The organism is Stenotrophomonas sp. YJH_SMC_58, from assembly GCF_059369635.1.
Window position 1 is genome coordinate 55,011 of record NZ_JCAFSW010000001.1, and the last position, 57,671, is coordinate 112,681.

The 57,671-nt window shown below is 66.6% G+C and carries 47 protein-coding genes and 1 riboswitch (2 of these 48 cut by a window edge); of the genes, 20 read left to right on the forward strand and 27 right to left on the reverse strand.

The window, feature by feature from the left end; translation table 11 throughout:
* A protein-coding gene (aqpZ, locus tag AC5P68_RS00275) for an aquaporin Z (RefSeq protein WP_005414195.1) crosses the window boundary here: on the forward strand, positions 1-258 show its final stretch. Its footprint begins 462 nt before the window's first position; only the last 258 of its 720 coding nucleotides appear in the window; its start codon lies beyond the left edge, outside the window; the stop codon is at positions 256-258.
* Positions 259-453: 195 nt separating this feature from the next.
* Positions 454-912, forward strand: coding sequence for a hypothetical protein (locus tag AC5P68_RS00280; protein WP_049402631.1), 459 nt, complete (start codon positions 454-456; stop codon positions 910-912).
* Between the two features lie 128 nt (positions 913-1,040).
* Here AC5P68_RS00280 and AC5P68_RS00285 read toward each other — a convergent pair whose 3' ends face one another.
* On the reverse strand, positions 1,041-1,892 hold the full coding sequence (locus AC5P68_RS00285) for a pirin family protein (protein ID WP_231523007.1): 852 nt from the start codon (positions 1,890-1,892) through the stop codon (positions 1,041-1,043).
* 215 nt (positions 1,893-2,107) lie between these two features.
* Here AC5P68_RS00285 and AC5P68_RS00290 point away from each other — a divergent pair, with 215 nt between their 5' ends.
* Both AC5P68_RS00290 and AC5P68_RS00295 read left to right on the forward strand, forming a co-directional pair.
* Positions 2,108-4,189 (forward strand): carbon starvation CstA family protein, encoded by a 2,082-nt coding sequence (locus AC5P68_RS00290; protein ID WP_231523006.1) that lies wholly within the window; start codon positions 2,108-2,110, stop codon positions 4,187-4,189.
* Positions 4,189-4,413, forward strand: coding sequence for a YbdD/YjiX family protein (locus AC5P68_RS00295; RefSeq protein WP_005410613.1), 225 nt, complete (start codon positions 4,189-4,191; stop codon positions 4,411-4,413). The genes AC5P68_RS00290 and AC5P68_RS00295 overlap by 1 nt, the downstream gene beginning before the upstream one ends.
* 181 nt (positions 4,414-4,594) lie before the next feature.
* On the opposite strand, the gene AC5P68_RS00300 is transcribed toward AC5P68_RS00295, so the two are convergent.
* Entirely contained in the window at positions 4,595-5,845 is a 1,251-nt protein-coding gene (locus AC5P68_RS00300) for a DUF819 family protein (RefSeq protein ID WP_231523005.1), read from the reverse strand.
* A gap of 127 nt (positions 5,846-5,972) precedes the next feature.
* Between AC5P68_RS00300 and AC5P68_RS00305 the strand changes: the two genes are divergently transcribed.
* On the forward strand, positions 5,973-6,362 hold the full coding sequence (locus tag AC5P68_RS00305; RefSeq protein ID WP_012480982.1) for a VOC family protein: 390 nt from the start codon (positions 5,973-5,975) through the stop codon (positions 6,360-6,362).
* 86 nt (positions 6,363-6,448) lie between these two features.
* Here AC5P68_RS00305 and AC5P68_RS00310 read toward each other — a convergent pair whose 3' ends face one another.
* Together AC5P68_RS00310 and AC5P68_RS00315 are read right to left on the reverse strand one after the other, a co-directional pair.
* Entirely contained in the window at positions 6,449-7,735 is a 1,287-nt protein-coding gene (locus AC5P68_RS00310) for a sensor histidine kinase (RefSeq protein WP_231523004.1), read from the reverse strand.
* On the reverse strand, positions 7,722-8,435 hold the full coding sequence (locus AC5P68_RS00315; RefSeq protein WP_005410617.1) for a response regulator transcription factor: 714 nt from the start codon (positions 8,433-8,435) through the stop codon (positions 7,722-7,724). Before AC5P68_RS00315 ends, AC5P68_RS00310 begins: the two co-directional genes overlap by 14 nt.
* Before the next feature lie 131 nt (positions 8,436-8,566).
* Between AC5P68_RS00315 and AC5P68_RS00320 the strand changes: the two genes are divergently transcribed.
* The 4 genes from AC5P68_RS00320 (at position 8,567) to AC5P68_RS00335 (ending at position 15,361) form a co-directional block, all read left to right on the forward strand.
* Positions 8,567-10,270: an ArnT family glycosyltransferase gene (locus AC5P68_RS00320; protein WP_049431415.1), complete on the forward strand. Its 1,704-nt coding sequence runs from the start codon at positions 8,567-8,569 to the stop codon at positions 10,268-10,270.
* A gap of 111 nt (positions 10,271-10,381) precedes the next feature.
* The gene (locus AC5P68_RS00325; RefSeq protein WP_012480985.1) at positions 10,382-11,134 is read left to right on the forward strand and encodes a phosphatase PAP2 family protein; all 753 of its coding nucleotides are present in this window, start codon (positions 10,382-10,384) and stop codon (positions 11,132-11,134) included.
* Complete coding sequence (locus tag AC5P68_RS00330; RefSeq protein WP_212560729.1) at positions 11,131-12,780, forward strand: phosphoethanolamine transferase; 1,650 nt, start codon at positions 11,131-11,133, stop codon at positions 12,778-12,780. The genes AC5P68_RS00325 and AC5P68_RS00330 overlap by 4 nt, the downstream gene beginning before the upstream one ends.
* 616 nt (positions 12,781-13,396) lie before the next feature.
* The gene (locus AC5P68_RS00335; protein ID WP_033835369.1) at positions 13,397-15,361 is read left to right on the forward strand and encodes a M2 family metallopeptidase; all 1,965 of its coding nucleotides are present in this window, start codon (positions 13,397-13,399) and stop codon (positions 15,359-15,361) included.
* A 119-nt stretch (positions 15,362-15,480) separates the two neighbouring features.
* On the opposite strand, the gene AC5P68_RS00340 is transcribed toward AC5P68_RS00335, so the two are convergent.
* From AC5P68_RS00340 to AC5P68_RS00350, 3 genes are all read right to left on the reverse strand, one after another.
* The gene (locus tag AC5P68_RS00340; RefSeq protein WP_005410623.1) at positions 15,481-15,873 is read right to left on the reverse strand and encodes a hypothetical protein; all 393 of its coding nucleotides are present in this window, start codon (positions 15,871-15,873) and stop codon (positions 15,481-15,483) included.
* A 68-nt stretch (positions 15,874-15,941) separates the two neighbouring features.
* The gene (locus AC5P68_RS00345) at positions 15,942-16,838 is read right to left on the reverse strand and encodes a siderophore-interacting protein (protein ID WP_049430600.1); all 897 of its coding nucleotides are present in this window, start codon (positions 16,836-16,838) and stop codon (positions 15,942-15,944) included.
* Between the two features lie 140 nt (positions 16,839-16,978).
* Positions 16,979-18,205: a multidrug effflux MFS transporter gene (locus tag AC5P68_RS00350; RefSeq protein ID WP_032966071.1), complete on the reverse strand. Its 1,227-nt coding sequence runs from the start codon at positions 18,203-18,205 to the stop codon at positions 16,979-16,981.
* 299 nt (positions 18,206-18,504) lie between these two features.
* A riboswitch (glycine riboswitch) is annotated at positions 18,505-18,607 on the forward strand.
* Positions 18,608-18,669: 62 nt separating this feature from the next.
* Here AC5P68_RS00350 and gcvP point away from each other — a divergent pair.
* Positions 18,670-21,537 (forward strand): aminomethyl-transferring glycine dehydrogenase, encoded by a 2,868-nt coding sequence (gcvP, locus tag AC5P68_RS00355; RefSeq protein ID WP_024956945.1) that lies wholly within the window; start codon positions 18,670-18,672, stop codon positions 21,535-21,537.
* A gap of 93 nt (positions 21,538-21,630) precedes the next feature.
* Here the strand turns inward: gcvP and AC5P68_RS00360 are convergent, their stop codons facing one another.
* The 3 genes from AC5P68_RS00360 to AC5P68_RS00370 all read right to left on the reverse strand — a co-directional run bounded on the left by AC5P68_RS00360 (position 21,631) and on the right by AC5P68_RS00370 (position 24,317).
* Positions 21,631-22,041 (reverse strand): VOC family protein, encoded by a 411-nt coding sequence (locus AC5P68_RS00360; protein ID WP_005410627.1) that lies wholly within the window; start codon positions 22,039-22,041, stop codon positions 21,631-21,633.
* Positions 22,042-22,144: 103 nt separating this feature from the next.
* Entirely contained in the window at positions 22,145-23,512 is a 1,368-nt protein-coding gene (locus tag AC5P68_RS00365; RefSeq protein WP_005410628.1) for an amino acid permease, read from the reverse strand.
* Positions 23,513-23,594: 82 nt separating this feature from the next.
* Complete coding sequence (locus AC5P68_RS00370) at positions 23,595-24,317, reverse strand: helix-turn-helix transcriptional regulator (RefSeq protein ID WP_005410629.1); 723 nt, start codon at positions 24,315-24,317, stop codon at positions 23,595-23,597.
* A gap of 114 nt (positions 24,318-24,431) precedes the next feature.
* Here AC5P68_RS00370 and AC5P68_RS00375 point away from each other — a divergent pair, with 114 nt between their 5' ends.
* A complete protein-coding gene (locus AC5P68_RS00375) occupies positions 24,432-26,522 on the forward strand; it encodes a catalase (RefSeq protein ID WP_049404557.1) in 2,091 nt (696 codons plus the stop codon).
* Between the two features lie 22 nt (positions 26,523-26,544).
* Positions 26,545-27,036: a hypothetical protein gene (locus AC5P68_RS00380; protein ID WP_049404556.1), complete on the forward strand. Its 492-nt coding sequence runs from the start codon at positions 26,545-26,547 to the stop codon at positions 27,034-27,036.
* 9 nt (positions 27,037-27,045) lie between these two features.
* Here AC5P68_RS00380 and AC5P68_RS00385 read toward each other — a convergent pair whose 3' ends face one another.
* Positions 27,046-27,786, reverse strand: a complete 741-nt coding sequence (locus AC5P68_RS00385; RefSeq protein ID WP_049404555.1) for an alpha/beta fold hydrolase — start codon at positions 27,784-27,786, stop codon at positions 27,046-27,048.
* Between the two features lie 86 nt (positions 27,787-27,872).
* Here AC5P68_RS00385 and AC5P68_RS00390 point away from each other — a divergent pair, with 86 nt between their 5' ends.
* The gene (locus AC5P68_RS00390) at positions 27,873-28,466 is read left to right on the forward strand and encodes a hypothetical protein (protein ID WP_414498148.1); all 594 of its coding nucleotides are present in this window, start codon (positions 27,873-27,875) and stop codon (positions 28,464-28,466) included.
* A gap of 14 nt (positions 28,467-28,480) precedes the next feature.
* The gene (locus AC5P68_RS00395; RefSeq protein ID WP_005410634.1) at positions 28,481-28,771 is read left to right on the forward strand and encodes a hypothetical protein; all 291 of its coding nucleotides are present in this window, start codon (positions 28,481-28,483) and stop codon (positions 28,769-28,771) included.
* 89 nt (positions 28,772-28,860) lie between these two features.
* Here AC5P68_RS00395 and AC5P68_RS00400 read toward each other — a convergent pair whose 3' ends face one another.
* Positions 28,861-30,987, reverse strand: coding sequence for a methyl-accepting chemotaxis protein (locus tag AC5P68_RS00400; protein WP_231336618.1), 2,127 nt, complete (start codon positions 30,985-30,987; stop codon positions 28,861-28,863).
* Positions 30,988-31,220: 233 nt separating this feature from the next.
* Here AC5P68_RS00400 and AC5P68_RS00405 point away from each other — a divergent pair, with 233 nt between their 5' ends.
* Both AC5P68_RS00405 and AC5P68_RS00410 read left to right on the forward strand, forming a co-directional pair.
* Positions 31,221-32,183: a L,D-transpeptidase family protein gene (locus AC5P68_RS00405; protein WP_005410636.1), complete on the forward strand. Its 963-nt coding sequence runs from the start codon at positions 31,221-31,223 to the stop codon at positions 32,181-32,183.
* Between the two features lie 4 nt (positions 32,184-32,187).
* Positions 32,188-32,865 carry a M23 family metallopeptidase gene (locus tag AC5P68_RS00410; RefSeq protein WP_049404551.1) on the forward strand — a complete coding sequence of 226 codons (678 nt, stop codon included), beginning with the start codon at positions 32,188-32,190 and terminating at the stop codon, positions 32,863-32,865.
* On the opposite strand, the gene AC5P68_RS00415 is transcribed toward AC5P68_RS00410, so the two are convergent.
* The 5 genes from AC5P68_RS00415 to hflK form a co-directional block, all read right to left on the reverse strand.
* Positions 32,801-33,463: a hypothetical protein gene (locus AC5P68_RS00415; RefSeq protein WP_049404549.1), complete on the reverse strand. Its 663-nt coding sequence runs from the start codon at positions 33,461-33,463 to the stop codon at positions 32,801-32,803. The genes AC5P68_RS00410 and AC5P68_RS00415 overlap by 65 nt on opposite strands.
* A gap of 117 nt (positions 33,464-33,580) precedes the next feature.
* Positions 33,581-34,873 carry an adenylosuccinate synthase gene (locus AC5P68_RS00420; protein WP_005410639.1) on the reverse strand — a complete coding sequence of 431 codons (1,293 nt, stop codon included), beginning with the start codon at positions 34,871-34,873 and terminating at the stop codon, positions 33,581-33,583.
* Positions 34,874-35,335: 462 nt separating this feature from the next.
* Positions 35,336-35,521: a DUF2065 domain-containing protein gene (locus AC5P68_RS00425; RefSeq protein ID WP_005410640.1), complete on the reverse strand. Its 186-nt coding sequence runs from the start codon at positions 35,519-35,521 to the stop codon at positions 35,336-35,338.
* A 68-nt stretch (positions 35,522-35,589) separates the two neighbouring features.
* Entirely contained in the window at positions 35,590-36,453 is an 864-nt protein-coding gene (gene hflC / locus AC5P68_RS00430) for a protease modulator HflC (RefSeq protein WP_005414169.1), read from the reverse strand.
* On the reverse strand, positions 36,450-37,583 hold the full coding sequence (hflK, locus tag AC5P68_RS00435; RefSeq protein WP_005410642.1) for an FtsH protease activity modulator HflK: 1,134 nt from the start codon (positions 37,581-37,583) through the stop codon (positions 36,450-36,452). The genes hflC and hflK overlap by 4 nt, the downstream gene beginning before the upstream one ends.
* Before the next feature lie 153 nt (positions 37,584-37,736).
* Between hflK and AC5P68_RS00440 the strand changes: the two genes are divergently transcribed.
* A complete protein-coding gene (locus AC5P68_RS00440) occupies positions 37,737-38,732 on the forward strand; it encodes a YhdH/YhfP family quinone oxidoreductase (RefSeq protein WP_005410643.1) in 996 nt (331 codons plus the stop codon).
* Between the two features lie 88 nt (positions 38,733-38,820).
* On the forward strand, positions 38,821-39,192 hold the full coding sequence (gene pilH, locus AC5P68_RS00445) for a twitching motility response regulator PilH (RefSeq protein WP_005410644.1): 372 nt from the start codon (positions 38,821-38,823) through the stop codon (positions 39,190-39,192).
* An 88-nt stretch (positions 39,193-39,280) separates the two neighbouring features.
* Here the strand turns inward: pilH and AC5P68_RS00450 are convergent, their stop codons facing one another.
* Entirely contained in the window at positions 39,281-40,174 is an 894-nt protein-coding gene (locus AC5P68_RS00450) for a DnaJ C-terminal domain-containing protein (protein ID WP_005410645.1), read from the reverse strand.
* Positions 40,175-40,434: 260 nt separating this feature from the next.
* Here AC5P68_RS00450 and AC5P68_RS00455 point away from each other — a divergent pair, with 260 nt between their 5' ends.
* The gene (locus AC5P68_RS00455) at positions 40,435-40,917 is read left to right on the forward strand and encodes a peroxiredoxin (protein WP_005410646.1); all 483 of its coding nucleotides are present in this window, start codon (positions 40,435-40,437) and stop codon (positions 40,915-40,917) included.
* Between the two features lie 29 nt (positions 40,918-40,946).
* Positions 40,947-41,522, forward strand: a complete 576-nt coding sequence (locus AC5P68_RS00460; protein WP_005410647.1) for a ferritin-like domain-containing protein — start codon at positions 40,947-40,949, stop codon at positions 41,520-41,522.
* 72 nt (positions 41,523-41,594) lie between these two features.
* Here the strand turns inward: AC5P68_RS00460 and pbpC are convergent, their stop codons facing one another.
* The 9 genes from pbpC to prpB all read right to left on the reverse strand — a co-directional run.
* A complete protein-coding gene (pbpC, locus tag AC5P68_RS00465) occupies positions 41,595-43,976 on the reverse strand; it encodes a penicillin-binding protein 1C (protein ID WP_049431662.1) in 2,382 nt (793 codons plus the stop codon).
* 64 nt (positions 43,977-44,040) lie between these two features.
* Positions 44,041-48,948: an alpha-2-macroglobulin family protein gene (locus AC5P68_RS00470; protein WP_049404546.1), complete on the reverse strand. Its 4,908-nt coding sequence runs from the start codon at positions 48,946-48,948 to the stop codon at positions 44,041-44,043.
* A 163-nt stretch (positions 48,949-49,111) separates the two neighbouring features.
* Positions 49,112-50,572 carry a bifunctional 2-methylcitrate dehydratase/aconitate hydratase gene (locus AC5P68_RS00475; RefSeq protein WP_414498125.1) on the reverse strand — a complete coding sequence of 487 codons (1,461 nt, stop codon included), beginning with the start codon at positions 50,570-50,572 and terminating at the stop codon, positions 49,112-49,114.
* 150 nt (positions 50,573-50,722) lie between these two features.
* Positions 50,723-51,901, reverse strand: coding sequence for a 2-methylaconitate cis-trans isomerase PrpF (gene prpF / locus AC5P68_RS00480; protein WP_049431667.1), 1,179 nt, complete (start codon positions 51,899-51,901; stop codon positions 50,723-50,725).
* 52 nt (positions 51,902-51,953) lie between these two features.
* Entirely contained in the window at positions 51,954-52,322 is a 369-nt protein-coding gene (locus AC5P68_RS00485) for a type II toxin-antitoxin system ParD family antitoxin (protein WP_231522733.1), read from the reverse strand.
* Positions 52,322-53,026, reverse strand: coding sequence for a hypothetical protein (locus AC5P68_RS00490; RefSeq protein ID WP_033835384.1), 705 nt, complete (start codon positions 53,024-53,026; stop codon positions 52,322-52,324). The genes AC5P68_RS00485 and AC5P68_RS00490 overlap by 1 nt, the downstream gene beginning before the upstream one ends.
* 94 nt (positions 53,027-53,120) lie before the next feature.
* Positions 53,121-55,739: a Fe/S-dependent 2-methylisocitrate dehydratase AcnD gene (acnD, locus tag AC5P68_RS00495; protein WP_184014043.1), complete on the reverse strand. Its 2,619-nt coding sequence runs from the start codon at positions 55,737-55,739 to the stop codon at positions 53,121-53,123.
* Between the two features lie 97 nt (positions 55,740-55,836).
* Positions 55,837-56,994 (reverse strand): bifunctional 2-methylcitrate synthase/citrate synthase, encoded by a 1,158-nt coding sequence (gene prpC / locus AC5P68_RS00500; RefSeq protein WP_414498126.1) that lies wholly within the window; start codon positions 56,992-56,994, stop codon positions 55,837-55,839.
* Between the two features lie 36 nt (positions 56,995-57,030).
* Positions 57,031-57,671, reverse strand: partial view of a methylisocitrate lyase gene (gene prpB / locus AC5P68_RS00505; RefSeq protein ID WP_010482769.1) — the 3' portion only. Its footprint extends 253 nt past the window's final position; 641 of the gene's 894 nt are visible here — the last part of the coding sequence; its start codon lies beyond the right edge, outside the window; its stop codon occupies positions 57,031-57,033.

A 57,671-nucleotide genomic window follows, 5' to 3' on the forward strand; every position in this document is an offset into this window, starting at 1 on the left:
CTGATCGTGATCATGGGCGCCACCCACGGCAAGGCACCGGCTGGCTTCGCGCCGCTGGCGATCGGCCTGTCGCTGACCCTGATCCATCTGATCAGCATCCCGGTCACCAACACCTCGGTGAATCCGGCCCGCTCCACCGCCGTGGCCTTCTTCGCCGGCAGCGGGGCGGTCAGCCAGCTGTGGCTGTTCTGGGTCGCCCCGCTGCTGGGCGGTGCGATCGGCGGCATCATCTACAAGTGGCTCGGCAACGACCGCTGAGGCCTGTGCGGACCATTGCGGCTGACCTTCGGCCGCAATGGTTACGCTTGTAACCGCAATTTGTGCGATCGCTCACGTTCCGTTAAGGTTGAGTTGACCGTCCGTGCACATGCCGGCCGGCGGGGCATCCGGGGATGGGATGCCAAGGCCGCCGGTCCATCCGACGGAGCCACGACACACCACCTTGGGGGATGCATGAAGTTCGCGCCTGTAGTGTTGTCGAGCCTGCTGTTCGCTGCGGCCCAGGCCGCCGCGCAGGCTCCCACCGAATGTCCTTCATTGCCGGCCAACAGCGGCCTGCAGTGGCAACAGCAGGCACAGGCCGATTTCCTGGTCTGCCGCGCCAGCACCAGCGATGGCCGCGAGGTACTGAGCCTGATGCTCAGTGCACGCGACCCCAACCTTCCATTGAACCGCTCGCTGCGCCAAGAAAAGGGCAGCTTCGGCGGTGAATCACTGTACTGGTACCAGCCCGATCTGGGAGGCCAGCAGCCGCCCGGTTACGCCGAGCGCCGCATCAGCGTGGTCAAGCTCGACAAAGGGCGTTACGCGCAGATTTCGCTGTATCCGGGCAGCGCGCAGGAACTGGGTTCGCTGCAACAGCTGGCGCAGGGGATGAGCCTGACCCCATCGGCCGTGGCTGCCGGGAACTGACGATGGCGGGGATGACTGCCTTGCAGCATCCCCGCAATGCGAGCCGACCTGACGGTAGTGCCGGCCGCTGGCCGGCACCTCGATCCGCCGTGACCGCAGGCAGTTGCCGGCCAGCGGCCGGCACCGCCTCAGAACTTGCCTTCCTGGAAATCGACGAAGGCCTGCATCAGTTCCTGCCGCGTGTTCATCACGAACGGGCCATGGCGCATCACCGGTTCCCGCAACGGACGACCAGCCACCAGGATCAGCCGCGCACCCTCGCTGCCGGCCGAAAGATGCAGCTGCTCGCCCCCCCCCAGCACCGCCAGTTCCTGGCGGGCGACGTCGCGCGCCGCGTCCTGCTCACCCACCGTCACCGCACCTTCGAACACATACGCGAAGGCGTTGTGCCCTTCCGGCAAGGCATAGGTCCAGGCGCGATCCGGGGCCAGCGTGATGTCCAGGTACAGCGGATCGGTGGCCGGCTGCACGATCGGGCCCTGCGTGCCATCCACGTTGCCGGCGATCACCTTCACTTCCACGCCGGCGTCCGGCCGCACCACGGGAATGCGCTCGGGCGCGAACTCCTGGTACTTCGGCTCGGTCATCTTCTCTTTCGTCGGCAGGTTCACCCACAGCTGGAAGCCGCGCATCTGACCGCTTTCCTGCTCGGGCATTTCCGAATGCACCAGGCCACGGCCTGCGGTCATCCACTGCACGCTGCCCGGGGTAAGCAGGCCCTCGTTGCCGTGGTTGTCGCGATGCCGCATGCGCCCGTCGAGCATGTAGGTGACGGTCTCGAAACCGCGATGCGGATGCTCCGGGAAGCCAGCGATGTAGTCCTCGGCACGGTCGGTGCCGAATTCATCGAGCAGCAGGAACGGGTCCAGGTCAGGCAGCGTCGGGCCGCCGATGACGCGGGTCAGGCGCACGCCGGCACCGTCGGAGGTGGGCATGCCACGGATGGTCCGCAGTACGCGGACCGGTTCGGGAAAGCTCATGGCGACTCCTGTTGGATGGATGCCACTGAAGATGGACGCCACATGGCCGCACGCCAATGGACGGCGCCGCAACCGATTGTTCCATCCCTGATGTTCGCTGCATGTCAGCACAACAAGCGTACGACCAAAGTACTACCGCCGATTCGTCCTGTGCCAATTGACCCTGCCGAGGGCACGCGGGACTCTTTGACTGTCTTTCCGGGAGAGAGCACCTCATGAAAGGGTTTTCCAAAATAGGCTGGGCGGTACTCGCCCTGCTCGGCGCCTTCTGTCTGGGCACCGTGGCCCTGCGCCGCGGCGAACACATCAATGCCCTGTGGATCGTCGTCGCCGCCGTTTCGCTGTACCTGGTGGCCTACCGCTTCTACAGCCTGTTCATCGCCAACAAGGTGATGCAGCTCGATCCGACCCGGGCCACCCCGGCGGTGATCAACAACGATGGCCTGGACTACGTGCCAACCAACAAGCACGTGCTGTTCGGTCACCATTTCGCCGCCATTGCCGGTGCCGGCCCGCTGGTGGGACCGGTGCTGGCCGCACAGATGGGCTACCTGCCCGGCCTGCTGTGGCTGGTGGTGGGCGTGGTGCTGGCCGGCGCGGTGCAGGACTTCATGGTCCTGTTCCTGTCCAGCCGCCGCAACGGCCGCTCCTTGGGCGATCTTGTGCGGGAAGAGATGGGCCAGGTGCCCGGCACCATCGCGCTGTTCGGTGCGTTCCTGATCATGATCATCATCCTGGCGGTGCTGGCGATGGTGGTGGTCAAGGCGCTGGCCGAAAGCCCGTGGGGCATGTTCACGGTGATCGCGACGATGCCCATCGCAATCCTGATGGGCGTGTACATGCGCTACATCCGCCCCGGCAGGATCGGCGAGATTTCGGTGGTCGGCCTGATCCTGCTGCTGGCCGCGATCTGGTACGGCGGCAAGGTCGCCGCCGATCCGGTCTGGGGCCCGGCCTTCACCTTCACCGGCACCCAGATCACCTGGATGCTGATCGGTTACGGCTTCGTCGCCTCGGTGCTGCCGGTGTGGCTGCTGCTGGCCCCCCGCGATTACCTGTCGACCTTCCTCAAGATCGGCACCATCATCGCACTGGCCGTCGGCATCCTGATTGTGATGCCGGAACTGAAGATGCCGGCGCTGACCCAGTTCGCTGCCAGTGGTGATGGCCCCGTATGGAAGGGCGGCATGTTCCCGTTCCTGTTCATCACCATCGCCTGCGGTGCGGTCTCCGGCTTCCACGCGTTGATTTCCTCCGGCACCACGCCGAAGCTGCTGGCCAATGAAGCGCACATGCGCTACATCGGCTACGGCGGCATGCTGATGGAATCGTTCGTGGCGGTGATGGCGCTGGTGGCGGCCTCGATCATCGATCCGGGCATCTACTTCGCGATGAACAGCCCGGCGGCGGTGATCGGTGCCGATGCGGCCTCGGCGGCGCACTACATCACCAACACCTGGGGCTTCACCATCACGCCCGAGCAGCTGACCGCGACCGCGGCGGCCATTGGTGAACCGACCATCCTGCATCGCGCAGGTGGCGCACCGACACTGGCGGTGGGCATCGCGCAGATCCTGCACGAAGCGATTCCCAGTGGCAGCGACGCGATGATGGCGTTCTGGTACCACTTCGCGATCCTGTTCGAAGCGTTGTTCATCCTCACGGCAGTCGACGCTGGCACCCGTGCCGGTCGCTTCATGCTGCAGGACCTGCTGGGCAACTTCGTGCCGGCCCTGAAGAAGACCGAATCGTGGACCGCCAACATCATCGGTACCGCCGGCTGCGTGGCGCTGTGGGGCTACCTGCTCTACACCGGCGTGGTCGATCCGTTCGGTGGCATCCAGACGCTGTGGCCGCTGTTCGGCATCTCCAACCAGATGCTGGCGGGTATCGCGCTGATGCTGGGCACGGTGGTGCTGTTCAAGATGAAGCGTGACCGCTATGCGTGGGTGACGGCCGTGCCGGCCATCTGGCTGCTGATCTGCACCACCTACGCCGGCTTCATCAAGATCTTCGACAGCAATCCGGCGCAGGGCTTCCTGGCCCAGGCACACAAGTTCCAGGCCGCCCTCGCCAGCGACACCATCACGGCACCGGCCAAATCGGTGGCGCAGATGAAGCAGATCGTGGTCAACGCCTACGTCAACACCGGCCTGACCGCGCTGTTCCTGCTGGTGGTGGGCGCAGTGCTGGTGTATTCGATCAAGACCATCCTGGCGGCCCGCCGCAGTCCTCAGCGCAGCGACCGCGAGACCCCGTACGTGGCGCTGAAGCCGCATGAAATGGTGGATCTGTGATGAGCACGCAACTGGTTCCCGCCGGCCAGTACCAGGCACACCGCCGCATCTGGCGGCGCCTGGTGCAGACCGCCCGACTGTGCTGTGGCATTCCTGATTACGACAACTACGTCCGGCACATGCTGGAAAAGCATCCGGACCAGGAGCCGATGGATTACAAGACGTTCTTCCGCGAGCGCCAGGAAGCGCGCTACGGCGGACGCAACGGTGGTCGCTGCTGTTGAGGGTTGGGTGTGGGTGCCGGGCTTGCCGCCCGGCGCCCGCACCTTCGACAGATTTCCGGCGACGGCGGATAGCATCAGGGGCCAGATCCGGTTCCTCCGGGAAACGGCTCTGACCCCTTCTTCGAAATGCATCCACGCATGGCGTGGATCTACACAAGCATGACGCCGGGGCGGCCCGGACTCAGCCGTTGGCCATCCACTTCAGGATCAGGCCAGTGACATAGGCCAGCCCGGTGCCGGTGGCGTAGCCCACCGTGCCCAGCAGCACGCCCACCGGAGCCAGCGTCGGATGGAACGCCGCGGCCACCACGGGGGCCGAAGCGGCTGCGCCGATGTTGCCCTGCGAACCGATCGCGAAGAAAAACAGCGGCGCGCGCAGCAGCTTGGCCACCACCCACAGCACCAGCACATGCGTGGCCATCCAGATCGCGCCGAGCAGGAACAGCCACGGCCGGTCCAGCAGCGACAGCAGGTTCATCTGCATGCCGATGCAGGCGATCAGGAAGTACAGGAACACCGTGCCCAGCCGCGAAGCGCCCGCAGCTTCCAGCCGGCGCGCACGGGTGAAGCTCAGGCCCAGGCCCATCGCGGTGGACAGCAGGATCACCCACACGAACTGGCTGTCCAGGCTGAACTGGCTGGCCCAGCTGACATTGGCCTTGAACCAGCCCGCCAGCGGCGCGGCGATGGCATGGGCCAGGCCGACGCCGCCCAGTGCCACGCCGACGATCACCATCAGGTCGGTCATGCTGGGAATGCGCGCGTTCTGCGCCTCGTAGGCGCTGATGCGCGCCTTCATCTCGTCGATGGCACGGGTATCGGCACCGTTGCGGGTATCGATCTGCTGCGCGCGGTTGGCCAGGAACAGCAGGATGGCCATCCACAGGCTGGCGCAGGCCACGTCGACCACCGCGAACTGGCCGAAGGTGGTGGCATCGGTGCCGAACACTTCACGCATGGCCACCATGTTGGCGCCGCCGCCGATCCAGCTGCCGGCCAGCGCCGCCATGCCGGCCCAGGTATCACCGGCCACGGTTTCGGGGTGGATCAACTTCATCAGCTGGAACGAGACGATGGCGCCGAGCATGATGCCGGCGGTACCGGCGCAGAACACGATCAGCAGTTTCGGGCCGAGCCTGGCAATACCCTTGAGGTCGATCGACAGGGTCAGCAGGACCAGCGCGGCCGGCAGCAGCACGTCACGCGCGACCGGGTTGTACAGCGAGGTGTTGTGGCCGTCGATGACACCGGCGGTGTTGTAGATGGCGGGGACGAAGTAGCACAGCAGCAGCGCCGGCACCCAGGCGAAGATCTTCTTCAATAACGGGGTCGGGCCACTGGCAGCCCAGAAGATCAGGGCCAGGGTGGCGGCAATCAGGCCCAGGCCAACGATGTCGTTGCTGATCAGGGCAGTAGCGGGTTCGGTCGGCATGGGATCCTCTGTCGATCGAAAGAGCGGGAAAAAAAAGCGCCGCATGAAGCGGCGCACCCCGAGATTAACATTGTCTTCACGCCGGGTCATGCTGCAGTGCCGGCTGCCCTTTCCCGGAGCCACTCCCATGCAGCTCGGCGCCTTCTCCGTCAGCCTCTCGGTCAGGGACCTGGCGGCCTCCCGCAGCTTCTACGAAGCACTGGGCTTCTCGGTGACCGGTGGCGAGCCGGCGCAGAACTGGCTGGTGATGCGCAACAACGGCATTGTCATCGGCCTGTTCCAGGGCATGTTCGAGGGCAACCTGCTCACCTTCAACCCGGGCTGGGACCAGCACAAGCAGGAACTGCCCCACTTCCAGGATGTACGTGAACTGCAGGCGGAACTGGATGCGAAGGGCATTGAACTGGCGGTGCGTACCGACCCTCATGGGCGGGGCACCGGCTACCTGCAGTTGGCCGATCCCGACGGCAATGTGATCCTGATCGACCAGCATGTGGCGCGGCCGAACGGCTGGTAATGCGAACGGACATTGCGTGGGCAGGCGTCGACCTTGATCGACGGGCAGCATGCCAACCAAGGTTGGCATCTACCAGGACGGCCGGTTCAGGCCGGACGTGAAGCGCTGAAATCGAGCGTGGCGCGCGTGCCACGCGGCTCGCAGGGCTGCAGCTGCAGGGTCCAGCCAAGGTGCTCGCAGAGCCTGGCGATCAGGTCCAGGCCGATGCCGCCGCCACGGTCGGCGCGCTCGCCGCGGGCCATCCGCGCGTGGATCGCCGCAATCTCCTCCGGGCTCATGCCATGTCCCGGATCCTGCAGGGTCAGCACCGCCGACGAGCTCAGGTGCAACTCAATGTGGCCACGCCCGCTGTTCTCGATGGCATTGCGCAGCAGGTTGCCGATCGCGGCCTGCACGACGGCCAGCGGCGCGACAATATCCACCGGGGCCGCCTGGATGCCGATGCTCAGGTCCTTGTCACCGAGCAGGTGACGATGGTCGTCGACGATTTCCGGCAGCAGCTGGTCCAGGGCGATGCGCTCGGCGCGTGCGGCCAGGCGCGCCGGGTCACGCGCCAGCACCAGCAGCAGTTCGATCAGCTGCTCCACGCTCTGCGCGGTGCGCAGCACGCGTTGCATCTGCTGGCGCGCGCGCTCGGGCAGGCCCGACTGTTCCAGTGCCAGCTCTGCGGCACCGGTCATCACCGCAATCGGCGTACGCAGCTCGTGGCTGGCGGTGCTGATGAACACCCGCTCGCGTTCGACAAACTGCTCGTTGCGGTCCAGATAGTCGTTCAGTGCATCGGCAATGGTGTGCAGCTCGGAGCTGCCGCGCGGGTCGACCTCGATGCGCTGGCCCTGGACGCCCGGCCGCAGCGCGGCGATGTGCTGCGCCAGCAGGCTCAACGGGCGCACCATGCGTTCCATGCCGAACGACGCCATCAGCACGGTGACGAAGATCATGATCACCCCGGCCAGCATCACCCAGCGCGTGGCGAACTGTTCCAGGTCATGGAAGTCGGAAATGTCCAGCGCCAGCGCCACCCGCCCCATCGAGCCGGTGTCACGCACCATCACCGCAGTCTGCCGCCCCTTGATCGGCACCCCGTCATGCAGCCCCGGGTGCAGCATGCGCACGCTTTCCGGCATGTTGCCTTCATCGAAGCGGAACAGGCTGAGCGTGTCAGAGTCCTGCCAGCTGTAGTGCGGCTCGTGCTCGGTGTGCTCGACGATGCTGTCCAGTTCGGAATTGAGCAGCGCGCGCCAGGCAGCGTGCTCCGCATGTTCATGCACGTAGTTGCCGACGCTGAACACCGCGATCGACAGCAGCGCCAGATAGCCCAGCAACCACCACACCACGCGCCGGTACAACGGCCCCGGCTTACTCGCCTTCATCATCATCCTTGCCGGCATCGCTGGGCGTGGTCACGGCCAAGCGGTAACCCACCCGCGGCAGGGTATGGATCAGTTTCTCGGCGAACGGTCCGTCCACACTGCGGCGCAGCTCGTAGACATGCGAACGCAGCAGGTCGCCATCCGGCGGTTCGTCGCCCCACAGAGCGAATTCCAGCTGCTGGCGGGTCACCGCGCCGGGGCTGGCGCGCATGAGCACTTCCAGCAGCTTGCGGCAGGCCGGGTACAGGTGCAGCACCTGGGTGCCGCGCTGGGCTTCCAGGGTGGCCAGATCCAGCACCAGATCGCCCACCTGCAGGCGCTTGCGCGGGTTGCGTCCCTGCGCACGCAGCAGCAGCGCTTCCAGCCGCACCTCCAGCTCCGGGAGTGCGAACGGCTTGGTCAGGTAGTCGTCGGCGCCGGCGCGGAAGCCGGCAATCTTGTCCGGCAGCTCGTCACGCGCGGTCAGCATGATCACCGGCACTTCCGATGCATGCTCGGCGCGCAGCCGGCGCAGCACCTCCGGGCCCTCCATGCGCGGCAGCATCCAGTCCAGGATGACGGCGTCATACGGATGGCTCCCGGCCAGGTGCAGTCCGGTGATGCCATCCGGCGCCACGTCGAGCACATGCCCGCGCGACTCGAAATAGTCGAACAGGTTGGCCACCAGCTGGCGGTTGTCCTCGATCACCAACAGACGCATGCACGAAACATCCACGGAAGTTCGTACCATGGTAGCGCCGCACATGTCGGAATGCGGTCGCCCCGGCGCCGCTCTGACGCTTTTCCCACCCCCGCCACCTCAGAATGGCCGTTTTGCTCCCGGAGCCTGCCGTGCCCGTAGCCCTGCCCCGCCGTTGGCGCCTGCCCCTGTTGTGGCTGCTGATCATTGCTGCGCTGGCAGCGGGGATCGGCCTTCGGCAGCCGCAGCCGCCGGACGAGCCGCGCTTCGTGCTGGCGGCCCGGACCATGGTCGAGAGCGGGCAATGGCTGCTGCCGCACCGCGGCGTGGAACTGTATGCGGAGAAGCCACCCGTCTTCATGTGGCTGCAGGCCGCCGCCTACGAGATCGTCGGCAGCTGGCAGTGGTCCTTCCTGCTGCCGTCGTTGCTGGGCGCCCTGCTCAGCCTGTGGCTGGTGTCGGACCTGGCGCGGCGGCTATGGTCGCCACGACATTCCATCTACGCCGTCGCTGCGCTGTTCTGCACCCTGCAGTTCGGGCTGATGGCGAAGCGCGCGCAGATCGACATGGTGCTGGTGGGCATGACCACCGTGGCCCTCTGGGGCCTGATGCGTCATCTGTGTGAACGCCGCAACCTGCCTGCCCTGTGGCTGGCCGGCTTCGCCGCAGGCGTCGGCACAGTGACCAAGGGCGTGGGTTTCCTGCCGCTGCTGATGGTGCTGCCCTGGTTCGGCTGGTGGCTGTACCAGCGCCGCCGCGGACGCACGGTGGAGGGTCCGCATCCGGCAACCCTGCTCTGGCTGATCCCGGCCTTCCTGCTGGGTGTCGGGGTGTGGCTGGCGCCGCTGGGCTGGGCCCTGCTGCACACGCCCAGTGCCGAACTGCAGGCTTATGCGCACGAGCTGCTGTTCAAGCAGACCGGCACCCGTTATGCCAATGCGTGGCACCACCGGCAGCCCGCCTGGTATTACCTGCAGGTGATCCTTACCCTGTGGCTGCCGGGCAGCCTGCTGCTGCCGATGCTGTTCAAGCCCTGGTGGCGCCGTATCCGCCGTGGCGACCGCCGCCAGTGGCTGCTGCTGGGCTGGGCCGTGCTGGTACTGGTGTTCTTCAGCGCCAGCCCGGGCAAGCGCGAGGTGTACCTGCTGCCGATGTTGCCGGCGATGGCGCTGGCCGTAGCCCCGCTGCTGCCCGGCCTGCTGCGCCGCCTGTGCGTTCGCCGCTACCTGTTCGGCTACAGCGTGGTGCTGATGCTGGCCACTGGCACGCTGGGCGTGATGCTGCTGACCGAACACGCTTGGGCGGTGGCCCAGCTGGAACGCCGCGCCATGCCCGATACCCTGCTGCCGGTGCTGGGCGATGGCCTGCTGACCTTCGCCATCGCGCTGGCCACGCTGATCGTGTGGTTGCGGGTGCGCCGCGCGGCGACGCTGGTGCTGCTGACCCACGGCATGCTGTGGATGCTCTACGGCCTGGTACTGATTCCGGCGCTGGATCCCTATGCATCGGCGTCAGCGCTGATGCGCCGGGTCGGCGCGCGGATCGGACCGGATGCCGAACTGGCGCTGGTGGCCTGGCGCGAGCAGAACCTGCTGCAGGCCGACCGCCCGGTACGCGAATTCGGCTTCAAGCGGCCCTGGGCAGAGCAATGGCATGACGCCGGCCCTTGGCTCGCTGAGGCGCCGGACAAGCGCTGGCTGCTGGTGCTGGACGATGCGATGAGCCCCTGCGTGGATCCGGCCAAAGTGATCGACATCGGTGTTGCCAACAGGAATCGTTGGCAACTGCTTCCCGGTACCGCATGGAACCCGGAGTGTCACGCCGAGCGGACAGGATCGACCGCCGAAGAAGACTGAACGTTGACATGCGCCGAGGACTCATTAACCCGGCGCGAACGGGCGTCCGACCCTTCTCCGACATCCAGGTGACGAGCATGAGCGCGGATTCCCGAACCGCCCCTTCCCAGCATGCCCGTCCGTCCCCTTGATTCGGTAGCGCCGCTTGCGACATCACCACTGGCGTCTCGATTTGCCGTAACTCACCTCTGGCTGCCTGTCGCAATCGGTCTGCCGTTGTTTACGCTGCTGATGGGCTTCGGCGGCGATCAATGGGTGGCCGATCACCTGTTCCGTCTTGAAGGCAGCCACTGGGCGCTGCAGGACGCCTGGATCACCCGCAGCGTCGTGCACAAGGCCGGCAAATGGTTGAGCACGGCGGCGGCGCTGGTCGTGATCCTGCTGTGCTTCCACCACTGGCGTAAGGGTCGCGATCGCACCCTGCAATGGGCGCTGCTTTATGTCGTAATTGCCATGGCACTGGGCACCGGCGTGATCTCCCTGCTGAAGTCGCTGGTGCCGATGGAATGCCCGTGGGACCTGCTGCGCTACGGTGGCCACCAGCCTTTCATCGGTCTGTTCACCCTGCGCCCGGAAGGCATGCCGGCACAGGCCTGCTTCCCGGCAGGCCACGCCAGCGCAGGCTATGCGTGGCTCTGCCTGTACTTCTTCGCGTTGCTGTGGCGGCCGTCCTGGCGCTGGACCGGGCTCTGGATCGGCCTCGGCACCGGCCTGGTGTTCGGGATCAGCCAGCAGTTGCGGGGCGCCCATTTCCTTTCGCATGACATTGCCACCGCGTTGATATGTTGGCTGCTTTCGTTGGGCCTGTATGTTCTGATCCACCGTCAGCTGGACCGTCCCCACCGCCAGGAGGCAAACGCATGAGTGCATCGGTCCAACGCCCCGCCCGCCTCCCCGCCCTTGCGGGTCTTCGCAACTGGCGGCCGCAGCTCTCCACGGAAGCACTGATCGCGCTGACCAGCCTGTTCTTCGCGGTGGCCGGCAACGGCCTGTTCTGGCACAGCGCGATGGCCAGCCATCCAGGCAGCCTGCGTTACGCGCTTTCGCTGCTGCTGTTGCTGCTGGGTGCACACGGCGTGCTGCTGGGCATCCTGGTCTGGCGCTGGAATGCCAAAGTGGTAATCAGCCTGTTGCTGCTGGTGACGGCGTTCGCTGCGCACTACATGAGCCGCTACCACATCTATCTGGATGCGGACATGCTGCGCAACGTGCTGGCGACCGACCCCAAGGAGAGCCGCGAGCTGATGACCGTATCGCTGCTGTGGCCGGTGCTGCTGCTGGCCGTGCTGCCGATGGTGGTGCTGTGGCGCGTGCAGCTGCGCCGACGCAGTTGGGGCCGCAGCCTGCTGTGGCGACTCGGCTTCCTGGTCGTGGCGGCGGCGACCGCAGTTGGCGGTGCGCTGATCTCGTTCCAGGATGTCTCGGCGCTAATGCGCAACCAGCGCGAAGTACGCTATCTCGCCACCCCGGCCAACGTGCTGCTCGGTATGCCGCGCGCGCTGCGTGGCGACAACCCGGTGCAGCGCGCGCCGAAGCTGCCGATCGGCACCGACGCCAAGGCCACGCCACGCGCCCCGGCCAGCAAGCCGCGCCTGCTGGTGATCGTCATGGGCGAAACCGTGCGCGCGCAGAACTGGGGGCTCAACGGTGGCCGCAACACCACCCCGGAGTTGGCCCAGGCACCGGTGATCAACTTCCCCGACATGCACTCCTGCGGCACCAGCACCGAAGTGTCGCTGCCGTGCCTGTTCTCGCCGTGGGGACGCCATGACTACGATGAAAAGAAGATCCGTGCACACCAGTCGCTGCTGCACGTGCTGAACCGCGCCGGCATCGCGCCGTTGTGGCGTGACAACCAGTCCGGCTGCAAGGGCGTCTGCGAAGGGCTGGAGTTCCAGTCGCTGTCCGATGCGACCACGCCGGGGCTGTGCGCCGATGGCCGCTGCATGGACGAGATCCTGCTGCAGGACCTGGCCACCCAGGTGCGTGCCAAGCCCGGCGACCGCGTGGTGGTGCTGCACCAGCTGGGCAACCACGGCCCGGCCTACTTCGAGCGTTACCCGGCAGCCTTCGCGCGCTTCAAGCCAACCTGCGACACCCGTGACATCGGCCGTTGCTCTCGCGAAGAGATCACCAACAGCTATGACAACGCGGTGTTGTACACCGATCATTTCCTGAGCAAGACCATCGGCACCCTGCAGGGCATGCAGGATTACGACACGGCGATGATCTACCTGTCCGACCATGGTGAATCGCTGGGCGAGAAGGGCCTGTTCCTGCATGGCGTGCCGTATGCGATCGCTCCGGCCGAGCAGACCCGCGTACCGATGACGATGTGGTTCTCGCCGGGCTTTGCCAGCAGCCGTGGGTTGGACCTGCAGTGCGTGCGCAAGCGTTCGGCGGCCTATACCGACCACGACAACCTGTTCCCGTCGGTGCTGGGCCTGATGCAGGTGAAGACCTCGCTGTATGAGCGCGATCGCGACCTGTTCGCCAACTGCGAAGGTTGAGGGTTGTTCGGCAGGGCTTGCAGCCCTGCACCCGCGGTAATGCCGGCCGCTGGCCGGTAGCCTCGACAGCAACAGCAGAAGCGGGTTTCCTGAGGGATGGCGGGGTGGGTCCGGTGGCGGGAGACGCCGTAAACCCATCCATGGGGGCTTGGCCGCGGCATCCATGCCGCGGACACTCCCGCCACCGGACCCACCCCGCCTTCGACAGTTTTCCGCGATCTGTCGGAACGACGCATTGCCCTGGTGGGTGTCGACCTTGGTCGACACAGTAGATCCACGCCATGCGTGGATGACTCATTCGATATCTGACAGATGTGTCGACCAAGGTCGACACCTACCAACAGCCGCCGGAATCTGTCGAAGGCGGGGCGGTGTGGATGGGCAGGACCGTTGGCGCCATGGATGGCGCCATCGAGCCCCCATGGATGGGTTTACGGCGTGTCCTGCCCACCCACACCGCCCCGCCATCCCACGGAATGCACGCTGTTGCTTCGGCCTTTGCCCTTGCTTGAAAGCCTCTGCGGGTGCCGGGCGCCGCCCGGCCGACTTCCGCCACTTGCGGTGGCAGCGACGGCCCACTAGCCTTCGGCCGTCGTTCACCACCCAAGGACCGCCCGTGAAACACCGTCATCTCCTGCTGGCCTCGGCAATCGCCGCCGCCACGCTGGCCCTGGCCGCCTGCAAGAAGGAAGCTGCCCCAGGCACCGATACCGCCAGCAGCAGCGCCCCGGCCGGCGAAACCGCCGACCAGTTCGTGGCCCGCATCAATGCCGAATTCAAGGCCGCCTACCCGGAGATGACCTCGGCGCAGTGGCTGTCTTCCACCTACATCAACAGTGATTCCGAACGCATCGCGGCCAAGGCCAACGAGCGCTCGCTGACCCAGCTCAACAGCTGGATCGAGCAGGCCGCCAAGTTCGACGGCAAGCCGATGAGCGAGGACAGCAAGCGTGCGATCCACCTGCTGAAACTGATGTCCTCGATGCCGGCGCCGCGCGATCCGGCCAAGCTGGCCGAGCTGACCCAGATCGCCACCCGCATGGAAGGCAGCTACGGTGCCGGCAAGTACTGCACCGACGCCAACGATCCGAACTCCTGCCGCCAGCTGGGCGAGCTGGAACAGGTACTGGCGCGCAGCCGCGACTACGACAAGCAGCTTGACGCCTGGCAGGGCTGGCACAGCACCACCAAGAGCATGCGCGGCGACTACCAGAAGTTCGTCGGCCTGGTGAACGAAGGCGCCAAGGGCATGGGCTTCACCGATGCCGGCCAGATGTGGCGCAGCGGCTATGACATGCCGCCGGAGCAGATCGGCCCGGAAACCGACCGCCTGTGGGAACAGGTCAAGCCGATGTACGAGCAGCTGCACTGCTACGCGCGCGGCAAGCTGGACAAGACCTATGGCAAGGACAAGGCCGAAGTAGGCAATGGCCTGATCGCCGCGCACCTGCTGGGCAACATGTGGCAGCAGGACTGGTCGAACCTGTGGGACCAGCTGGAACCGTACCCGGGCGCCGGCAGCCTGGACATCACCGCGGCGCTGGAAAAGCAGTACCAGACCAACCTGAGCGCGGCGCTGGCCAAGGCCGGCAAGGATGCCAACGTGGCCGCGCAGTACAAGGCGCAGCGCGAGGCCGAACTGCGTACCGCCAAGCAGATGACCGAGCGCGCGCAGGACTTCTACGTGTCGCTGGGCATGCCGTCGCTGCCGCAGTCCTACTGGGAAAAGACCCAGTTCATCAAGCCTGACGACCGCGACGTGGTCTGCCACGCCAGTGCCTGGGACATGAACATGGAAGGCGACGTGCGCACCAAGATGTGCATCAAGCCGAACGAAGAGAACTTCACCACCATCTACCACGAGCTGGGCCACATCTATTACGACCTGGCCTACAACCCGCTGCCACCGCTGTTCCAGGGCGGTGCCAACGACGGCTTCCATGAAGCGATCGGCGACACCATCGTGCTGGCGATGACGCCCAAGTACCTCAGCTCGATCGGCCTGGTCGATGCGCCGACCGAAAGCCGCGAGGCGGTCATCAACAACCAGATGCGCATGGCGCTGTCAGGCGTGTCGTTCCTGCCGTTCGGGCTGATGATCGACCGCTGGCGCTGGGGCGTGTTCGATGGCTCGATTACTGCCGACAACTACAACAAGGCGTGGTGGGACCTGAAGGCCAAGTACCAGGGCGTGGCGCCGGCCAGCACCCGTGGCGAAGAGTTCTTCGATCCGGGCGCGAAGTACCACGTGCCGGGCAACACCCCGTACACCCGCTACTTCCTGGCGCGCATCCTGCAGTTCCAGTTCTACAAGGGCCTGTGCGATGCGGCCGGCTACAAGGGCCCGCTGCATGAGTGCACCTTCTACGGCAACAAGGAAGCCGGCCAGAAGTACTGGGCGATGCTGAGCAAGGGTGCCAGCCAGCCGTGGCAGGCCACGCTGAAGGAGCTGACCGGTACCGACAAGCTCGATGCCGGCCCGATGATCGAGTACTTCACCCCGGTCAACGAGTGGCTGAAGCAGCAAAACGAAGGCCAGATGTGCGGCTGGCAGGCCAACGCGGCCCCGGCGGCGAAATGAAAAAAGGGGCGGGTCCGCGAGGATCCGTCCCTTTCTGGTAGTGCCGGCCGCTGGCCGGCAACTACGCGATGAAGACCCAACGGGCAGCCGGCCAGTGGCCGGCTCTACCGAAACAGCAGTCAGCTGTTCTTCTTCGCGGCCATCGCTGCGGCCAGCTCGGCCTTGAATTCCTCGAAGGTCTGGCCCTTCTCCCTGGCTTCGGCCTGTGCGGCATCGCGCAGTGCATCGGAGTACATCAGGCGCACCGGCGTGCCGTTGCGCTCGTGCAGTTCACCGGCCTGCATGATCAGCGCCAGCACCTGCGCAGCGCTCTCGCTGTGGCCCGCGATGCGGCCGTCCATGCCCAGCACCCATTCGCCGTCGCGGCGCACGACACCGGCCAGCAGGGTGCGCTGTGCATCGCGCAGTTCCGCATGCGGCTCCACCGGCGAGGCCTGCGCGGCGGCCTTGTTGGCGGCCTGCTTTTCCTGGCGACGGCGCTGGTCGCGGCGGGTCTTGGAGCTGGTGGACATGGTGCGGTACCGCTGCGAAGGGGGGCGCAAGGATAGCGCACCCCGCCCGCAGCACCGCTTCACACCCCTCAGTCCAGCACTTTGCCGTGCCGCCAGTAGCCCATGAAGGTGATCGCGCGGCGGTCCAGCCCGCAATCACGCACCAAGTGGCGGCGGATCGCCATCACCGCCCCCGCCTCGCCCGCCACCCAGGCATACAGCGGCCCGGCCACACCGGTTTCGGCCTGCTCCCAGAGGATCTGCGTATCGACGTCGATCTCCTCCAGCGCATCGCCGGCAGCCACGCCCGAGGTCGCTGCCAACCGCGCCTGGACCGCCTGCAGCAACCGCTGTCCGTAGGCGGCCTGCCCGCGCGGCAGCCAGACCAGCTCGGCGCTGGAGGGCGCCTTCAGGTGCACCGCATCACCGGCCTGCGCCACCTCCAGCAGCGCCAGCGTGCGCGGTGGGTCGACCATGGCCGCCAGTTCCTCGAGGATGCCGGCCACCGCAGGCAACGCGGTTTCATCGGCCACCAGCAGCACCTGGCCGACACCGGCCGGTGGCTTCCACTCCCAGCCCTCGCTGCTCTCGGCACAGTCGGCGTCCGGGGCCAGCAGCACCACACGGTCGCCTGGGCGGGCGTGCATGGCCCAGCGCGAGGCGGGGCCGGTTTCGCCATGGATGACGAAATCGACGTCGACCTCGCCCTGCTCGGCGCGCAACTGGCGGATGGTGTAGGTACGCATCGGCGGGCGCTTGTCGTCCGGCAGGGCCCGGTAGCGTGGGTACCAGTCTTCACCGCTGGGGACCTGCGGCACCTCCTGGCCGGGCAAGGGGAAGAACACCTTGATGCGCTGGTCAGGGCCTTCGGTCTTCATCCGCGCCACGTCGGCACCGGTGAACACCATGCGGTCAAGGGAAGGGGAAAGAACGCGGCGCTCCTTCAGCGCCACCTCGAACAGGCGGTAGGTCTGCTGCGCAGCCATGGGGAACCTCATGCAACGACATCGGATTGGCTGGCTGTCGTGCATCCACGCACCGGCTGGCTGGAGTGCCCAGCCTAGTCCGGTCGTTCCTCTTCGCAAGCGTTGCGGGCAAAGCGGCCGGCCCTACCCCTGCGCGCTGCTCAATGGCCCGTGCAGGCCGCCTGTGCCGCGCGTTCACGCTGGTGTTCCCAGTACCAGAACACGAAGCCGGCGGCGAAGAACGCGGCCTGCCCCAGCGCCAGGTGCAGCGGGCTGGCACTGAGCAGCGGCGACACCACGCCGGCCACCACCGTGCTGATCATCAGCTGCACGAAGGCCTGCAGCGACGAGGCCAGGCCGCGCTGGTGCGGGTACATGTCCAGCACCGCCAGCGCCAGGATCGGGAAGATCAATGCCATGCCCATGCCGCCCAGGAAGATCGGCAGTACCGCCCATGGCAGCACGAACTGTGGCGACAGCGCCACGTAGCCGACATTCAGCAGCACCGACAGCGCACACAGGCCGAAACCAATGGACACCTGGCGGGTGGGCGTGGTGTGCCCGGCCATGCGCCCGGACAGGAACGAGCCGGTGGTCATGCCGCCGATGGTGGGGATGAACAGCCAGGCAAAACCACCCTCGCCCAGATGCAGGTGCTGCATCACGAACACCGGCGCCGAGGAGATGTACAGGAAAATGCCGCCGAAACCGATGCTGCCGGCCAGCGCCAGGCGCAGAAACCGCGGGTTGAAACCGATTCGCACGTAATCACGCAGCAGCACGCGCGGCGACAACGGCACCCGTGCCTCCACCGGATGGGTTTCCGGCAGGTAGCGTGCAGTGGCCGCCAGCAGGAGCAGCGCAAACACCACCAGGAACCAGAAAATCAGTGGCCAGCCGGCGCCACTGAGCAGGATCCAGCCGCCAATGATCGGTGCGATGGCCGGAGCGATGCCGAACAGCATCGATACCTGGCTCATCAGACGCTGCGCGTCGTGTCCGTGGTACAGGTCGCGGATCACCGCGCGGCCGACGATCATGCCGACGCCTGCTGACAGGCCCTGCAGCGCACGGAAGGCCAGCAGCGTGGTCAGGTCGGTGGACAGCGCGCAGCCGACCGAAGCGCCGACGAACACCACCAGGCCACCGAGGATCACCCGCTTGCGGCCCCAGGCATCGGACAGCGGGCCGTGCGCAAGGCTCATCAGGCCGTAGAACAGCAGGTACACGCTGATGGTCTGCTGCACCGCCACCTCGTCCACCGCCAGGCGCTGGGCCAGCTGCGGGAACGCCGGGAAGATGGTGTCGATCGAGAACGGACCGAACATGGCCAGGCCGGCGAGCAGCAGGGCCATGCGGCGGGTGGAGGGAGCAACAGCGGCGGTCATGGGAAAGGCGTCCGGCAGGGCCATGCGCGGCACGCACGGCGGGCGCCGGTCCCCTGCAGCAGGGACGGCGCCAGATGAATTCGGGTATCCGCCCATCATAGGTGGGGATTGCACCTGATGCCATGCAGCAGTGCACAAAACGCACGGACGGGCCATCGGCCATTCAGGCGCGGCCTCCAGGACCGAAGGCGGCCGCCGCGCCCGCAACGGGCTATAATCGGCGGGCAACACGGTGGGAGAAGCGGAACACCGCTGCCGAAGGCGCAACGCCCGTAATCGCTCAGGCCCGATACCACCCGTAACACAACTCTGGAGAGACCGGTTCGATCCGGCGCCGAAGGGGCACGAAGCTGCGGTCCGCCGCGCTTTTAAACTCTCAGGCAAAAGGACAGAGGGGCGCCCCGCAGACCGCCGACCGGCGGCTTGTGCCCGTGCGTGTGCCCTTTCCTGACGGATCCTTCGCCATGTCCCAGAACACCCCTTCCCTGCGTGAGCTTGAGCACCACAACGCGTTCGTCGAGCGCCACATCGGCCCCAACGACGCCGAGATCGCGCAGATGCTCGACGTCGTCGGCCACGCGTCGCTGGATGCGATGACCGACGCCATCGTGCCGGCCAAGATCAAGTCGCCGGCACCGCTGGCACTGCCGGAGTCGATGACCGAAGTGCAGGCACTGGCGAAGATCCGTGCGATCGCCGACAAGAACACCGTGCTGCGCAGCTTCATCGGCCAGGGTTACTACGGTACCCACACGCCGAACGTGATCCTGCGCAACATCCTGGAAAACCCGGCGTGGTACACCGCCTACACCCCGTACCAGGCGGAAATCTCGCAGGGCCGCATGGAAGCGCTGATCAACTTCCAGACCCTGTGCGCCGACCTGACCGGCATGGAAATCGCCAACGCCTCGCTGCTGGACGAAGCCACCGCCGCCGCCGAAGCGATGACCCTGGCCAAGCGTTCGGCCAAGTCGAAGTCGGACACCTTCTTCGTGCACGACGCCGTGCACCCGCAGACCCTGGAACTGCTGCGTACCCGCGCCGAGCCCATGGGCATCGTGCTGCGCGTCGGCACCCCGGCCGAAGCACTGGAAGCGGAAGCGTTCGGCCTGCTGCTGCAGTATCCGGACACCTTCGGCCAGGTCGGCGACTACAAGGCGCTGGTCGATGCCGTGCACGCACGCGGCGGCCTGGTGGCCGTGGCCACCGACCTGCTGGCCCTGACCCTGCTGGCTGCCCCGGGCGAATGGGGCGCGGACATCGTTGTCGGCAACAGCCAGCGTTTCGGCGTGCCGTTCGGTTTCGGTGGCCCGCACGCCGCCTTCATGGCCTGCCGTGACGCCTACAAGCGCTCGATGCCGGGCCGCCTGATCGGCGTTTCGATCGATGCCCAGGGCAACCCGGCCTACCGCCTGACCCTGCAGACCCGCGAACAGCACATCCGCCGCGAGAAGGCCACCTCCAACATCTGTACCGCGCAGGTGCTGCTGGCGGTGATGGCCTCGATGTACGCCGTTTACCACGGCCCGGAAGGCCTGACCCGCATTGCCCGCCGCACCCATCGACTGGCCTCGATCCTGGCCGCAGCGCTGCGCAATGCCGGCGTGCAGGTCGGTGGCGACTTCTTCGACACCCTGCACGTCACCGGCGTGCATGCCGATGAAATCCATGCCAAGGCACGCGCCGCCGGTTACAACCTGCGCGCGATCGACAGCGACTCGGTCGGCATCAGCCTGGACGAGACCACCACCCGCGCCGACATCGTCGCCGTGGCTGCGGTGTTCGGTGCCTCGCTGGACGTCGACGCGCTGGACGCCAGCACCGCCGACGCGCTGCCGGCCGGCCTGCTGCGCCAGTCCGCGTTCCTGACCCACCCGGTGTTCAACACCCACCACAGCGAGCACGAACTGCTGCGCTACCTGCGTTCGCTGGCCGACAAGGACCTGGCGATGGACCGCACGATGATCCCGCTGGGTTCGTGCACCATGAAGCTCAACGCCACCGCCGAGATGATCCCGGTGACCTGGCCGGAGTTCTCGCAGATCCACCCGCTGGTGCCGGCCGACCAGGCGCTGGGCTACAAGGAACTGATCGACACGCTGGAAGCGATGCTGGTCGAATGCACCGGCTACGACGCGGTCAGCCTGCAGCCGAACTCCGGCGCACAGGGCGAGTACGCCGGCCTGCTGGCGATCCGGGCATACCACCGCTCGCGCGGCGAAGGCCACCGCGACATCTGCCTGATCCCGGATTCGGCGCACGGCACCAACCCGGCCTCGGCGCAGATGTGCGGCATGAAGGTGGTGGTCACCAAGACCGATGCCAACGGCAACGTCGATGTGGAAGACATCCGCCTCAACGCCGAGAAGTACAGCGACCGCCTGGCCGCGATCATGATGACCTACCCGTCCACGCACGGCGTGTTCGAGGAAGAGGTGGTCGAGATCTGCGAGATCATCCACCAGCACGGCGGCCAGGTGTACACCGACGGCGCCAACATGAACGCCCTGGTCGGCGTGGCCAAGCCCGGCAAGTGGGGTTCGGACGTTTCGCACCTGAACCTGCACAAGACCTTCTGCATCCCGCACGGCGGCGGCGGCCCGGGCGTCGGCCCGTGCGCGGTCAAGGAACACCTGGCCCCGTTCCTGCCGGGCAAGCTGGGTGACAACGGCCCGGTCGGCATGGTCAGCGCCGCCAGCTTCGGCAGCGCCTCGATCCTGCCGATCAGCTGGATGTACATCGCGATGATGGGCCGCGAAGGCCTGCGCAAGGCCACCCAGGTCGCGCAGCTCAACGCCAACTACATCGCCAAGCGCCTGGCCCCGCACTTCAAGACCCTGTACACCGGCCGCAACGGCCTGGTGGCACACGAGTGCATCCTCGACGTACGCCCGCTGGAGAAGACCAGCGGCATCGGCGCCGAGGACGTCGCCAAGCGCCTGATCGACTTCGGCTTCCACGCCCCGACCCTGAGCTTCCCGGTGGCCGGCACGCTGATGGTCGAACCGACCGAGAGCGAATCGCTGCACGAGCTGGACCGCTTCATCGACGCGATGATCCAGATCCGCGAGGAGATCACCGCGATCGAAGACGGCCGCCTGGACCGCGAGGACAACCCGCTGAAGAACGCGCCGCACACCGCCACCGCGGTGACCGCCAGCGAGTGGACCCACGCCTACCCGCGCGAACTGGCTGCCTTCCCGCTGGCCAGCCTGAAGCAGAGCAAGTACTGGCCGCCGGTGGCGCGCGTCGACAACGTGTACGGCGACAAGAACGTGATGTGCGCCTGCATCCCGGTCGATGCCTACAAGGATGATGAAGTCGAGGCTTGATTCCTCGCGGCATCGGTAAAGAGAACGGCCCGCGCAAGCGGGCCGTTTTCATGAGGGCGGGTGGACCAGGGTCCACACCCACGGTAATCCCGATCACGGGTCCGGCATCTGCCCCAGGCTCAACTGCCACGACACGCCGAAGCGATCCTGCACCCAGCCGTAGCGGTTGCTGAAGTCATAGTCGCCCACCGGCATCAGCCAGTGGCCGCCCTCGCCCAGCACGCGCGCGGCGCGCTCGAACTGCTCGGCGCCGGAGCACTCGACGAACAGCGAGATCGACGGGCTGAAGGTGAAATCGTGCACGTCCAGGCTGTCAAAGCACAGGTAGTGGGTGCCACCGAGCAGGAAGATGGCCTGTCGGACCTGCCCGGGCACGCCGGCACCGGCGCCGTCCGGATGGCGCTGCATTGCCAGCAGGCGGAAATCGGCGAAGGCCTCGGCGTACAGGGCCAGGGCGGCCTCGGCCTGGCCGGTAAACATCAGGAAGGGGCGACTGCGCAGCATGCGGTACTCCCGGTCGACGGGCCGATGACGGCCCACACGATCAGGATGGCACGGCGGATGTGCAGCCTCCGTGGTAGTGCCGGCCGCTGGCCGGCAGCTTCAGTCACGCCTCGCGCATGCGCCGCGCGATGGCGCTGCCGGCGGCGATGGTGGCGGTCAGCGCCACCATCGACAGGAACTGCAGGCGGGTGTGCGACTCGCTCAGCAGCAGGCCGAAGATCAGTGCCAGGATCGCCAGCGCGCAGCAGGTCAGCCACGGGAAGCCGGCCATGCGGAACGGCAGCCGGGTACCCAGGCGATCCGCGCGGCGGCGCAGCACCAGCTGCGACACCAGCGACAGCGTCCACACCAGCAGGCAGGTGGAACCGACGATGTTCAGCAGCACCGGCAGCACCCGGTCCGGGAACAGCAGCTCCATCACCGTGGCGGCGAAACCGAACAGCACGCTGGCCAGCACGGCAATCACCGGCACCTGGCGCGGATCGGTCCAGCCCAGCACGGCCGGCGCTTCACGACGCTGCGCCAGCGAATACATCATGCGCGAGGCGCCGTAGAGGTTGGCATTGAGCGCCGACAGCAGCGCGATCACCGCGATCAGGGTGATGGCGGTGCCCGCGCCCGGGATGCGGGCGATATCCAGCACGGCGGCAAACGGCGACTTCAGCGCTTCGCTGGTCCACGGTACGACGGCGATGATCACGCTCAGCGAGCCGATGTAGAACACCAGGATGCGCCACGCCACGGTGCGGATGGCACGGGCGATGCTGCGTTCCGGATCTTCGGTCTCCGCCGCCGCAACGGCCACGATCTCGGTGCCACCGAAGGCAAAAACGACAACCAGCAGTGCAGCGCCAATACCGGCCAGGCCCTTCGGCGCGAAGCCACCATGCTCGGTGAAGTTGCTCAGGCCCGGCGAGGTCACCTGCGGCAGCCAGCCCATCAGCAGCGCCACGCCGATGGCGATGAAGGCCAGGATCGCCGCCACCTTGAGGATGGCGAACCAGAATTCGAACTCGCCGAAGTTCTTCACCCCGAGCAGGTTGATCGCGGTGAAGAACAGCATGAAGGCCAGCGCCGCCATCGGTACAGGTACTGCTGGCCAGACGGTGGCCAGCAGACCGGCCGCTCCCACCGCCTCGGCGGCGATCACGATCACAAGCTGCACCCACCACAACCAGCCGACGGTGGCACCGGCGGTGGCGCCCATGGCATCGGCGGCATAGACCGAGAACGCGCCGCTGGTCGGTTTGGCCGCCGCCATTTCGCCCAGAGCGTTCATCACGATGATCACCAGCGCGCCGGCGACCAGATACGACACCAGGACCGCCGGACCGGCCGCCTGCACACCCACGCCCGAGCCGAGGAACAGGCCGGCGCCGATGGCGCTGCCCAGGCCCATCATGATCAGCTGGCGGGGCTTGAGCGAATGTCCGAGGCGGGACGGTGAAGCGGTCGGAATCGAGTTGGGCATCGGCAGGGCTGGCGGCGGGCTACAGGGGCGACACCTTACCCTGTCCCATGCCCGCGGGGATAGGCACAGCGCAGCAGGCGGCTCAGGCCAGTGCCGGCTCTCCGACACTGCCACCAATACGGGCGCGGTAGGCACGCGGCGAGAAACCGGTTTCAGCCTTGAACTTGCGGGTAAAGGCGCTCTGGTCGCTGAAACCGCAGGCCTGGCCGATGCTGGCGATGCTCTCGTCACCGTGCAGCAGGTGCATGGCCATCTGGATCCGCAGCCGGGTCAGCACCTGCTGCGGGGTCATCTGGAACACCTTGCGGAAGCTGCGCTCCAGCTTGGACAGCGAAAAACCGGTGATGTCCAGCAGGGTCTGCATGCGCACGTTCTCGGCGTAGTGCGCGTTGAGGTGGGCCAGCGCCAGCCGCAGCTGCTCGTACTGGGTACCCAGACTGTCCTTCTGGCCAAGGTCGCGGGAAATGCCGATCAGGCCCTCGATGGCCCCATCGACCACCAGCGGACGCTTGCAGGTCAGGCACCAGCCCGGTTCGCGGTTGGCGAACAGGTGCAGCTCCATCAGGTTCTCGATCACCTCACCGGCCAGCACGCGGGCGTCCTGGTCCACGTAGTCGGCGCTCAGCCCGGTCGGGTAGATCTCCGCCGCGGTACGCCCGATCACGTCCTTGCGGGCGCGCAGGCCCAGCCGCCGCAGCATGGTCTGGTTGACGTGGGTGTAACGCCCCTGAAGGTCCTTGATGAAGAACAGCACATCCGGGATGGCGTCGAACAGGGCTTCGATGTCGGCGGGCTCGACTCGCATGGAGCAAGCATACCCGAGCCTGCTTTTGCCTGTACGTTCACCTTTGCCGGACCTCGGTTTAACGGGCCCGGTTCCAGTGTCGTGGTTCTCTTTGAGCATCCGGAGCCAACGTCAATGGCCGCCAGCAAGCCGACCGGCAAGCGCGCAACCACCCACGCCGAGAACCACCACCGCGGCAGCGGCGATGAACTGCACCAGCAGGCCGGGGGCAGTCATCCGGCGATGACCACCGATCAGGGCATCCCGGTGGCAGACAACCAGAACTCCCTGCGGCAGGGACCTCGGGGGCCTACGCTGCTGGAGGACTTCATCCTGCGCGAGAAGATCACCCACTTCGACCATGAGCGCATTCCCGAGCGCATCGTGCACGCCCGCGGCAGCGCTGCGCATGGCTACTTCGAGTTGACCCGATCACTGAAGGCGCATACCCGCGCGCGCATCCTGACCGAGGTTGGCGTGAAGACACCCGTGTTCACCCGCTTCTCGACCGTGGCCGGTGGCGCAGGTTCAGTGGACACCCCGCGCGACGTGCGCGGCTTCGCGGTGAAGTTCTATACCAGGGAGGGCAACTGGGACCTGGTCGGCAACAACATGCCGGTGTTCTTCATCCAGGACGCCATGAAATTCCCGGACCTGGTGCACGCGGTGAAGATGGAACCGGACCGTGCCTTCCCGCAGGCCGCGTCGGCCCATGACACGTTCTGGGACTTCATTTCGCTGATGCCCGAATCGATGCACATGATCATGTGGGCGATGAGCGACCGCGCCATACCGCGTTCGCTGCGGATGATCGAAGGCTTCGGTGTGCACAGCTTCCGCCTGCTGAACGAGGCCGGCGAGTCAACGTTCGTCAAGTTCCACTGGCGGCCCAAGCTGGGTATCCAGTCCACGGTCTGGGACGAAGCGCTGAAGCTGCAGTCGGCCGACAATGACTTCCATCGCCGTGACCTGTTCGAGGCCATCCAGCGCGGCGACTTCCCGGAATGGGAACTGGCGGTGCAGTTGTTCACCGAAGAAGACGCCGACGCATTCCCGTTCGATCATCTGGACCCGACCAAGATCATTCCCGAATCGCTGGTGCCGTTGCAGGTCATCGGGCGCATGGTGCTGGACCGCTGGCCGGACAACTTCTTCGCCGAGACCGAGCAGGTGGCTTTCTGCCCGGCCAACGTGCCACCGGGCATCGACTTCAGCAACGACCCGCTGCTGCAGGGGCGCCTGTTCTCCTACCTGGACACCCAGCTGCTGCGCCTGGGCGGCCCGAACTTCCACCAGATCCCGGTGAATGCGCCCAAGTGCCCGTTTGCCAATCATCAGCGCGACGGCCACATGCAGATGCAGGTTCCCAAGGGCCGGGTGGCCTACGATCCCAGTTCGCTGCAGGAGGACACCCCGCGCGAGACGCCTGCCGGATTCCGCAGCCATGCCAGCGCCGACGATGGCCGCAAGGGTCGCACCCGCGCGGAGAGTTTCGCCGACCACTACAGCCAGGCCCGCATGTTTTTCCGCAGCCTCGAAAAGCCGGAGCAGGCGCACCTGGCATCGGCGCTGGTGTTCGAGTTGTCCAAGGTGGAAACGCTGAAGGTGCGGGTACGCACCGTCAGTCACCTGCGCAACATCGATGACTCACTGGCGCAGCGCGTGGCCGATGGTCTGGCGTTGCCTGCACTGCCCGACCCGGCGCCGACCGCTACTCCAGTGCGGGACATGCCCCCCGCCCCCGAAGTACGGGTGATCGGTCGCAACAAACCCACCCTGCAAGGGCGCTGCATCGGCATCCTGTTCGATGAGGGTTCTGATGCCCGGATCATTGCCAGCCTGAGCAAGGCAGCCAGGAAAGCAGGTGCGGATGTGAAGCTGGTCGCCCCCAGAGTGGGTGGCGCCACGCTCAGCGATGGCGCGCTGCAGGCGGCGGATGGGCAACTGGCGGGCACCCCGTCGGCCGTGTTCGATGCAGTAGCCGTGGTGCTCAGCCCGGAAGCGGCGAAGGCCTTGTCGAAAGAGAGTGCAGCCATCGAATTCGTCAGCCAGGCGTGGGCGCACCTGAAGGCCATCGCCAGCGATGCGGGCGGCCAGACGCTGCTGAAGGCGGCAAGGGTCGGCAACGACGCCGGCATCGTCGAAGCGGAAGACGCCAAGGCATTCCTGGCGGCGGCCGCCACCCGCCAGTGGGCGCGCGAACCCAAGCTGCGCCTGCTGGCCTGACTACAGCAACAGGAGAACTGTCATGCCCCGTGGTGACAAATCCGCATACTCCGATAAACAGAAGCGCCAGGCCGAGCACATCGAGGAAAGCGAGCGCGAGCGCGGTGCCAGCGAAGGCACGGCCGAGCGCATTGCCTGGGCGACCGTGAACAAGCAGGATGGTGGTGGCAAGCGTAGCGGCAGCGCGCGCAAGGGTACGAAGAAGGCGACCACCAAGAAGGCTGCCAAGAAGGCGCCTGCCAGAAAGTCGGGCACAAAGAAGGCCACGACCAAGACGACGGCGGCGAAGAAGGCCCCTGCGAAGAAGACGACAGCCAGGAAGGCGGCGGCAAAGAAGGCACCGGCTCGCAAGACAGCCACAAAGAAAACCGCAAAGAAGACAGCGGCCAAGAAGGCCGGTACAGCCGCCTCGCGCAGTGCTGCAGCGAAGAAGGCGGCGAAGACACGTGCGGCGAAGAAGACCGTGCGCAAGGTGGCGGCGAAGAAGGCCGCGCGTACCCGCGCGCGCGGCTGAGTCCTTCGATCAGGGCGACAGCGTCCTCATCCACGCGGCAACTTCGGCCGCGGATGCGTCAGCGCGTGCCTGCAGCAGCAGATGCGGCCCTTCCAGCGAAACATGCCGGGCATCCGGCAAAAAGGCCTGAAGTTCTGCCACGCTGGGCGGCCACAGCAGGCGGTCATGGCACGCGTGCAGGCACAGCGTCGGCACGTCGATTGCCGGCAGCAATGCGCGTACGTCGACGCGCAGGGTCGCTGCGGCGCGTCGCCGCAATGTGGCCGCCGGAATCCGGGCCAGCGCATCGCGCAGCATCGATACGTGGTCGCGGGTGCGCCACCGCCCCAGCAGCAGGCGCGCCAGCAACGCCACGGGAGGCAAAGGCCAGGCCGGCGTCAGCAGGGCTGCGCTGGCTGCCGGCAATGGCAACGGCCGACGCGCAAAGGTCGCGGCAAGCACCAGTCCGCGCAGCCCGGCGGGCTGTCGCGTGGCCAGTTCAACCGCCAACGGGCCCGAGAAGGACTCGGCAAGCAGGATGAAGGGATGGCCGGGCAGCTGCGACCACAGCCGTTGGGCCAGCGTGGCGTGATCCTGCCCTCCCTGCGCAGGCAGCGTAATCGCCTGCGTCGTCAGCCCATGAGCCTGGAGTGCTGACAGAAACGGGATCGACAGTCTGCCGGAGCCATCCAGCCCGGGCAGCATCAGCACGTGCTGCGGCGTGGGTGATGCTGAATCACAGCCCGGCTTTTCCTCGCTCCCGATTCTCATGTCACCTCCTTTGCTGGCAAGCATCGCCCACATCGGCAGGCAGCGGAACTTTCGCTCCGGCTCTCCTGCTGCTTTGCCAGTCAAGGTTGAGCGATACTGCCCGCTCTGCCGCGGGACGCGGCTGCCAAGGAGAGCCTCTGATGCGATGGACCTACGCGCTGGCCATGATGGTCATGATGCTGCCACTGAACAGTTCCGCCAGCGATGGCTGGATAAACGGGGCAGGCAAGGCGATGCCGGAGACCGATGCCATGAAATCCAGCGGTGGCTTTGCGGCATCGCTGCTGGTCACCTCCGATGCCGACTGGCGGGCCAAGTGGGAAACCCCACCAGAGACCACTCCCGGTTTTACCCAGGCCGACGAAGTCCACCCGGGCGGTGAATTGTTCCTGCTGACATTCCTGTCCAACCCGCAACTGGATGAGAACCGCGTACCCAAGGTGCACTGCGATCTGCGCATGCTGCGCCCGGACGGCAGTACCAGCATCGACGAACGCGATGTTCCCTGTTTCACCGCTGCCCTGCCCGGCCCGCCAAACCTGTTGTACATGACCAACCTGCACCTGAAGTTCGTGGCCGAGGCCAGTGATCCGAAAGGCACGTGGACTGCGCAGGTGGTGGTCAGGGATCTGCTGCGGAATGTGAGCCTGCCTCTGCAGGCTCACTTCGACGTCCGTTGAACGGAGGCGTGCGGATGAAGATGCGGCGATTACTGAGCTGGACCGGTCTTGCGCTTTGCGTGGTCTACCTGCTGTTGACCGCATGGCTGGTTCACGGCGCGCAGTCGGATGCGGACCCGAAGGGGGCCTATATCCTGATGTCGCTCCCCATCACCCTGCAGTCTGCTGCACTCGATGCCATCGGCGCAGGCAGCCTGCTGTACGGCAAACCCTGGTCGACCGCGTATGCAGTACTGGTTCCGCCAACACTGCTGTTGCTGTACGCAGCCGGCTGGCTGATCGAACGCGCCGCGCGCGGCCGCTAGCCAGCGGCACCGACCGGTTGCGTGCATGCGGTGCCCTGCATGCGGGGCATCGCATGCAGGGCGTCATCCAACATCCAGTCGCAGGTTGCTTACGCCGCCTGCGCAGGCACGATGGGCATGCGCGCGCCCTGCTCCACCTTGAACACCGCCACCGACGTGGTCAGCGCATGCGCCTGTTCCTCCAGCGCGCGGCTGGCGGCAGTGGCTTCTTCCACCAGCGCAGCGTTCTGCTGGGTCACCTGGTCCATCTGCACCACCACCTGGTTGACCTGCTCGATACCGGCGGCCTGTTCCTTGCTGGCCGCTGCGATGTCGCTCATCAGCTGCGTGGTGCGCGAGCTGGCCTGGGCCACGCGGGCGATCGCGGCTTCCGATTCAACGGTCACCGCCAGGCCGCTCTTCACCTTGGCAGCGGCGTCTTCGATCAGCTCCTTGATCTCCTTGGCGGCGACACCGGCACGCTGTGCGAGCGTGCGTACCTCGCTGGCGACCACGGCAAAACCACGGCCCTGCTCACCTGCACGCGCGGCTTCAACCGCAGCATTCAGCGCCAGGATGTTGGTCTGGAACGCGATGCCGTCGATCACGGTGGAGATTTCCGAGATGCGTGCCGAGGACTGATCGATCTCACCCATCACCGACGCCATCTGCGCCATCGCCTGCTCGGTTTCGCGTACGGCGGCACCGGCGGCGTGCGCTTCACTGTCGGCCTGACGAGCGAGCTCGGCATTCTGGCGCACAGTCGAAGTCAGTTCCTCCATCGATGCGGCGGCTTCTTCCAGGTTGGCGGCCTGCTGCTCGGTGCGGCGCGACAGGTCGTTGTTGCCGGCGGCCAGTTCCTGCGCCGCGTTGTTGATGCTGTCGGCGGCCACCTGGATGCCACGCACGATGCCGGTCAGCTGCGCGGTGGTGGTGTTGGCGTCGTCACGCATGCGGGCGAATACACCGTCGTACTCGCCGTCCATGCGTGCAGTCAGGTCGCCGTGCGAGATCGCGCGTAGCACGTCGGAAACGTCGGCGATGCTGGCCTGCGAACTGGCCATCATGCCGTTGAGGTGCTCGACCATCGCCTTGAACTGGAACTGGAACGCAGCGGCATCGCCACGCATGCTGAAATCACCGGCGCGCGCGGCCCGGGCCAGTTCATCGATCTGCGCGTTGATCGCCATCAGGCTCTGCTTCACTGCGGCCAGGGTGCGGGTCAGCGTGCCCTTCTCGCCCGGGTAGTCCGGCAGGTCGCGGCTGAGGTCACCGATGGCGTAACGCTGCATCACTTCGGCCATCAGCAGTTCCACCTGCACGTGCGATTCGACCAGGCTGTTGGTGGCCTGCACCATGCGGCCGAAATCGCCGGGGAAGGCGCTGGCGTCCATGCGGTAGCGGATCGCACCCGCCTCGTGCTGTTCGGCCATCTGCAGCTGTGCGCCGATCGCCGCCTGCACGCTCTGCCGCACGCTGGCCATGGCTTCACCCAGCTGGGTCAGTTCATCGCGGCCGCCAAGGCGGAACTCCTGGTCCAGCTGGCCCTTGGACAGGCGCTCGGCCAGGTTCACCGCGCGGGCCAACGGGCCGGTCAGGCTGCGGCCGATCATCACCGAGGCACCGATGCCCACCAGCAGTGCAACGCCGCCCAGCACCAGCAACTGCAGCAGGCTGCGCTCGCCCAAGCGGATCGCCTCGGCGGCCGCCTCACGGCTTTCCTTCTCTTCGAAGTCCACGCCATCGGACAGCGCCTTGTTCCAGCCGTTGGCGGCTTCCTGCACCGGGCCCAGGGTCAGCGCCACGGCGCCCGGGTAGTCGCCCTGCTCCATCAGTTCGCTGGTCTGCTTGTTGAGCGGACGCGCGATGGCACGCTTGGCGGCGATGGTCTCGGCAATGGCCTTGCCCTCGGCGTCGCTGGGCAGCGCCTGGTAGGCCGTCCAACTGGCCTCATAGCGCTTGACCAGATCGGCGATGCGCTGCTCATCATGGCCACGGTCATCGCCCTGGCGGATCAGCATCTCGCGGCGAACGACCATCATCTGGTTGTTGGCATCGAGCATCTGCGAGAGCAGGCGCACCTTGGCCACGCTGACATCGACCACCTGCTGCATCGCGCGCTTCTGCACGACACTGGCGGTGGCGCCGGTGGCCACCACGGCCGCAACCAACAGCAGCAACAGGCCAAAGCCCAGCCCAAGACGCCAGGCAACCCTGACATTCCTCAAGTAGTTCATCGGTACATCCAAAACGGGGGGGATGTGGCGTTATCGGCGGCCCGCCAGGCAATCTTGATCGCCGACCGCCAATGGCGTGGGGCACCATTCACCTTGGTGAGCCCTTGGCCGGCGGCACCCGCGCGGGGACGGTCGCGCAACGACCCGACTGCTCATGCAGACGTCAGATCTCTTTCACGGTGGCTCGGCGCGGCCTGCAGGCAAGGTGGTGGCGTCATCTGCTGGAGTTCCCAATGCCATTACCCGTGTACCGATCCACCCTGCTCGCTCTCTCGCTACTGGCATCGCCGGCGTTCGCGCAGGCACCGCCCCCTGGACTGCCCGCCCCCATCGCCGAGAAGGCCGGACCGGACACCGCAGCACGTTCCGCCCTGCATGCCCAGGTGCTGCTGGACCGTGCGAATTTCTCGCCCGGCCAGATCGACGGTGAAGTGGGCAGCAACCAGCGGCGCGCGGTGTCGGGTTTCCAGGCGGCGCACGGCCTGACCGTCACCGGTGAACTGGACGACGCGACCTGGCAGGCCCTGCAGGCTGATACGGTCACCCCCTTGGCCAGCTACACGCTGACCAGCGAGGATGTCGCCGGGCCGTTCCAGGCGGTGCCGAAGGGCCCCGCCGCACAGGCCAAACTGAAATCGCTGGGCTTCAACAACGTCGAAGAGTCGCTGGGCGAACGCTTCCACGCATCCCCTGAGCTGTTGAAGCTGCTCAATCCGGGCGTGGATCTGAGCAAGGCGGGCAACCGCATCCAGGTGCCCAATATCGCACCATCGCCGCTACCGAAGGCGGCCAAGGTGGTCGTCGACAAGTCCGATTCCAGCCTGCAGTTGCTGGATGCGCAGGGCAAGGTGATCGCTCAGGTGCCGGTTTCCTCCGGCAGCCAGCACGATCCGCTGCCGATCGGCGAATGGAAGATCCTGGGCGTGTATCGCGACCCGCCGTTTCACTACAACCCCAAGCTGTTCTGGGATGCGCGCAAGGGCGAAAAGAAGGCGACACTGCCGCCGGGCCCGAACAATCCAGTCGGCCGGGTCTGGATCGATCTGTCGAAGCCACACTACGGCCTGCATGGCACGCCCGAGCCCGGCCATGTCGGCAAGACCGAGTCACATGGCTGCGTGCGCATGACCAACTGGGATGCGCTGCGCGTGGCCGATGCGGTGGATACCTCCGTCCCCGTGGTGATGCAGGAGTGAGCCGATGCGTCTTTCGCAGCTGATCGTAGTGGGCGTTCTGCTGGGACTGGGGGCCGGCTGGTGGCTGCGCCGCGATGCAGGCGAGCCGGTAGCCGCCTCGCTGCCGGAAGCACAACCGGCAGCAGCTGTGGCGCCGGCCAAGGGATCCCTAGCGCCGCTCGACACGGCCCCTGCCCCCGCCGCCACCGCACCGTCAGCCGCGCGGGCTGCGGATGCGCCGTCCGGTCTGCTGCTGCCGGTACAGGGCGTCCTGGCCTCCCAGCTGCGCGACACGTTCACCGATGCGCGCAGCGAAGGCCGCGTGCACGATGCCATCGACATCATGGCCGATGCCGGTACGCCGGTGCTGGCAGTGGCCGATGGCACGGTGGAAAAACTGTTCGACAGCGAGCGCGGTGGCCTGACGATCTACCAGTTCGAGCCCAGCGGACGCTGGTGCTACTACTACGCGCACCTGCAGCGCTATGCCGATGGCCTGACCGAAAAGCAGGTGATCAGACGCGGGGAGGTGATCGGTTACGTGGGCAGTACCGGCAACGCCAGCCCTGAGGCCCCGCACCTGCATTTCGAGGTGCACGTGCTGGGACCGGAGAAGCAGTGGTGGAAGGGAGAATCGATCAATCCGTACCCACTGCTGAATCCGCCTGCTTCGAAGCCCGGTGCTGCCAGCGCCGCAAGGTGAACGTGAACACCGCCAAGGCAGCCCCTGGAATCAACAGGAGCAGTGCCGCCACTTTCCAGAAGAAGAACGGCCACAACCAGACATAATCCAGGTCAGTCAGCTTCAACAGATCCAGTGGCGGCTGCAGCTCGACGGTGGCCGCGCGATCGGCCAGCGCCGGGTCCACCTCCAGCACGGTTACCCGCACCCATGAGCGGCCGCGTGGCAATGCGTCGCCACGGCCATAGCCGAAGTAGGACGCCATGAGGCCGCTGGACTCAACCGAAGCCAGCGCACGATTGATGCCCTGCCCGGCCACTCCCGAACGCTCCCCTGCGCGGAAGTCTCCATGATCGGTCGGAGTTTCGATGCGCAGCAGCACCTCGGGGTCAGCCTCCGTACCGTCCGCGGCATAGCGCAGGCGCAGCCGCAGTTGATCATCGATGAGGCGGTAGACGGTGATCTGGGCGGTTGCGCCAGGGCTCAGCACCAACGGCACCGTCTGCGTGCGCGAAGCCAGGGTATTGGCAGCCGCGCCCAGCACCAGTACCAGGCAGGCGATGCCCCACAGGCCCCACAACACCCACAGGGTGATCCGCACGACCGTTTCGCCCTTCACGCTGACATCCTGGTCATCGCTTTGCTTCCTCGCCGACCCCGCTGACACAGTAACGAAAAAGCCCCGCTTGCGCGGGGCTTTTCCTGTCACCTACGCCGGGCAGCGCCCGGCGTTACCTCAGGCAAACGGATCCTGCAGGACCATGGTGTGGTCGCGGTCCGGGCCGGTGGAGACGATGCTGATCGGGCAGCCGGCCAGCTCTTCCAGCGAACGCAGGTAGGCGCGCGCAGCCGGCGGCAGGTCGTCCCAGTTGGTGATGCCGTGGGTGTTCTCGCTCCAGCCCGGGAACTCCAGGTACACCGGCGTGCACTCTTCCCAGCCCTGCGCGTCCAGCGGCGCGTACTCGGTGCGCTTGCCGTTGTATTCGTAGGCGATGCAGACCTTCAGCTTTTCCATGCCGTCCAGCACGTCCAGCTTGGTGATGCACAGGCCGCTGATGCCGTTGATGGCCACGGCACGCTTCAGCGCGACGATGTCCATCCAGCCACAACGACGCGGACGGCCGGTCGACGCACCATACTCGGCGCCGCGGTCACGGATGCCCTGGCCGACTTCGTCGTCCAGCTCGGTCGGGAACGGGCCACCGCCGACGCGGGTGGCGTAAGCCTTGGCGATGCCCAGCACGTAGTCGATCGAATCGGCGCCGACGCCGGAACCGGCCAGCGCGCCACCGACGGTGGTGTTGGAGCTGGTGACGTACGGGTAGGTGCCGTGGTCGATGTCCAGCAGCGCGCCCTGCGCGCCTTCGAACAGCACGCGCTTACCCTGCTTGCGCAGGTCGTGCAGGATGCCGGCCACGTCGGACTTCATCGGCTGCACGTATTCGCCGAAGGCCAGCGCTTCGTCGAAGGTCTTCTGGAAGTCGACCGCATCGGTGTTCAGATACTTGGTCAGCACGAAGTTGTGGTAATCCAGCGCGGTGCGCAGCAGTTCTTCCAGCTGCTTCGGGTAATGCAGGTCGGCGATGCGGATGCCGCGACGCGCCACCTTGTCTTCGTAGGCCGGGCCGATGCCACGGCCGGTGGTGCCGATCGCCTTGCCACCGGCAGCGCGCTCGCGCGCCTGGTCCAGGGCGATGTGGTACGGCATGATCAGCGGCGCGGCCGGGGAGATCTTCAGGCGCGACCGCACTTCCACGCCGGAGGCTTCCAGCTCGGCGATTTCCTTCTGCAGCGCGGCCGGCGAGATCACCACGCCGTTGCCGATCAGGCACAGCGCGTCGTCACGCAGGATGCCCGACGGGATCAGGTGCAGGACGGTCTTCTTGCCGTTGATGACCAGGGTGTGGCCGGCGTTGTGGCCGCCCTGGAAGCGCACGACAGCGCCGATTTCCTCAGTGAGCAGATCGACGATCTTGCCCTTGCCTTCATCGCCCCACTGGGCACCCAACACTACGACAGACTGACCCATGACGGGCTCCTCGATTTGTTGCGGCCATCGGGGCCGCGGACGGGTAAACCGTGGCGGGCTGGCCAGCACCTGCAAGGCGGCTCCAAACGGGGAGCGGCCGGCGATGGAAGGCCCAGACACGGAAAAAGCCGAACGGGGAGGCCCGTCCGGCTTTTGTGCATTATCCGGGTTTCCGGGGTCGGGTGCCACCTTTCCGACGGGTGGCTTTACCGGCCGGTCAGCCGCCCCGCCCGGTCGTGCCGGCCACTGGCCGGCAATGCCAACCAAGGTTGGCATCCACCAGAGCCTGGCCACGCAGGAGCAGGTCGGTCAGCTGCCCCGCCCGGTAGTGCCGGCCGCTGGCCGGCAATGCCAACCAAGGTTGGCATCCACCAGAGCCGGGCCACGCATGTGAACGCAGGCGGTAGTGCCGGCCGCTGGCCGGCAATCCCGGGTTGCCGGCCAGCGGCCGGCACTACCCTGCTAGTGGCGGGCCCACCACAGCAGGCTCAGGCCTGCCAGCAGCACCAGCCCACCGAAGCTGCGCAGGGCCGGGCTGGGCAGGTCCAGCAGGCGCTCGGCCATGCGCTTCCAGGCGAACGGGGCGACGAACAGGAACAGGCCTTCCAGCACCGCGACCAGGCAGACAGCGGCAAACAGATCTTTCATGGGGGGACTCCGGAAAAAGCACGGGGCCCGGCATATGGCCGGGCCCCGTGGGGTACTGCCCTGCGACCTCAGCGGTCGTTCTTCAGGTACTGCAGGAACGGGTCGTTCTTGTCCAGCACGATCACGCCGTTGCCGTCGGTCATGGAGCCACGGTAGGCCTCCAGGCTGCGGTAGAACGCATAGAACGACGGATCGGCCGAGCCGGCCTTGCCGTAGATGCGCGCCGCCTCGGCATCGCCTTCACCGCGCAGGCGCTGGGCATCACGCTCGGCCTCGGCGATCAGCACGGTGCTGTCACGGTCGGCCTGGGCGCGGATGGTCAGCGACTGCTCCTCGCCCTCCGCGCGCAGCTTTGCGGCTTCCTGCTTGCGCTGGGCACGCATGCGCTCGTACACATCGTTGATCACCTGGCTGTCGGTCGGCAGGTCCACCTGCTTGATGCGCAGGTCGATCATCTGCATGCCCAGGCCGGCCACCGCCTCGTTGATCCCCTTCAGCTGCTCGGCGATCAGCTCGCTGCGGTCGCCGGAGACCAGCTGCTGCAGGGTGCGCGAGTTGATCTGGTTGCGCAGCGAGTCGGTGATGATCGGTGCCAGGCGGGCGTTGGCGATGCGCGGATCGCCGCCGGTGGCACGGAAGTAGTCACCCACGTTGGAGATGTAGCCGATGGCGAAGAAGTCGACGCTGACGTCCTTCTGCTCGGCGGTGAAGTAGCGCGCCGGTGCGGTGTCGAGCACCTGGAAGCGGCGGTCGAAGACCTTCACCGTTTCCACCACCGGCACCTTGAAGTGCAGGCCCGGCTTGATGTCCGAACGCACCACCTTGCCCAGGTTCAGCACCATGGCGGTCTGGTCCTCACGGACCACGTACACCGAGCCGAGCAGGCCCAGCACCACCGCCACGATCACGGCGATCCAGATAGGACTCTTCATCGGCTGCCCTCCTCACGGCCGCTCGGTCGCCCGGTCGGGCGGCCCACCGGCCGGCCCGGATCACGGGAAGCTTCCGCCGCTGCACCCGGCAGCGACGGCATCACCACGTCCGGGTTGGCCACTGCGGCCGGAGCCGACGTGCTCGGACGGGTATCGCCGGTCATCGGCACGTAGATCAGCTGGCGGCCATCGCCACCGATCACCTTGCGGTTCTCGCTCAGTACCTGCTGCACGGTCTCCAGCCACAGGCGCTTGCGGGTCACTTCCGGGGCGTCCTTGTACTGGGCCTGCAACAGGCTGAAGCGCTGCGCGTCACCCTCGGCCTTGGACACCACGGCCTGCTTGTAGCCTTCAGCGGTGGTACGGGCGCGCGAGGCCTGGCCCCGGGCTTCCGGCACGACCTTGGCGGCGTAGGCCTGGGCTTCGTTGATCAGGCGTTCCTTGACCTGCTGGGCACCGTTGACCTCGTCGAAGGCCGGCTTCACTTCTTCCGGCGGACGGGCATCCTGCAGGGTCAGGCCGGTCACGGTCAGGCCGGTCTTGAACGCCTTCAGCAGCGCCTGCAGGCGCTCCTCGGCGGCCACGGCCAGCGGGCCACGGTTGTTCAGCACGGCGTTGAGATCGGCGCGGCCGACTTCCTCGCGTACGGCGCTCTGCGCCGACTGCTCCAGCACCTGGTTGGCATCGACGGTGCCGAACAGGTACTGCTGCGGGTCGTCGATGCGGTACTGGACGTTCAGCGAGACGTTGACGATGTTCTCGTCGCGGGTCAGCACCGGCACCTGGATCGAGAAGGTCTTGATCTCGGTGGCGTTGACCTTGGTGACCGATTCGATCGGCCACGGCAGCTTGAAGTTCGGGCCGGGCTGCAGGATGCGCGAGAACTGGCCGAAGCGCAGCACCACGCCACGCTGCTGTTCGCCGATCAGCTGGAAGCTGGAGAACAGCACCAGCAGCACCACGGCTGCCACCACCCAACGCACGATGCCGCCGTCGAACAGGTCCTTCAGCGGCCCGGGCAAACCGCCCCAGCCACCACCATTGCCACCGCCGCGTGACCCGAACGGCCCGCGTCGATTGTCCTCGGGGCCTTGTCCGCCCTTGTTGCCGCCGGGTGTATTCCAGGCCATGCACGCTCCATCAAGATTTGGGCTGCGGCGCGGGCCCTTCCCGCACCGCCAGCCGTGAAACCATCACCGATCATACAAGATGGGGCGGATCGGCAGGATCGAAAGGGGGGCAACGGGGTAAGGTGGCGTTTTCCTCGAAGTCAGGCAACGCCGATGGCCCCCACCACCCCGTTCACCGCCTTCCGCATCGAAAACGACGACGCCGGCTACCGCAGCGGCCTGGTCCGGCTCGGGGTCGACGACCTCAACCCCGGCCAGGTGCTGATCCGCGCCCACTGGTCCTCGGTCAACTACAAGGACGCGCTGGCCGGTACTGGAAAAGGGAAGATCCTGCGCCGCTTCCCGCTGGTGGGCGGCATCGATGTGGCCGGCACCGTGGTCGCCAGCACCGACCCGGACTGGCGTGAAGGCGACGCGGTGCTGGCCACCGGCTGCGGCCTCAGCGAGACCCGCGACGGCGGCTACAGCCAGTACGTGCGGCTGGAATCGCGCGCGGTGATCGCCCAGCCGGCCGGGCTGACCCCACGCGAGGCGATGGTGCTGGGCACCGCCGGCTTCACTGCGGCGCTGGCCCTGCTGCGCATGCAGGACAACCGCCAGACCCCGGAACTCGGCCCGCTGGCGGTCACCGGTGCCAGCGGCGGTGTCGGTGCGCTGGCGCTGTCCATCTTCAGCCGTGCCGGCTACAGCGTGCACGCGGTCAGCGGCAAGCCGGACCAGGCAGGATTCCTGCGCAGCATCGGCGCCACCGAGGTACTGCCGCGCGACGCGCTGGCCGACACCGGCGCGCTGCAGTCGGCCCGCTTCGGGGGTGGCCTCGATAATGCCGGAGGCGACATGCTGGCCAGCCTGCTGGCGCAGACCGTGCCCTACGGCAGCGTGGTCAGTGCCGGCCTGGCAGCCAGTCCGACGCTGGACATGACGGTGATGCCGTTCATCCTGCGCGGTGTCTCGCTGCTGGGCGTGTCCTCGGCCAATGCGCCACGCGGACTGCGTGAGGAAGTGTGGTCGCGGCTGGGGAGTGACTGGAAGCCGCAGCACCTGGACCGCATCTGCACCGCCGAAGTCGGCCTCGATGGCCTTCCTGCCGTGTTCGAACGGATGCTGGCGGGCGGTTCGCTGGGTCGCACCGTGGTGCGGATCGACTGAACGTCGCAGGCAGGCGACGGACGGCAGACGCGGCCCTCCCGCCGGTAATGGGCCCGCACTACACTGCGGGCATTACATGGGGAACAACATGGCACGCATTCTGATCGTCGACGACTCACCGTCGCAGCTGTTGGGGATACAGCGCATCGTCGAGAAGCTCGGGCACCAGATCCTGACCGCCACCGATGGCGCCGCCGGGGTCGAAACCGCCAAGGCCGAGCTGCCCGACCTGGTCCTGATGGACGTGGTGATGCCCAACCTCAACGGCTTCCAGGCCACCCGTACCCTCGCCCGCGACGAGGCGACCCGGCATATCCCGGTGATCCTGGTGACCACCAAGGACCAGGACACCGACCGCATGTGGGGCATGCGCCAGGGCGCCAAGGCCTACATCACCAAGCCGTTCTCGGAGGACGAGCTGTCCGAGGTGCTGGAGCGCGTGTTCGCGGGCCAGGGCTGAGACGCGCGCGGTAGTGCCGGCCGCTGGCCGGCAACCACGCATCACCGTCCAGGGCAATGAAGTTGCCGGCCAGCGGCCGGCAGTACCTTCAAATGGTCTCGCCGAACGCCTTGGCCAGATTGCGGTACGCCTTCTTCTGCGCCTCGTCGGTCGCAGCCGGGGCCACGATCTCGATCTCGACGATCTGGTCGCCATCCGGGTTGCCCGGCAGGCCACGCCCGCGCAGGCGCAGCTTGCGGCCGGCATCGGAATCGGCCGGAATCTTCAGTTCCACCGCGCCGCCCAGGGTCGGCACGCTGATGCTGGTGCCCAGCGCGGCCTGCCACGGCGTGAGCGGCAGCGTATAGAGGATGTTGCGGCCATCGACCTCGAACTGCGGGTGGGCGGCGTATTCCACTTCCAGCAGCAGGTTGCCGCCATGGTTGCCCTGCCCTGCCAGGCGGATCACCTGGCCCGGGCGGATGCCCTTGGGCACGCGCACGTCCAGCTGCTTGCCGTTGACGGTGATGCGCAGGCTGTCGCCGCTGTAGGCCGCTTCCAGTGGCACCGACAGCTTGGCGCGGGTATCGCGGTTGGGCGCATGGCCCTGGCTGCTGAAGCCCGGACCGGCCCCCGCGCCCGCTCCACCGCGCTGGCGCGCGAACAGGCTTTCGAAGAAGTCGCTGAAGCCGCCGTTGGGGCCGCCGCCACCGAACACTTCCTCGAAATTGAAACCACCGGCGCCGCCGTAGTTCGGCGGCACGTTGAACTCCTCGCCCGGGCGATAGCCCTGCGCGCGCAGCTGGTCGTAGGCCGCGCGCTTTTCCGGATCACGCAGCGCCTCGTAGGCCTCGTTGACCGCCTTGAACTTGTCTTCGGCCCCAGCCTCCTTGCTGACGTCCGGGTGGTACTTGCGTGCCAGCCGGCGGTAGGCGGTCTTGATCTCCGCCTCGCCCGCGCTCGGTTCCACCCCCAGGGTGGCGTAGTAATCCTTGAATTCCATCCAGCTACCTCGATTCGCTTCGGCCGCGCCGGTGGCGCCGCCCCGGGTTCATTCTACGCGCCTGCGAGGCTACGCCGCCCCTCGTGCGGCCCCGGTGAGGCCGACTGATCCTGCGCAATGCGGCTGCCATCCCCGTGCGCCACGCTGTGGCTGGAAGCCCCTGCCACAACGCCGGAAGATGGGGCCTGCACACCGGGTTTCCAATGTCTTGACGCCCCTGTCCCATCCGGCCCACTAGCCTGCCCCAGCAAGGAGTTCCCATGACCATCCATGTCGGCGACCGCATTCCGGAAGTGACCCTCAAGCGCATCCGCGAGGGCATTGAAACGCTTGATACGCATTCGTTGTTCGATGCGCGCAAGGTGGTGCTGTTCGCCGTGCCCGGCGCGTTCACCCCGACGTGCTCGGCACGTCACCTTCCCGGCTACGTCGAAAAGTTCGAGGCCTTCCGCCAGCGCGGCATCGACGTCTACTGCATGGCCGTCAACGACCCGTTCGTGATGAAGGCCTGGGCCGCCGACCAGAGCGTGCCCGACGGCCTTCTGATGCTGTCCGACGGCAATGCCGAGCTGACCCGCGCCCTGGGTCTGGAGCTTGATGCGAGCGCGTCGGGCATGGGAATCCGCTCGCGTCGTTTTGCCCTGTACGTCGACGACGGCGTAGTTCGAGAGGCCTGGGTTGAACAGCCCGGCCAGTTCGAAGTGTCTTCGGCCGAGTACGTGCTGGAGCATCTCCCCACCTGATTCCCCACCGCAGAAGGAAACGGCCAGCCATGTCCAGCAAGCCAGCCAAAGCCAGCAAGCCCGCCGCAAACGTTCCTGGCATCAGCGATCGCGCAACCCTGCGCGAGCGCGCCCGCCGCAACCTCGAAGACGGCGCGATCACAGACAGCTACAGCGCTGACCGCGAGGTGGTGATCAAGCTGCTCAACGACGCACTGGCCACCGAGTACGTCTGCGTTCTGCGCTACTACCGGCACTACTTCATGGCCAAGGGCATGCTGGCCGACGCGGTCAAGGCCGAGTTCCTGGAACATGCACAGCAGGAACAGGCGCATGCCGGCAAGCTGGCCGAGCGCATCGTCCAGCTGGGCGGCGAGCCGGATCTCAACCCGGATACGCTGACCGCGCGTTCGCACGCCGAATACAAGGAAGGCAGCGACCTGCGCGACATGGTGCGCGAGAACCTGGTGGCCGAGCGCATCGCCATCGACAGCTATCGCGAGATGATCAACTTCATCGGTGACCGCGATACCACCACCAAGCGCATCCTTGAAGAGATCCTGGCGCAGGAAGAAGAGCACGCCGACGAGTTCGCCGACCTGCTGGATGGGTGGATCGGGGAATAGCGGCCCCGCATACGCCTTGGTAGATGCCCACCCTGGTGGGCGCACTCATCACGTGCCAACCAAGGTTGGCACCTACCGCAGGACGTTGAACCTTACCTGTGTCCACGCGCCATCTGCCGCCAGCGCGGTCAAGGTGTGCGCGCCCGGCCCGGCGAACTCGCGCTGCATCAGCTGCGCGCCGTGCGTCTGTGCGATCCAGCGTCCATCGAGCAACCAGTCCACCGCCTGCTCGCTGCCCAGCGCGCGCAGCTGCAGGCGTACGCCATGTTCCGAATTCGGCGCGCGCGCCAGCGTGGCGCCATCGTTGAGCCCATCGATGTGCAGCGCAACGCTGGCCTCGCGGCCATCATCACGGCAGTCCGGCGACAGCGCCGGCAGCTGCGAGGCTTCGCGCGTGGCCTTGGACAGCCACGGCGACAGCAACGCTGGCCAGCGCGCGATCTCGCGCGCGACTTCTTCGTGCGGCAAGCGGCAATCGGCTGACACACGCAGACCGGTACGCGCATCGGCAAGGTAGCGCTGCCGACCCGGTTGCCAGCGCCGTGCTTCGCGTTCGGGGAAGGTCGGTGGTGCTGCCCCTTCCAGCAGATAGGCTGGCATCAGCCGCTGGCAGAGCGCAGCAGGCAGGCCTTCGGCATGCTCACCGGTCGGCCAGCAGATGTCTTCCTGGCTGACGCTGGCCGGCATCGGCGCAGCGGCCGAGTCACCGCGCTGGCGCGGCAGGCTGTCCACCACCTCGAACATCAGCGGCAGCGCGGTCACCGCGCCGTACTGGCCCGGTAGGGGTGTGCCGTCCGGCCGACCCACCCACACGCCCACGGTGTAGTGGCGGGTGCTGCCGATCGCCCACGCATCGCGGTACCCGTAACTGGTGCCGGTCTTCCACGCCACGCGCGGGCGGCCACCGACATCGAACGTCCCGACGCTATACCCCGGCCGCGGATTCGATTCCAGCATCTCGCGCACGATCCAGCTGGCGCCCGGCGAGGCCAGGCGCCGCTCGATCATCGGTTCGTCATCGGTGTAGCGCACGCGCCCGGCGATGCCGTTGCGGTTGAGCGCGGCGAACGCACCGACCAGATCTTCCAGCCGCGCACCGGTGCCGCCCAGGATCAGCGACAGGTTGGGCGTGCTGCCCGGCGGGAAGCGCAGCTGGATGCCGGAGTGCGACAGGCGCGCAGCAAAGCGCGCCGGACCGACCCGCTGCAGCAGGTCCACCGAGGGCACGTTGAGTGACAGCCGCAGCGCGCTGGAGGCGCCGATCGGCCCATTGAAGGCCATGTCGAAGTTGCCGGGGCGGTAGCTGCCGAAACTCTGCGGCGCATCGACCAGCAGGCTTTCCGAGTGGATCAGGCCATCGTCCAGCGCCATTGCATACAGGAACGGCTTGAGCGTGGACCCAGGCGAGCGCCAGGCCTGCACCATGTCCACGTGGCCGAGCCGCTGGCGGTCACCGAACGCCAGCGTGCCGACATAGGCACGCGCCTGCAGGGTCTGGTTGTCGACCACCAGCAGGGCCGCCGAGGTGCGCTCGGGCAGCGTGGAGAAGTAGCTGGCCACGCGTTCTTCCAGGGTGCGCTGCAGGCCGATGTCGATACTGCTCTGAATGCGTGCCTGGCCCGGATGCGCCGAGTGCAGGCGCTGTGCCAGCAACGCGGCATGCAGCGGCGGCCGCAGCGAGCGTGCGACCACGTTCTCGATGCGCGCATCTTCCACTTCTTCCGCTGTCCACGCGCCCAGCTCGGCCATGCGTGACAGCACCTTGTCGCGTGCCTTCTGCGCCGCTTCCGGATGGCGGTCCGGGCGCAGCCGGCTCGGCGCCTGTGGCAGCACCGCCAGCAACGCCGCCTCGGCATGCGACAGCTGCGCCGCCGGCTTGCCCAGGTAGGCCCAGCTGGCCGCTTCCACGCCCTCGATGGTGCCGCCGTAGGGTGCGCGCTCCAGGTACAGGGCCAGGATCTGCTGCTTGCTCAGGTGCACTTCCAACTGCACCGCACGCAGCATCTGCTTGAGCTTGCCCCAGGGCGTGCGCGTATGCGGATCGAGGATGCGTGCGACCTGCATGGTCAAGGTCGAGCCACCGGACACGATGCGACCACCGCGCAGCAGCTGGCCACTGGCACGCAGGATCGCCAGCGGGTTGATGCCCGGATGGCGCCAGAACCAGCGGTCTTCGTAGGTCAGCAGCGCCTGCAGGTACAGCGGCGAGACGCTGTCGGTCGATGCCGGATAACGCCACACGCCCTCGGCGTCGGCGAACGCACGCAGCGGCGTGCCATCGGCAGCCACCACCAGAGTGCTGGTATCGCGTTGCTTCGGCAGCGGCGGCGGGAAGACGAAATCCAGCACCAGCAGCAGTGCCAGCGTGGCGGCCATACCCCAGCGCAGCCACGGCCACAGTGGCTGCAGCCGGCGGCGCAGGGTCGCCAGCCGGGTCGTCATCGTGTTCTTCATTGCAGCGTGCCGCATTGGAGCTTGCCAGCTGGACGGGCCGCACCGTCGCGGCCCGTCCGCGCGGTCACGGCTGTACCACCGTGATCGTGGTCGGGTTGCTGCGGCCGACGCCGCGCAGCTGCGGCCGGTACATGTCCTCCACCAGCGGCGGCGGCACCGAGTAGGTACCCGGGGTCACCGCGCGCACCAGGTAGAACACGTTGGCCTTGCTGCCACGCGAGAGCTTCAGCGCGGCCACGTAGCGGTCGTCGCGGAATTCCTCGTGCTTGGTATCGGCGGCTTCACCCCGGTCGCTGATGGTGATGCCATCGACCACCACGTCGGCCCACTGCTTGGCATCGCCCAGGTTGAAGTTCTCGATCTCCAGGCCGGCCGGCAGCAGGTCGGTCAGCAGTGCATCGGGCATCGTGGTGTCAGCGGTGACGGTGACGCGCACGATCAGGGCTTCGCCTTCCTTCAGCGGCCGCGGCGACCACGGCTTGCCATCGGTGCCGTAGTAGCTGCGCTCGACGCCCAGCACGCTGTTATCCGGTGCCGGCGCGCTGCGCGGGATACCGGCCACGTCGATGCTGGCGAACATCGGCGGCTGGCCCTGCGGGGTGAAGCGCACGCCGCTGGCGAGTTCATTTGCACTGAAGTTGCGGCCGAACAGCTTGCGTTCGCCGATGGCTTCGGTGTTGCCACCGATCACCAGTTCACCGGCCACCAGCGCCTTCTGGTTGGCAGCAAGCGCCTTGCCAAGGCGGGCAATCGCCACCTGTTCCTGCGTACTCAGCCACATCCAGCCGGCATTGCGGCGCGCATCCAGGCCGCGGCCGAGGTCAACCGCACGTGCATCCCAGGCCGGCTTGGCCAGCTTGTTTTCGTGGGTCAGCGCGATCATCAGCGCGTCATCACGGATCGCACTGCCGTAGTCGCCGAAGTACGACGGGCGTTCGCTGCTGGACTTGGCGAAGGCCGCCGCCAGCGCGGCCTGGCCGCGCTTGGCATCGCCCTGCAACGACAGCGCCACGCCCAGGTGGACCAGCGACAGGCCGCCGACCGCCTTGCTGCGCTCGTTGTCGTACAGCGTGCGCAGGGTACCCAGCGGCGCACGGTTGACCCTGGCCAGCACGTAGCCCGAGTACGCCTGGTTGGCGAACTTCAGTTTCTCGCGGTCGTCCTGGCCATAGAACTGGTTGCCACCGGACAGCAGATCCTCGCTGAGGCGGTTGAGTGCCTTCTGCAGCACGTTGTCGGGCACGGCGAAGCCGGCGTCCTTGGCATCGAGCAGGAACTCGGTGATGTACGGGGTCAGCCACGGGTTCACGTAGCCGTCGTCACCCCACATCGAGAAGTTGCCATTGGCCACCTGCATCGACGCCAGGCGGCCAAACGCACCTTCCATGCGCTCGCGGCGGGTCTTGGCATCCAGCCCGTCGGCACCGAGCATCGACGATGTTGCCTGGTCCAGGATCAGCGCGGCGTAGCCCTTGCTGGTGGTCTGCTCGGCACAGCCATACGGGTAGTTCAATGCACCCTGCAGCGCACTGGCGAACGGGATCGGCGGCAGCGGGCTGACCAGCAGGCGGGCATTCACCGACTCGGCCATCAGGCCATCGGTCAGGCTGTTATCGAGGCTGACCGCGGCCAACGGATCAAGCGTGCGCACCTGCGAACGCAGCACCTGCGGCCACGCCGCACGCACCGGCAGGTCGTAACGGCGATCGGCCTTGAAGCCGTTGCCGTCCACCCGCACCCGCACCTTGGCCACGCTGTGGCCCTCGCGTGCCGAAAGCGGGAAGCTCAACGTGGTCTTGGCGTCGGCATTCAACTGCACGCTGCGGCTGCCTTCGCCCAGGTTCAGCGGGCCCTCGCTTTCCACCTTCACGTTGAACTGGCCCGGCTTGCCGGTGAAGTTCTGCACATCCAGGGTCACGGTGCTGCGGTCGCCCGGAGCGAGCACGCGCGGCATGCTGGCTTCGGCGAGGATCGGCGCACGCACCACGGTTTCCACGTCGCGCTTGCCGTACTGGTCATCGCTGTAGACCAGTGCCGACACCCGCAGGGTGCCGTTGAAGTCCGGCACCTTCAGGCGGATGCGGGCGATGCCCTTGGCATCGAGCTGCACCGGGCCAGAGAACAGGTCCACGGTCTGCACGCGCGCGGTCGGGCGCTTGGCCTGCGGCAACGCCTGCAGCGCCATGTCGCCACCGAACTTCAGCTTGCCGGCGCCGCCGTCAAAGCTCTCGATCACCCGGCTGTAGATGTCGTAGGCATCGATGCCGAGGCGACGCTGGGCGAAGAAGTGCGCACCGGCATCGGGCACCGGGAAGCGGGTGATGTTGAGGATGCCCACGTCCACCGCCGAGACCGTGACGTGCGCCATTTTGCCGGCCAGCTGCGGTGCGCTGACCGTCACCGGCAGGTCCTGTTCCGGTCGCATCTGCTTGGGCGCTGCCAGGCCGACGGCCACGGTGCGCCCCTTGCGGTCCATCGGCACGTGCACCACGCCCACCGCACGGGCCGGGGTGATCTTGCTCGGCGCACTGCCGCCGCGGAACACCAGCGCGGTGATGTAGACGTCGTGGCGCTCCCAGTCAGCGGTGACCGGAATCTTGAAGGTCGAACCCGGCTTGGCGTCGATGTCCTGCACGTACAGCATGCGGTCGGTCTCGACCATCAGGATGCCCTTGCCGGCGTGCGGCGGGGTCACCGTCACCTCAAGCGTGTCGCCTGCCTTGTAGCCGGTCTTGTCCAGGCCCAGCTTGATCTTGTCCGGGCGCGCGTCCAGGCCGCGGTTGTCATCACCCCAGCTCCAGCCGGCGCGGAACGGGTAACGGCTGGTCAGGCCGGTGGACGGGTCGAACACGTCCACCCGGTACTCGCCCCACTCCACCGGGAAATCGAAGGCGACCGCACTGCTGCCGGCATCGACGGTGCGGGTTTCCTTGTTCTCGAAACGGCGGGTGAAATCGTAGTCCCAGCGGTTGTCGTTGAAGGTCCAGTGGTAGTCGCGCAGCTCGCGCACCAGAGTGATCTTCAAGCCCTTGGCCGGCTGCGGCGTACCAGCAGCATCCACGCGCATCAATTCGAAGCGCGCGTTGCCGTTGGAATCGGCACCGTCCTCCGGGTTGAACAGCGGGCGTACACCGACCAGGGCGTTGGCCGGCCACATCACCCGCTTCAGGGTACGGGTGACCGTGCGGCCACCGGTTTCATACAGGCTGCCGGACAGCACTACGGCAATCGGCGCCTTGGCCTTGGCTGCCTCTTCCGGCAACGCGACGTCCTCACGCAGCTGGCCGTTGCCCGGCAGCGTGGTATCGATCACGTCCTTGGCCTCGCGCGGCAGCTGCAGGGTCGGGTCACCGAAGAAATAGCCCGGCAGGCCCTCCACCGGCTTCTGCTCGGCGGCCACCGCCATACGTGCCGTGAAGCGGTTGCCATTGGCCGGTGCCCCGTACAGATAGGCACCATTGGCCTGCAGGCGCAGGTCCTCACCCGGCTTCAGCGTCTTCTGCGCGCTGTCCAAGTCCAGCTTCATGCGTTCCGGCAGGAATTCCTCGATGCGCAGGGTCATGCCCTGGATCGCTTCCTTGCTGGCCGGGTCGGTGCGGAACTCGACCTGCCAGCGCCCGGTCGGCGCCTCGGCGGGAATGACCTGCTCGAAGTTGATGTAGCCCTGGTCGCCCGGCTGCAGGCGGGTCTCGCGGAAGGTCTTGCCGTCGGGCTGCTTCAGCCGCAGGAATACCGGTTGCGCCTTGACCGGCTTGCCGTCGTTGTCGCGCAGCAGGGCGGACAGGCGCACGGTCTCGCCCGGGCGGTACAGGTCGCGGCCGGACCAGGCGTAGACGTCGAACCAGGCATTGTCACGGCCGGCCACGGCGAATTCGCTCAGGTCCAGCGCCGGCTGGTTGAACGGCAGGAAGCTGGTGTCCTTGCCGGTGCTGGCGACCAGCACGTGGGTGGCATCCAGGGTGTAGTTCAGCAGCGCATTGCCATTGCCGTCGGTGCTGCCCTTCAGCACCACCTCGCCCTTGGCATCGAGCACGCGCAGGTCGATGCCCTTCAGCGGCGCGCCGTCCTTCAGGCCGGCGGTATGGACGAACAGCTTGTCCTTGTAGGCGCGGGTATGCAGGCCGATGTCGCTGACCGAGAAGAACGCGGTATCGAACTCGCCTTCGTAGTCACCGGTGCGCTTGAGCAGGGCGAAGTACAGGCCCGGCTCCTGCAGTTCCTTGATGTCCTGGGTCGGCAGGTAGGTCAGCACCCGCTCGTTCTTCTTGCCGCCCAGGATGAAGCGGTTGACGTAGACCGGCTCTGCCAGCTTGTTGATCGGGCTGCGCTCGTAGTCGCTGCTCAGCTCCCAGCTGCCGCGGCGGCCACCGCGCTGGTACTGGCTGAAGAAGGTCGGCAGGTCCTTCTCGCGCACGCGCAGGAACTCGACGTCGACCTCCGGCACGTTCACCGAGACCACCGGCAGGCCACGACTGTCCTTGGCCGGCAGCACGCTGCCCTGCGAGGCGAAGCCGACCACCGGTTTCAGCTCGCCGCTGAACACCTTCTGTTTCAGCTCCTTGCCCAGGCGGCTGCCATCGGCGGCCAGCAGGTCCGGCGAGACCACCAGGCTGAACTCCTTGCCGGCCTCGACGAACGGGTAGCGCAGGGTCAGGCCGTCATCGGACAGCGTCCAGCTGCTGTCGTCGGTGCCGACCTTCTCTTCGAAGCGCACCAGCTTGTCGAAATCCTGGGTGCCGACCAGCGGGCGCGAGAACTCCAGCGCCAGCGACAGGCCGTCATTCTTCTGGTCCGGGTAGGCACGCAGCAGGGTGAATTCCTTCACCTGCTCGGCCTTGGTGGTGATGGCTTCACCGCTGGCCTTGGGCAGCTGCCCGCTGTCATTGCGGCAGCCAGCCAGGCCCAGCAACAGGCCTCCTGCCAGTACCGCCGCCGCCCATCCCCACCGCTTCCGCCGTGCCGGACCGCTCATGTCGTCACTCCTTGATCGAGGCGGCCATTATAGGCAGGCCACGTCAAAGTGTTGACGCGAATTCGGCAATTGCCCCAAGTGCGGGTAGTGCCGGCCGCTGGCCGGCAACCGGCATGGCAGATTGGATGGAATTGCCGGCCAGCGGCCGGCACTACCGATCGCTCTAGCCCGGCAGGTACAGGTCCACGTAGTCGGTCACCGGCATCGCCGCCAGCGCCACAGGGTCCAGCGATGCGGCCAGGATGCGCTGCTGCTGGGTGGTCGGGAAGCGGTGGGCCAGGTGCCGGCGGAACTTGTCCATCAGCAACGGAATGCCCTCCTCACGTCGGCGCGCGTGGCCCAGCGGGTATTCCACCAGTACCTCGGGCAGCTCAGTACCGTCGCTGAAGCGCACACTCAGGCCGTTGGCGATGCTGCGCTTGTCCGGGTCCAGGTAATCGGCGCTGAGCTGCGGATCCTCATGACAGCCCATCTTCGCGCGCAGTGCATCGATGCGCGGATCCGCCGCCACATCGTCCTCGTAGTCCTCTGCCACCAGCCGCCCATGCAGCAATGCGATGGCGACCATGTACTGCACGCAGTGGTCGCGGTCGGCCGGGTTATGCAGTGGGCCCTGCTTGTCGATGATGCGGATGCAGGCTTCCTGGGTCCGGATCGCGATGTGCGCAATGTCCTCGACCCGCCGCCCCATCGCAAGCAACTGCTGGTGCAGCATGACCGCGGCCTCCACTGCGGTCTGGCCGTGGAACTCGGCCGGGTAGCTGATCTTGAACAGCACGTTCTCCATCACATAGCTGCCTAACGGTCGCCCCAGCGTCAGTGCCTGACCGCGCATGGACACGGCCTCGAAGCCCCAGGTTGGCGCGCTCAGCACGCTGGCATAGCCCATCTCACCGCTGGCTGCCATCAAGGCCAAGCGCACGCCACGGCTGGTCGCATCGCCGGCCGCCCAGCTCTTGCGCGAGCCGGTGTTGGGTGCGTGCCGGTAGGTGCGCAGCGCTTGGCCATCGACCCAGGCCAGCGACAGCGCATTGAGCATGCGCTCGCGGTCCAGCCCGAGCAGCTGCGAGACCACCGCCGTGGTGGCGACCTTGACCAGCACCACATGGTCCAGCCCGACCCGGTTGAAGGAGTTCTGCAGGGCCAGCACGCCCTGGATCTCGTGCGCCTTGATCATCGCCAGCAACACGTCGTGCACGGTCGGCGGCGGTCGGCGCAGGGCCTGCGCGTTGCGGCCCAGCCAATCGCAGACGGCGAGGATGCCGCCCAGGTTGTCCGACGGGTGCCCCCATTCGGCGGCGAGCCAGGTGTCGTTGAAATCCAGCCAGCGCACCATTGCGCCGATGTTGAAGGCGGCCTGCACCGGATCCAGCACGTAGTGCGTGCCCGGTACGCGCGCGCCGTTGACTACGCTGATGCCCGGCACCAGTGGACCGAGCAGCTTGCTGCAGGCCGGGAAGGACAGCGCTTCCAGGCCACAGCCCAGCGTATCGAGCAGGCAGTGGTGCGCGGTCTGGAACGCCAGCGGTGAGTCGATGCGCGCGTCGCGCACGTAATCGACGATGTCCACCAGCAGTGCATCCCACGCTGCACGCTCGTTGGATGGGGTGTGGTTGTCGGACATCGTCGATCTCCTCTTCAGAAGCAGGTCAGGCCGCGCCTCCCGGTAATCGCCAACCTAGGCTGGCGCTGGACCGTACCCGGGCGGTGCCAATGCAATGCCAACCAAGGTTGGCATCCACCAGAGCATGTGATGCCGGCGCCGTTCGGCTGGTTACTCGGCCGGTACCCGCACCTTGCCTTCCATCAATACGCGGGCGCTGCGGCTCATGATGGCCTTGGTCACCGTCCACTGGCCGTCAACGAGGCCGGCCAGCGCGCCCACGCGCAGCGTGCCGGAGGGATGGCCGAAGGTTACTGCTTCGCGTTCGCCGCCACCGGCCGCGCGATTGACCAGCGTGCCCGGAATCGCCGCTGCGGTACCGATCGCCACGGCGGCGGTCCCCATCATCGCGTGATGCAGCTTGCCCATCGACAGCGCACGCGCATGCAGGTCGATCGCCGAGGCCGGAATGGCCTTGCCGCTGGACGACACGTAGTCCTGTGCCGGTGCCACGAAGGCGACCTTCGGTGTGTGCTGGCGGGTTGCCGCGTCTTCCAGCGTGTTGATCAGGCCCATGCGCAGCGCGCCGTAGGCACGAATGGTCTCGAACTTCTGTAGTGCCGCCTTGTCTTCGTTGATTGCCGGCTGCAGCTCGGTCCCGGTGTAGCCGAGGTCGGCGGCGTTGAGGAAGATGGTCGGGATGCCGGCGGTGATCATGGTCACCTCGAAGCTGCCCACGCCGGGCACGTCCAATGTATCGACCAGATTGCCGGTCGGGAACATCGCGCCCGCATCACCGTCGTCGGACGGATCGATGAATTCCAGCTGGATCTCGGCCGCCGGGAAGGTCACGCCATCCAGCTCGAAATCGCCGGTCTCCTGTACTTCGCCATCGCGCATCGGCACGTGCGCGATGATGGTCTTGCCGATGTTGGCCTGCCAGATGCGTACGGTGCACAGGCCATCGCGCGGCACGCGGGCGGGATCGATCAGGCCGTTGGCAATCGCGAACGGGCCGACCGCAGTGCTGAGGTTGCCGCAGTTGCCGCTCCAGTCGACGAAGGCGGTATCGATCGAGACCTGGCCGTACAGGTAGTCCACATCGTGGTCCGGCACAGAAGCGGTGGAGATGATCACGCATTTGCTGGTGCTGGACGTTGCACCGCCCATGCCATCGGTCTGCTTGCCATACGGATCGGGCGAGCCGATCACGCGCATCAGCAGTGCATCGCGTGCGGCGCCCGGCACCTGCGCGGCCTCGGGCAGGTCCTGCAGGCGGAAGAACACGCCCTTGCTGGTGCCACCGCGCATGTAGGTAGCGGGAATACGGAGTTGCGGGAGGAAGGTCATGGATCGGGTTCCTGTGTGCAGTGAAACAATTCTCTGGGAGCCGTGCACCGCCCTAAGGTGGGCCATATGTACTGGCTTCATCTTCGATTCGATGCGCGCTCGAGCAGTTTCTGGAAGTGCCCCAGAGGCAGGGGGCCGGAGGCCCCGAAGCAAGACCTTCAGCGATCAACTGGCGAAGCAGGTCTTCAGCCTTGCTTCGCCGACGCTGACGGATAAGGTCGCGAACGTACTCGGAAGCGCTGGCGTAGTCGCCTTCACGAACTTCCTGGTCCACGAACTGTTTGAGCTCATCAGTCAGCACCACGTTGACATTGACCATATAGACCTCCACTGCGGAACTGTCACGCGACAGTCTGCGAGGCACCAAAGGCAACGACAAGGGCAGAAAGCGCCAGCCGTTGCTTAAAGAGGCCTTCGCCATCACGCAGGCGCTCCAGTATGACTTCGCCGCGCCCGCGCGGACGTTCCCTGCTGCCATCGGAACAGGTACAGGATGACCAGCTTGGTACTGCCACTCACCACTGCCAGCAGCAGCAACGGCCATCCCATCCGTAGGCCCATGGCGAAGGCAAATACGATCGTGGACAGGTCCATGAGCAGGATCCACTGGCTCATCCGCAGCGACACTGCACCGGTATGGCCATTGCGAAGGATCAACAGGATCTGATGCGTATAGCCCTGCGCCAGCAAGGCAGTGATGGCCACGATCATCGCACTGGCCACCACCCTGCCCTCGTCCGCGTGACGATCACCCCAGGCCAAGCCGGTCAGCGCGCAGATCAGCAGCAGCGCGGCTGCCAACACGCTGGTCGTCGCGGAGCGATTCCGTCGGTCGCGCCAGATCTCCACCAGGATGGCCATGACCAGCACCGACGCGAGCAAGCGTGGCCAGACAATGAAGTGATTGAACGGCGTGACGCTGTAGCCATAGACGAAGAAAGACAGGTACGCCAGGAAGCTGACCGTGAATTGATTCAGCGACAATACTGCAGTGGCGCTGTCAGTCGCGTCCGCACGCTCCCGACGGTTGCGCACCAGGCGCAACTGCGCGCCCACACCCAATAGGCTCAGCAGGATGAAGGCGGTGTTGACCGTGCCTGCGATGTTGTAGAACGCCGTTCCCATGCAGATGGGGCAACACCCCTCTCCTCCGTGACCACCGCCATGCGGGCCGAAGCCAGCATGGCGGCAACTCGATACAAGTCAGCTATCTGCTGCCTTACGCCACCTTGGCGCCTTCCAGGAAGTCCTGGGCGAAGCGCTGCAGCACGCCGCCGGCCTCGTAGATCGCCACTTCCTCGTCGCTGTCCAGGCGGCAGGTGACCGGCACGATCACGTCCTGGCCGTCGCGGCGGTGGATGACCAGGGTCAGTTCGGCACGCGGGGTACGCTCGCCGATCACGTCAAAGGTCTCGGTACCGTCGATCCCCACGGTCAGGCGGGTGGTGCCCGGCTTGAACTCCAGCGGCAGCACGCCCATGCCGATCAGGTTGGTACGGTGGATGCGTTCGAAGCCCTCGGCCACGATCGCCTCGACGCCAGCCAGGCGCACGCCCTTTGCGGCCCAGTCACGCGAGCTGCCCTGGCCGTAGTCGGCGCCGGCGATGATGATCAGCGGCTGCTTGCGCTCCATGTAGGTCTCGATCGCCTCCCACATGCGCATCACCTTGCCTTCCGGCTCCACGCGCGCCAGCGAACCCTGCTTCACGCTGCCGTCGTCATTGCGCACCATTTCGTTGAACAGCTTCGGATTGGCGAAGGTGGCGCGCTGCGCGGTCAGGTGGTCGCCGCGATGGGTGGCGTAGGAATTGAAGTCCTCTTCCGGCAGGCCCATCTTCGCGAGGTATTCGCCGGCGGCACTGGACGCCAGAATCGCGTTGGACGGCGACAGGTGGTCGGTGGTGATGTTGTCCGGCAGCACCGCCAGCGCGCGCATGCCTGCCAGCGTGCGCTCGCCGGCCAGTGCGCCCTCCCAGTACGGAGGACGACGGATGTAGGTGCTCTGCGGGCGCCAGTCGTACAGCGGGCTGACCGCGGCGCCGTGCTCCACGCGCACGTTGAACATCGGGTTGTAGACCTTGCGGAACTGCTCGGGCTTCACCGAGGCCTTCACCACCGCGTCGATCTCGGCGTCGCTCGGCCAGATGTCCTTCAGGCGCACCTCGTTGCCGTCGGCGTCCACGCCCAGCACGTCCTTCTCGATGTCAAAGCGCACAGTGCCGGCGATGGCATAGGCGATCACCAGCGGTGGCGACGCCAGGAAGGCCTGCTTGGCGTACGGATGGATGCGGCCATCGAAGTTGCGGTTACCCGACAGCACGGCCGTGGAATACAGGTCACGGTCGATGATTTCCTGCTGGATCTTCGGATCCAGCGCACCACTCATGCCATTGCAGGTAGTGCACGCGAAGGCGACGATGCCGAAGCCGAGCTGCTCCAGGTCCGGCAGCAGGCCGGATTCTTCCAGGTACAGCTGGACGGCCTTGGAACCCGGCGCCAGCGACGACTTCACCCACGGCTTGCGCTGCAGGCCACGTGCGTTGGCGTTGCGCGCCAGCAGTGCGGCGGCGATCACGTTGCGCGGATTGGAGGTGTTGGTGCAGCTGGTGATGGCCGCGATGATCACCGCGCCATCGGGCATCAGGCCCTGCGCCTGCTCGGCCTTGCCCGCTTCCAGCTTGGCCTCGTCGGCGATGCCGCGCTCGGCCAGATCGGCAGTGGCCACGCGCTTGTGCGGGTTGGACGGGCCAGCCATGTTGCGCACCACGCTGGACAGGTCGAAGTGCAGCACGCGCTCGTACTGCGCGGTCGCCAGATCGTCGGCCCACAGACCGGTGGTACGTGCGTAGTTTTCCACCAGCGCTACCTGCGACTCCTCGCGCCCGGTCAGGCGCAGGTAATCGGTGGTCTGCGCGTCGATGTAGAACATCGCGGCGGTGGCCCCGTATTCGGGGCACATGTTGGAGATGGTGGCACGGTCACCGATGGTCAGTGCCGCGGCACCCTCGCCGAAGAATTCAAGCCACGCGCCGACGACGCGTTCCCTGCGCAGGAACTCGGTCAACGCCAGCACCACGTCGGTGGCGGTGATGCCCGGCTGCGGGCGGCCAGTCAGTTCGACACCGACGGTGTCGGGCAGGCGCATCCACGACGCGCGGCCCAGCATCACGTTCTCCGCTTCCAGACCACCCACACCAATGGCGATCACGCCCAGCGCATCCACGTGCGGGGTGTGGCTGTCGGTGCCCACGCAGGTATCCGGGAAGGCCACGCCGTCCTGCACGTAGATCACCGGAGACATCTTCTCCAGGTTGATCTGGTGCATGATGCCGTTGCCCGGCGGAATCACATCCACGTTCTGGAATGCCTGCTTGGTCCAGTCGATGAAGTGGAAACGGTCTTCATTGCGACGATCTTCGATCGCGCGGTTCTTTTCGAACGCCTGCGGATCGAAACCACCGCACTCCACCGCCAGCGAGTGATCGACGATCAGCTGCACCGGCACAACCGGGTTGACCTTGGCCGGGTCGCCACCCTTGTCGGCGATCGCATCACGCAGGCCGGCCAGGTCCACCAGCGCGGTCTGGCCGAGGATGTCGTGGCAGACCACGCGCGCCGGGAACCACGGGAAATCGAGGTCGCGACGGCGCTCGATCAGCTGCTTCAGCGAATCGCCGAGCGTGGCCGGATCGCAGCGACGCACCAGGTTCTCGGCCAGCACGCGCGAGGTGTACGGCAGGGTGGCGTAGGCGCCGGGCTGGATCGCATCGACAGCGGCACGCGCGTCGAAATAATCCAGCGCGCTGCCGGGGAGGTTCTTGCGGTAATCGGTATTCATGGGCTGGCGGAGTACTTGGGGCGGGCCGGGTGCCGGCGGTGCGGCGGCGAAAGCACCCGGCCGGCACGCGGCCGGCCGGATGGGTACGGCAGGTGGATCAGACGCGCTTGTCGATGGCGACGAAGTCGCGGTCTTCCGGACCGATGTAGTTGGCGCTCGGGCGGATGATCTTGCCGTCCATACGCTGCTCGACGATGTGCGCGCTCCAGCCGGCGGTGCGGGCGATCACGAACAGGGGAGTGAACATCGCGGTCGGCACGCCCATCATGTGGTAGCTGACGGCGCTGAACCAGTCCAGGTTCGGGAACATCTTCTTGATGTCCCACATCACCGATTCCAGGCGCTCGGCGATGTTGTACATCTTCATGCTCGACTGCTCTTCGGACAGCTCGCGGGCCACGTCCTTGATCACCTTGTTGCGCGGATCAGAGACGGTGTAGACCGGGTGGCCGAAACCGATCACCACTTCCTTGCGCTCGACGCGGGCCTTGATGTCTTCCTCGGCCTCATCGGGACTGTCGTAGCGCTTCTGCACTTCGAACGCCACTTCGTTGGCGCCGCCGTGCTTCGGACCGCGCAGCGCGCCGATGCCACCGCAGATCGCGCTGTACATGTCGCTGCCGGTGCCGGCGATGACGCGGCAGGTGAACGTCGAGGCATTGAACTCATGCTCCGCGTACAGGATCAGCGAGGTGTGCATCGCCTTCACCCACGATTCCTGCGGCTTCTCGCCGTGCAGCAGGTGCAGGAAGTGGCCACCGATCGAGTCATCGTCGGTTTCCACATCGATGGCGCGGCCGTTGTGGCTCCAGTGGTACCAGTACAGCAGCATCGAACCGAGGCAGGCCATCAGCTTGTCGGCGATGTCACGCGCGCCCGGATGGTTGTGGTCGTCCTTCTCCGGCGCCACGCAGCCGAGCACGGACACGCCGGTACGCATCACGTCCATCGGGTGTGCCGACGGCGGAAGCTCTTCCAGCGCCGCCTTCACCGCAGCAGGAATGCCACGCAGCGACTTCAGTTTGGCCTTGTACGAAACCAGCTCGGCGCGGGTCGGCAGCTTGCCGTGCACCAGCAGGTAGGCGATTTCCTCGAACTCGCTGGTGTTGGCCAGGTCCAGGATGTCGTAGCCACGGTAGTGCAGGTCGTTGCCACTACGGCCCACGCTGCACAGCGCGGTGTTGCCCGCAGCGGTGCCGGACAGGGCGACGGACTTCTTCGGCTTGAAGGTCGGGGTTGCGGTCGTATCGTTCATGTTTCCCTCCGAAAACTTGATGGTGCAGGGTACTGCTTATTTCTTGGCGGCGAACAGTGCATCGAGCTGCTGCTCGAAGGCGTGGTAGCCGATGCGGTCGTAGAGTTCTTCGCGGGTCTGCATGGTCTCCACCACATTGCGCTGGTGGCCATCGCGGCGCACCGCCTGGTAGACGTTCTCGGCGGCCTTGTTGGCGGCGCGGAAGGCCGACAGCGGGAACAGCTGGATCGCAACGCCGGCAGAAGCCAGTTCATCGCGGCTGAACAGCGGGGTGGCGCCGAATTCGGTGATGTTGGCCAGCACCGGCACCTTCACCGCGTCGACGAAGCGGCGATAGGTGTCCAGGTCGTAGGCCGCCTCGGCGAAGATGCCGTCGGCACCGGCCTCGACACAGGCGATGGCGCGCTCGATGGCCTTGTCCACGCCGTCCACCTGGATGGCATCGGTACGCGCGATCAGGAAGAAGTCCGGATCGGTCTTGGCATCGGCAGCCGCCTTCACGCGGTCGACCATTTCACCCTGCGAGACGATTTCCTTGCCCGGGCGGTGACCGCAGCGCTTGGCGCCGACCTGGTCTTCGATGTGGCAGGCGGCCGCGCCGGCCTTGATCAGCGACTTCACGGTGCGCGCGATGTTGAACGCGCTCGGGCCGAAGCCGGTGTCGATGTCGACCATCA

Coding starts and splice junctions, on each gene's coding strand:
- AC5P68_RS00280 (WP_049402631.1), top strand. CDS start 454: ATGAAGTTCGCGCCTGTAGTGTTGTCGAGCCTGCTGTTCGCTGCGGCC.
- AC5P68_RS00285 (WP_231523007.1), bottom strand. CDS start 1,892: ATGAGCTTTCCCGAACCGGTCCGCGTACTGCGGACCATCCGTGGCATG.
- AC5P68_RS00290 (WP_231523006.1), top strand. CDS start 2,108: ATGAAAGGGTTTTCCAAAATAGGCTGGGCGGTACTCGCCCTGCTCGGC.
- AC5P68_RS00295 (WP_005410613.1), top strand. CDS start 4,189: ATGAGCACGCAACTGGTTCCCGCCGGCCAGTACCAGGCACACCGCCGC.
- AC5P68_RS00300 (WP_231523005.1), bottom strand. CDS start 5,845: ATGCCGACCGAACCCGCTACTGCCCTGATCAGCAACGACATCGTTGGC.
- AC5P68_RS00305 (WP_012480982.1), top strand. CDS start 5,973: ATGCAGCTCGGCGCCTTCTCCGTCAGCCTCTCGGTCAGGGACCTGGCG.
- AC5P68_RS00310 (WP_231523004.1), bottom strand. CDS start 7,735: ATGAAGGCGAGTAAGCCGGGGCCGTTGTACCGGCGCGTGGTGTGGTGG.
- AC5P68_RS00315 (WP_005410617.1), bottom strand. CDS start 8,435: ATGCGTCTGTTGGTGATCGAGGACAACCGCCAGCTGGTGGCCAACCTG.
- AC5P68_RS00325 (WP_012480985.1), top strand. CDS start 10,382: ATGCCCGTCCGTCCCCTTGATTCGGTAGCGCCGCTTGCGACATCACCA.
- AC5P68_RS00330 (WP_212560729.1), top strand. CDS start 11,131: ATGAGTGCATCGGTCCAACGCCCCGCCCGCCTCCCCGCCCTTGCGGGT.
- AC5P68_RS00340 (WP_005410623.1), bottom strand. CDS start 15,873: ATGTCCACCAGCTCCAAGACCCGCCGCGACCAGCGCCGTCGCCAGGAA.
- AC5P68_RS00345 (WP_049430600.1), bottom strand. CDS start 16,838: ATGGCTGCGCAGCAGACCTACCGCCTGTTCGAGGTGGCGCTGAAGGAG.
- AC5P68_RS00350 (WP_032966071.1), bottom strand. CDS start 18,205: ATGACCGCCGCTGTTGCTCCCTCCACCCGCCGCATGGCCCTGCTGCTC.
- gcvP (WP_024956945.1), top strand. CDS start 18,670: ATGTCCCAGAACACCCCTTCCCTGCGTGAGCTTGAGCACCACAACGCG.
- AC5P68_RS00360 (WP_005410627.1), bottom strand. CDS start 22,041: ATGCTGCGCAGTCGCCCCTTCCTGATGTTTACCGGCCAGGCCGAGGCC.
- AC5P68_RS00365 (WP_005410628.1), bottom strand. CDS start 23,512: ATGCCCAACTCGATTCCGACCGCTTCACCGTCCCGCCTCGGACATTCG.
- AC5P68_RS00370 (WP_005410629.1), bottom strand. CDS start 24,317: ATGCGAGTCGAGCCCGCCGACATCGAAGCCCTGTTCGACGCCATCCCG.
- AC5P68_RS00375 (WP_049404557.1), top strand. CDS start 24,432: ATGGCCGCCAGCAAGCCGACCGGCAAGCGCGCAACCACCCACGCCGAG.
- AC5P68_RS00380 (WP_049404556.1), top strand. CDS start 26,545: ATGCCCCGTGGTGACAAATCCGCATACTCCGATAAACAGAAGCGCCAG.
- AC5P68_RS00385 (WP_049404555.1), bottom strand. CDS start 27,786: ATGAGAATCGGGAGCGAGGAAAAGCCGGGCTGTGATTCAGCATCACCC.
- AC5P68_RS00395 (WP_005410634.1), top strand. CDS start 28,481: ATGAAGATGCGGCGATTACTGAGCTGGACCGGTCTTGCGCTTTGCGTG.
- AC5P68_RS00400 (WP_231336618.1), bottom strand. CDS start 30,987: ATGAACTACTTGAGGAATGTCAGGGTTGCCTGGCGTCTTGGGCTGGGC.
- AC5P68_RS00405 (WP_005410636.1), top strand. CDS start 31,221: ATGCCATTACCCGTGTACCGATCCACCCTGCTCGCTCTCTCGCTACTG.
- AC5P68_RS00410 (WP_049404551.1), top strand. CDS start 32,188: ATGCGTCTTTCGCAGCTGATCGTAGTGGGCGTTCTGCTGGGACTGGGG.
- AC5P68_RS00420 (WP_005410639.1), bottom strand. CDS start 34,873: ATGGGTCAGTCTGTCGTAGTGTTGGGTGCCCAGTGGGGCGATGAAGGC.
- AC5P68_RS00425 (WP_005410640.1), bottom strand. CDS start 35,521: ATGAAAGATCTGTTTGCCGCTGTCTGCCTGGTCGCGGTGCTGGAAGGC.
- hflC (WP_005414169.1), bottom strand. CDS start 36,453: ATGAAGAGTCCTATCTGGATCGCCGTGATCGTGGCGGTGGTGCTGGGC.
- hflK (WP_005410642.1), bottom strand. CDS start 37,583: ATGGCCTGGAATACACCCGGCGGCAACAAGGGCGGACAAGGCCCCGAG.
- AC5P68_RS00440 (WP_005410643.1), top strand. CDS start 37,737: ATGGCCCCCACCACCCCGTTCACCGCCTTCCGCATCGAAAACGACGAC.
- pilH (WP_005410644.1), top strand. CDS start 38,821: ATGGCACGCATTCTGATCGTCGACGACTCACCGTCGCAGCTGTTGGGG.
- AC5P68_RS00450 (WP_005410645.1), bottom strand. CDS start 40,174: ATGGAATTCAAGGATTACTACGCCACCCTGGGGGTGGAACCGAGCGCG.
- AC5P68_RS00455 (WP_005410646.1), top strand. CDS start 40,435: ATGACCATCCATGTCGGCGACCGCATTCCGGAAGTGACCCTCAAGCGC.
- AC5P68_RS00460 (WP_005410647.1), top strand. CDS start 40,947: ATGTCCAGCAAGCCAGCCAAAGCCAGCAAGCCCGCCGCAAACGTTCCT.
- pbpC (WP_049431662.1), bottom strand. CDS start 43,976: ATGAAGAACACGATGACGACCCGGCTGGCGACCCTGCGCCGCCGGCTG.
- AC5P68_RS00470 (WP_049404546.1), bottom strand. CDS start 48,948: ATGAGCGGTCCGGCACGGCGGAAGCGGTGGGGATGGGCGGCGGCGGTA.
- AC5P68_RS00475 (WP_414498125.1), bottom strand. CDS start 50,572: ATGTCCGACAACCACACCCCATCCAACGAGCGTGCAGCGTGGGATGCA.
- prpF (WP_049431667.1), bottom strand. CDS start 51,901: ATGACCTTCCTCCCGCAACTCCGTATTCCCGCTACCTACATGCGCGGT.
- AC5P68_RS00485 (WP_231522733.1), bottom strand. CDS start 52,322: ATGGCGAAGGCCTCTTTAAGCAACGGCTGGCGCTTTCTGCCCTTGTCG.
- AC5P68_RS00490 (WP_033835384.1), bottom strand. CDS start 53,026: ATGGGAACGGCGTTCTACAACATCGCAGGCACGGTCAACACCGCCTTC.
- acnD (WP_184014043.1), bottom strand. CDS start 55,739: ATGAATACCGATTACCGCAAGAACCTCCCCGGCAGCGCGCTGGATTAT.
- prpC (WP_414498126.1), bottom strand. CDS start 56,994: ATGAACGATACGACCGCAACCCCGACCTTCAAGCCGAAGAAGTCCGTC.